The sequence below is a fragment of the Klebsiella sp. GW_Kp181 genome, from assembly GCF_040062315.1.
In the GTDB taxonomy this organism is placed as follows: domain Bacteria; phylum Pseudomonadota; class Gammaproteobacteria; order Enterobacterales; family Enterobacteriaceae; genus Klebsiella; species Klebsiella oxytoca.
Map to the genome: position 1 here is coordinate 1 of NZ_JBEAFR010000049.1, position 57,671 is coordinate 57,671.

General features: G+C 54.2%; 49 protein-coding genes and 1 pseudogene (1 of these 50 running past the window's edge). 26 read left to right on the forward strand and 24 right to left on the reverse strand.

The genetic code is table 11. The features are described 5' to 3' along the window. Positions 1–78: 78 nt before the first annotated feature. Together ptsP and rppH are read right to left on the reverse strand one after the other, a co-directional pair. Positions 79–2,325, reverse strand: coding sequence for a phosphoenolpyruvate--protein phosphotransferase (gene ptsP, locus ABLV11_RS10065; RefSeq protein WP_004105247.1), 2,247 nt, complete (start codon positions 2,323–2,325; stop codon positions 79–81). Between the two features lie 12 nt (positions 2,326–2,337). After that, positions 2,338–2,868, reverse strand: coding sequence for an RNA pyrophosphohydrolase (gene rppH / locus ABLV11_RS10070; RefSeq protein ID WP_004105248.1), 531 nt, complete (start codon positions 2,866–2,868; stop codon positions 2,338–2,340). Positions 2,869–3,321: 453 nt separating this feature from the next. On the opposite strand from rppH, the pseudogene ABLV11_RS10075 reads away from it, so the two are divergent. The 5 genes and pseudogenes from ABLV11_RS10075 to ABLV11_RS10095 all read left to right on the forward strand — a co-directional run. Next, positions 3,322–3,429 (forward strand): annotated as a pseudogene (locus tag ABLV11_RS10075) (hypothetical protein); the annotation flags it as partial. 121 nt (positions 3,430–3,550) lie between these two features. Then, a complete protein-coding gene (mutH, locus tag ABLV11_RS10080; RefSeq protein ID WP_348855300.1) occupies positions 3,551–4,246 on the forward strand; it encodes a DNA mismatch repair endonuclease MutH in 696 nt (231 codons plus the stop codon). A gap of 186 nt (positions 4,247–4,432) precedes the next feature. Then, positions 4,433–5,146: a TerC family protein gene (locus ABLV11_RS10085; protein WP_004105253.1), complete on the forward strand. Its 714-nt coding sequence runs from the start codon at positions 4,433–4,435 to the stop codon at positions 5,144–5,146. Positions 5,147–5,270: 124 nt separating this feature from the next. Continuing rightward, positions 5,271–5,489 (forward strand): YgdI/YgdR family lipoprotein, encoded by a 219-nt coding sequence (locus ABLV11_RS10090; RefSeq protein WP_004105255.1) that lies wholly within the window; start codon positions 5,271–5,273, stop codon positions 5,487–5,489. Positions 5,490–5,726: 237 nt separating this feature from the next. Further along, positions 5,727–6,767, forward strand: a complete 1,041-nt coding sequence (locus tag ABLV11_RS10095) for an NADP(H)-dependent aldo-keto reductase (RefSeq protein WP_004105257.1) — start codon at positions 5,727–5,729, stop codon at positions 6,765–6,767. 210 nt (positions 6,768–6,977) lie between these two features. On the opposite strand, the gene lplT is transcribed toward ABLV11_RS10095, so the two are convergent. Together lplT and aas are read right to left on the reverse strand one after the other, a co-directional pair. Then, on the reverse strand, positions 6,978–8,171 hold the full coding sequence (gene lplT / locus ABLV11_RS10100; protein ID WP_016809906.1) for a lysophospholipid transporter LplT: 1,194 nt from the start codon (positions 8,169–8,171) through the stop codon (positions 6,978–6,980). Beyond that, positions 8,164–10,323 (reverse strand): bifunctional acyl-ACP--phospholipid O-acyltransferase/long-chain-fatty-acid--ACP ligase, encoded by a 2,160-nt coding sequence (gene aas / locus ABLV11_RS10105; protein ID WP_134883858.1) that lies wholly within the window; start codon positions 10,321–10,323, stop codon positions 8,164–8,166. Before aas ends, lplT begins: the two co-directional genes overlap by 8 nt. A gap of 622 nt (positions 10,324–10,945) precedes the next feature. Here aas and galR point away from each other — a divergent pair. After that, positions 10,946–11,962, forward strand: coding sequence for an HTH-type transcriptional regulator GalR (gene galR, locus ABLV11_RS10110; RefSeq protein ID WP_004105264.1), 1,017 nt, complete (start codon positions 10,946–10,948; stop codon positions 11,960–11,962). Here galR and ABLV11_RS10115 read toward each other — a convergent pair. From ABLV11_RS10115 to ABLV11_RS10130, 4 genes are all read right to left on the reverse strand, one after another. Then, the gene (locus tag ABLV11_RS10115; protein WP_105889116.1) at positions 11,923–12,402 is read right to left on the reverse strand and encodes a GNAT family N-acetyltransferase; all 480 of its coding nucleotides are present in this window, start codon (positions 12,400–12,402) and stop codon (positions 11,923–11,925) included. The two genes, galR and ABLV11_RS10115, sit on opposite strands and share 40 nt — an antisense overlap. Beyond that, positions 12,399–13,172, reverse strand: a complete 774-nt coding sequence (locus tag ABLV11_RS10120; RefSeq protein WP_004105268.1) for a GntR family transcriptional regulator — start codon at positions 13,170–13,172, stop codon at positions 12,399–12,401. The genes ABLV11_RS10115 and ABLV11_RS10120 overlap by 4 nt, the downstream gene beginning before the upstream one ends. Before the next feature lie 68 nt (positions 13,173–13,240). Beyond that, on the reverse strand, positions 13,241–14,668 hold the full coding sequence (locus ABLV11_RS10125; RefSeq protein ID WP_348855301.1) for a glycoside hydrolase family 1 protein: 1,428 nt from the start codon (positions 14,666–14,668) through the stop codon (positions 13,241–13,243). A 7-nt stretch (positions 14,669–14,675) separates the two neighbouring features. Beyond that, positions 14,676–16,013, reverse strand: coding sequence for a PTS transporter subunit EIIC (locus ABLV11_RS10130; protein ID WP_126489513.1), 1,338 nt, complete (start codon positions 16,011–16,013; stop codon positions 14,676–14,678). A gap of 303 nt (positions 16,014–16,316) precedes the next feature. On the opposite strand from ABLV11_RS10130, the gene ABLV11_RS10135 reads away from it, so the two are divergent. Continuing rightward, positions 16,317–17,318 (forward strand): LacI family DNA-binding transcriptional regulator, encoded by a 1,002-nt coding sequence (locus ABLV11_RS10135; protein ID WP_162098332.1) that lies wholly within the window; start codon positions 16,317–16,319, stop codon positions 17,316–17,318. A 39-nt stretch (positions 17,319–17,357) separates the two neighbouring features. Here the strand turns inward: ABLV11_RS10135 and lysA are convergent, their stop codons facing one another. Continuing rightward, positions 17,358–18,620 (reverse strand): diaminopimelate decarboxylase, encoded by a 1,263-nt coding sequence (gene lysA / locus ABLV11_RS10140; RefSeq protein ID WP_049128655.1) that lies wholly within the window; start codon positions 18,618–18,620, stop codon positions 17,358–17,360. Between the two features lie 134 nt (positions 18,621–18,754). On the opposite strand from lysA, the gene ABLV11_RS10145 reads away from it, so the two are divergent. From ABLV11_RS10145 to ABLV11_RS10165, 5 genes are all read left to right on the forward strand, one after another. After that, positions 18,755–19,678, forward strand: coding sequence for a LysR family transcriptional regulator (locus ABLV11_RS10145; RefSeq protein ID WP_126489514.1), 924 nt, complete (start codon positions 18,755–18,757; stop codon positions 19,676–19,678). 490 nt (positions 19,679–20,168) lie between these two features. After that, positions 20,169–20,876 carry a fimbria/pilus periplasmic chaperone gene (locus tag ABLV11_RS10150; RefSeq protein ID WP_126489515.1) on the forward strand — a complete coding sequence of 236 codons (708 nt, stop codon included), beginning with the start codon at positions 20,169–20,171 and terminating at the stop codon, positions 20,874–20,876. Positions 20,877–20,905: 29 nt separating this feature from the next. Further along, positions 20,906–21,424, forward strand: a complete 519-nt coding sequence (locus ABLV11_RS10155; protein ID WP_105889121.1) for a CS1 type fimbrial major subunit — start codon at positions 20,906–20,908, stop codon at positions 21,422–21,424. Positions 21,425–21,493: 69 nt separating this feature from the next. After that, the gene (locus tag ABLV11_RS10160) at positions 21,494–24,190 is read left to right on the forward strand and encodes a TcfC E-set like domain-containing protein (RefSeq protein WP_126489516.1); all 2,697 of its coding nucleotides are present in this window, start codon (positions 21,494–21,496) and stop codon (positions 24,188–24,190) included. Then, positions 24,187–25,305, forward strand: a complete 1,119-nt coding sequence (locus tag ABLV11_RS10165) for a CfaE/CblD family pilus tip adhesin (RefSeq protein ID WP_126489517.1) — start codon at positions 24,187–24,189, stop codon at positions 25,303–25,305. Before ABLV11_RS10160 ends, ABLV11_RS10165 begins: the two co-directional genes overlap by 4 nt. A 64-nt stretch (positions 25,306–25,369) precedes the next feature. On the opposite strand, the gene ABLV11_RS10170 is transcribed toward ABLV11_RS10165, so the two are convergent. Then, positions 25,370–26,062 (reverse strand): aspartate/glutamate racemase, encoded by a 693-nt coding sequence (locus tag ABLV11_RS10170; RefSeq protein WP_126489742.1) that lies wholly within the window; start codon positions 26,060–26,062, stop codon positions 25,370–25,372. A gap of 136 nt (positions 26,063–26,198) precedes the next feature. On the opposite strand from ABLV11_RS10170, the gene ABLV11_RS10175 reads away from it, so the two are divergent. The 6 genes from ABLV11_RS10175 to ABLV11_RS10200 all read left to right on the forward strand — a co-directional run bounded on the left by ABLV11_RS10175 (position 26,199) and on the right by ABLV11_RS10200 (position 32,446). After that, entirely contained in the window at positions 26,199–26,525 is a 327-nt protein-coding gene (locus tag ABLV11_RS10175; protein ID WP_004105284.1) for a cupin domain-containing protein, read from the forward strand. Positions 26,526–27,018: 493 nt separating this feature from the next. Beyond that, entirely contained in the window at positions 27,019–27,909 is an 891-nt protein-coding gene (locus ABLV11_RS10180) for a sugar ABC transporter permease (protein ID WP_004115132.1), read from the forward strand. Next, positions 27,902–28,804, forward strand: coding sequence for a carbohydrate ABC transporter permease (locus ABLV11_RS10185; protein WP_004105302.1), 903 nt, complete (start codon positions 27,902–27,904; stop codon positions 28,802–28,804). Before ABLV11_RS10180 ends, ABLV11_RS10185 begins: the two co-directional genes overlap by 8 nt. A gap of 12 nt (positions 28,805–28,816) precedes the next feature. After that, positions 28,817–29,944, forward strand: coding sequence for an ABC transporter ATP-binding protein (locus tag ABLV11_RS10190; RefSeq protein WP_004105304.1), 1,128 nt, complete (start codon positions 28,817–28,819; stop codon positions 29,942–29,944). A 16-nt stretch (positions 29,945–29,960) separates the two neighbouring features. Beyond that, positions 29,961–31,247, forward strand: coding sequence for an ABC transporter substrate-binding protein (locus tag ABLV11_RS10195; RefSeq protein WP_004105307.1), 1,287 nt, complete (start codon positions 29,961–29,963; stop codon positions 31,245–31,247). Positions 31,248–31,315: 68 nt separating this feature from the next. Further along, positions 31,316–32,446, forward strand: coding sequence for an oligogalacturonate lyase family protein (locus ABLV11_RS10200; protein ID WP_172598539.1), 1,131 nt, complete (start codon positions 31,316–31,318; stop codon positions 32,444–32,446). Between the two features lie 343 nt (positions 32,447–32,789). On the opposite strand, the gene ABLV11_RS10205 is transcribed toward ABLV11_RS10200, so the two are convergent. The 3 genes from ABLV11_RS10205 to ABLV11_RS10215 all read right to left on the reverse strand — a co-directional run bounded on the left by ABLV11_RS10205 (position 32,790) and on the right by ABLV11_RS10215 (position 36,943). Continuing rightward, positions 32,790–34,136 carry a carbohydrate porin gene (locus tag ABLV11_RS10205; protein WP_348855302.1) on the reverse strand — a complete coding sequence of 449 codons (1,347 nt, stop codon included), beginning with the start codon at positions 34,134–34,136 and terminating at the stop codon, positions 32,790–32,792. 113 nt (positions 34,137–34,249) lie between these two features. Next, on the reverse strand, positions 34,250–35,683 hold the full coding sequence (locus ABLV11_RS10210; protein ID WP_032729072.1) for a glycoside hydrolase family 32 protein: 1,434 nt from the start codon (positions 35,681–35,683) through the stop codon (positions 34,250–34,252). An 18-nt stretch (positions 35,684–35,701) separates the two neighbouring features. Then, on the reverse strand, positions 35,702–36,943 hold the full coding sequence (locus ABLV11_RS10215; RefSeq protein WP_004105313.1) for an MFS transporter: 1,242 nt from the start codon (positions 36,941–36,943) through the stop codon (positions 35,702–35,704). A gap of 241 nt (positions 36,944–37,184) precedes the next feature. On the opposite strand from ABLV11_RS10215, the gene ABLV11_RS10220 reads away from it, so the two are divergent. Continuing rightward, positions 37,185–38,180 carry a LacI family DNA-binding transcriptional regulator gene (locus tag ABLV11_RS10220; protein ID WP_004105314.1) on the forward strand — a complete coding sequence of 332 codons (996 nt, stop codon included), beginning with the start codon at positions 37,185–37,187 and terminating at the stop codon, positions 38,178–38,180. Here ABLV11_RS10220 and ABLV11_RS10225 read toward each other — a convergent pair whose 3' ends face one another. Both ABLV11_RS10225 and kduD read right to left on the reverse strand, forming a co-directional pair. Next, positions 38,181–39,599: a sugar porter family MFS transporter gene (locus ABLV11_RS10225; protein ID WP_004105316.1), complete on the reverse strand. Its 1,419-nt coding sequence runs from the start codon at positions 39,597–39,599 to the stop codon at positions 38,181–38,183. 311 nt (positions 39,600–39,910) lie between these two features. Next, positions 39,911–40,672 carry a 2-dehydro-3-deoxy-D-gluconate 5-dehydrogenase KduD gene (kduD, locus tag ABLV11_RS10230; RefSeq protein ID WP_004105319.1) on the reverse strand — a complete coding sequence of 254 codons (762 nt, stop codon included), beginning with the start codon at positions 40,670–40,672 and terminating at the stop codon, positions 39,911–39,913. Positions 40,673–41,214: 542 nt separating this feature from the next. Between kduD and ABLV11_RS10235 the strand changes: the two genes are divergently transcribed. Then, complete coding sequence (locus tag ABLV11_RS10235; RefSeq protein WP_004105320.1) at positions 41,215–42,390, forward strand: oligogalacturonate lyase family protein; 1,176 nt, start codon at positions 41,215–41,217, stop codon at positions 42,388–42,390. A gap of 334 nt (positions 42,391–42,724) precedes the next feature. Here the strand turns inward: ABLV11_RS10235 and ABLV11_RS10240 are convergent, their stop codons facing one another. From ABLV11_RS10240 to ABLV11_RS10250, 3 genes are all read right to left on the reverse strand, one after another. Next, positions 42,725–43,420 carry a porin gene (locus ABLV11_RS10240; RefSeq protein WP_004105324.1) on the reverse strand — a complete coding sequence of 232 codons (696 nt, stop codon included), beginning with the start codon at positions 43,418–43,420 and terminating at the stop codon, positions 42,725–42,727. Positions 43,421–43,663: 243 nt separating this feature from the next. Continuing rightward, the gene (locus ABLV11_RS10245) at positions 43,664–44,839 is read right to left on the reverse strand and encodes an acetyl-CoA C-acetyltransferase (protein WP_016808901.1); all 1,176 of its coding nucleotides are present in this window, start codon (positions 44,837–44,839) and stop codon (positions 43,664–43,666) included. Positions 44,840–45,129: 290 nt separating this feature from the next. After that, positions 45,130–46,002, reverse strand: coding sequence for a LysR family transcriptional regulator (locus tag ABLV11_RS10250; RefSeq protein WP_004105330.1), 873 nt, complete (start codon positions 46,000–46,002; stop codon positions 45,130–45,132). A gap of 96 nt (positions 46,003–46,098) precedes the next feature. On the opposite strand from ABLV11_RS10250, the gene ABLV11_RS10255 reads away from it, so the two are divergent. The 6 genes from ABLV11_RS10255 to ABLV11_RS10280 all read left to right on the forward strand — a co-directional run bounded on the left by ABLV11_RS10255 (position 46,099) and on the right by ABLV11_RS10280 (position 51,447). After that, positions 46,099–46,560, forward strand: a complete 462-nt coding sequence (locus tag ABLV11_RS10255) for a multidrug/biocide efflux PACE transporter (protein WP_032729031.1) — start codon at positions 46,099–46,101, stop codon at positions 46,558–46,560. 135 nt (positions 46,561–46,695) lie between these two features. Continuing rightward, positions 46,696–47,925, forward strand: a complete 1,230-nt coding sequence (locus tag ABLV11_RS10260; RefSeq protein WP_004105334.1) for an amino acid permease — start codon at positions 46,696–46,698, stop codon at positions 47,923–47,925. 115 nt (positions 47,926–48,040) lie between these two features. Then, positions 48,041–48,913, forward strand: a complete 873-nt coding sequence (locus ABLV11_RS10265; RefSeq protein ID WP_024274661.1) for an aldo/keto reductase family oxidoreductase — start codon at positions 48,041–48,043, stop codon at positions 48,911–48,913. Positions 48,914–49,300: 387 nt separating this feature from the next. Next, complete coding sequence (locus ABLV11_RS10270; protein ID WP_004105340.1) at positions 49,301–50,002, forward strand: hypothetical protein; 702 nt, start codon at positions 49,301–49,303, stop codon at positions 50,000–50,002. A 4-nt stretch (positions 50,003–50,006) separates the two neighbouring features. After that, entirely contained in the window at positions 50,007–50,591 is a 585-nt protein-coding gene (locus ABLV11_RS10275; RefSeq protein WP_126489519.1) for a helix-turn-helix transcriptional regulator, read from the forward strand. Between the two features lie 139 nt (positions 50,592–50,730). Next, positions 50,731–51,447, forward strand: a complete 717-nt coding sequence (locus ABLV11_RS10280; protein ID WP_049128247.1) for an EAL domain-containing protein — start codon at positions 50,731–50,733, stop codon at positions 51,445–51,447. 58 nt (positions 51,448–51,505) lie between these two features. On the opposite strand, the gene ABLV11_RS10285 is transcribed toward ABLV11_RS10280, so the two are convergent. The 6 genes from ABLV11_RS10285 to ABLV11_RS10310 all read right to left on the reverse strand — a co-directional run. After that, complete coding sequence (locus ABLV11_RS10285; protein WP_004115158.1) at positions 51,506–52,156, reverse strand: type 1 fimbrial protein; 651 nt, start codon at positions 52,154–52,156, stop codon at positions 51,506–51,508. Between the two features lie 14 nt (positions 52,157–52,170). After that, the gene (locus tag ABLV11_RS10290) at positions 52,171–53,166 is read right to left on the reverse strand and encodes a fimbrial protein (protein WP_004105348.1); all 996 of its coding nucleotides are present in this window, start codon (positions 53,164–53,166) and stop codon (positions 52,171–52,173) included. After that, entirely contained in the window at positions 53,157–55,643 is a 2,487-nt protein-coding gene (locus tag ABLV11_RS10295) for a fimbria/pilus outer membrane usher protein (RefSeq protein ID WP_004115165.1), read from the reverse strand. The genes ABLV11_RS10290 and ABLV11_RS10295 overlap by 10 nt, the downstream gene beginning before the upstream one ends. A gap of 11 nt (positions 55,644–55,654) precedes the next feature. Further along, positions 55,655–56,356: a molecular chaperone gene (locus ABLV11_RS10300; protein WP_105889127.1), complete on the reverse strand. Its 702-nt coding sequence runs from the start codon at positions 56,354–56,356 to the stop codon at positions 55,655–55,657. 289 nt (positions 56,357–56,645) lie between these two features. Then, positions 56,646–57,254 (reverse strand): type 3 fimbria major subunit MrkA, encoded by a 609-nt coding sequence (gene mrkA / locus ABLV11_RS10305; protein ID WP_004105354.1) that lies wholly within the window; start codon positions 57,252–57,254, stop codon positions 56,646–56,648. A gap of 393 nt (positions 57,255–57,647) precedes the next feature. Further along, positions 57,648–57,671 carry the end of a winged helix-turn-helix domain-containing protein gene (locus tag ABLV11_RS10310; protein WP_105889128.1) on the reverse strand. 699 nt of this gene lie beyond the right edge of the window, so 24 of the gene's 723 nt are visible here — the last part of the coding sequence; the start codon falls outside the window, past its right edge; the stop codon is at positions 57,648–57,650.

Genomic DNA, 57,671 nt, shown 5'->3' on the forward strand with positions numbered 1-57,671 from the left:
CCGTTCGATGCCACACTGCATACGAAAAATGCTTGCATGGCATAACAGTATCTACAAATTCTTGAACCGTAGCCCGCGCTAACGGCCGCCGCGAATCAGGCCGCCGAGTCCTCGTCGTTCCATAAATGCCGCGACCTGATGGCGCACTTCGGCGGTCATCTGCGCTTCCAGGCTTCGCTGTGAAAGCTCCTGAGCTTCATTGATATCGATGCGCCGCAGCAGGTACTTCACTCTCGCCACCGAACGGCCGTTCATCGACAGATGACGATAACCCATGCCAATCAGGATCGTCACGCACATCGGATCGCCCGCCATTTCTCCGCACAGGCGCAGATCGATACCAAAACGCTCGGCGTCGCGGGCGATCATCGCCAGCGCCCGCAGAACCCCAGGATGCAGGCTGTCATACATACTGGCGACCCGGGTATTATTGCGATCCACCGCCAGAATGTACTGGGTCAGATCGTTGGTGCCGACGGAAATAAAATCGACGCGGTTCGCCAGCTGCGGCAGCATAAAGACCATCGACGGCACTTCCAGCATCACGCCAAGACGCGGGCGGGGAATGGCGTAGCCGATCATCTCTTCCACTTCGCGGCTGGCGCGATCGATCAGGCGACGAGCCTCATCCACTTCATCGAGGCTGGTAACCATCGGCAGCAGGATGCTGAGGTTTCCGGTCGCCGCGTTGGCACGCAGCATCGCGCGGACCTGAACCAGAAAGATCTCCGGCTGATCGAGCGTGATCCGAATCCCACGCCAGCCAAGACACGGGTTCTCTTCGCTGATCGGCATGTACGGCAGCTGTTTGTCCGCGCCGATGTCCAGCGTGCGCAGCGTCACCGATTTATCGTTGAACATCTGCAGCATGCCCTGATATTGGGCAACCTGCTCCTCTTCAGAGGGGAAGCCGCTTTGCAGCATAAAGGGGATTTCGGTACGGTAAAGTCCAATCCCGTCGACGAAGTTGCCGAGCTTTTCTTCATGCTCGGGGCTCAGGCCCGCGTTGAGCATCACTTTTACCCGCTCGCCGCTTTTCAGTTCCGAAGCGCGTTCAAGATCGTCCTCTGCCAGGCGGCTAAGCTCGTTTTCTTCGCTGATCAGGCGCTGATACTCTTGCAGCAGCACCGGCTCCGGGTCGACCAGCAGCTCGCCGCGATAGCCATCGACAATCAGCGTATGGCCGTGCAGCAACGAAGGCTGGATATCCGCCCCCATCACCGTCGGAATGCCCAACGCGCGGACCATAATCGCGGCATGGGAGTTCGCCGCGCCATCGCGCACCACCACGCCGGCTAAACGATCCTGAGGAACCTCCGCTAAGGTGGTGGCCGACAGTTCATCCGCCACCAGCACGATGCGCTCCGGCCAGGTATTTGGCCCCTGAATACTGTCGTCGAGATGGAAAAGCAGCCGCTGGCCCAGCGTGCGCAGATCGCCCGCGCGCTCTTTCAGATAGCCATCGCTGAGCGCGGCAAACTGTTCGGCGAATTTCTCGATGATCTTCTTCACCGCCCATTCGGCCACCGCGCCTTTATCCACTTCGGCAAACAGCTCGCGGCGCAGGCGCGCGTCAGAGAGCAGGTGTGAATAGAGGTCAAAAATGGCCGCCGTCTCTTTCTGCGCACCGGCAGAGTAGCGTTTGCTGTAGCGGCGAAACTCATTCGCCGCCTCTTCCAGCGCGCCGGTCAGCCGCTCGCGCTCGGAAGCGGTATCGAGGGTTGAGGCTTCATAAACCTGCTCCATCAGCGGCAGGCTGACGTCCATCCAGCCTTCGGCAATTGCTACGCCGGACGATGCGGGCAGCGCGCGGATGCGGGTCTGACGATACTGACCAAATAGCGCGTTTAGCTGGGACTGGGAGAGAATGCCGGCGATTTGCGTGGCCAGCGTGACAAGAAAAGACTCTTCGCTTTCGTCAAACTGGCGCAGCTCGCGCTGCTGTACCACCAGCACGCCGAGCAGCTGACGCCGCTGGATAATCGGCACCCCGAGGAAAGCGCGAAAGCGGCCCTCTTTTACGGCAGGAATATATTTAAAGCTGGGGTGCTTTTGCGCGTCGGCGAGGTTGATGGGTTCCGCCAGGCGACCGACCAGGCCGACCAGTCCTTCATCAAAAGCAAGCGCAACGATGCGCCCGCGGGGCTTTTTCAACCCGCGCGTCGCCATTAGGTAATAACAGCGTCGGTCATGATCAGCCAGATAAACCGAACAAACTTCCGTCTCCATCGCAGCGCAGATATCGGTTACCAGGATATCCAGCGCCTCGTTTAAACGTGGCGCACTCGCGACCTTCTCGACTATTTCTCGCAACCGAGTGAGCATAATGTGCGTGGCTTAACCTCTTTTACGTCGATATGCAGGCGCGCTTTGCGGCTTAGGCGTGTTTTCCGCCAGCGCCATTGTGACGCTGGCAAACTCTTTCATCACCCTGCGGTATACGTCGCGCTTAAACGACACCACCTGACGCACCGGGTACCAGTAGCTTACCCATCGCCAGCCATCAAACTCAGGTGTACTGCTGGTTTGCATATTGACATCTGCATCACTGCCTATCAATTGCAGGAGAAACCACTTCTGTTTCTGGCCGATACATACCGGCTTTGTGTCCCAACGCACCAAACGTTTAGGCAATTTGTAACGCAACCAGTTACGGGTTGAAGCGAGGATCCGCACATCTTTGCGGCTAAGCCCGACTTCTTCGAACAATTCCCGATACATCGCCTGCTCTGCTGATTCTCCTGGATTTATGCCCCCTTGCGGGAACTGCCACGAGTGCTGACCATAGCGCCTGGCCCACATAACCTGGCCCTGGCGATTACAGATTACAATACCGACATTTGGGCGGTAGCCATCGTCATCAATCACCGGACTACCTCAAAATAAGCTTCAATGTGAATGATTGTTTCACACTCGCTGGAAACGGTAAACCACTCTGTGAGGGCGATGAGATCGAATAACATTTGAATAACTCACAGTAATACCCGGAGTTATAAACAGCGAAAGCCGTACCCGGACGATTTTATTCACTTTTTCTGTGGATAGAGTTGTGAAGAAGTACGGAATTAACCAGGGAAAACCCGGAATCATCCGAACGGCGTAGTCATAACCCTCGATAATAATGACCTAATTTTCATTAAGTTAGCATGGTAAAATTTCATAATCCACTGCATAACGTGACGATCATCACATAAGCGATCCTGGAACTGATGAAAGATCGAGCAATGTTGGTTTTATCCACAGATTACGCAAGCGCTCTGGGCATATTTTGTCTAAAAACTCGATTTTCCTCTCACGTCAAGGCTGTAAATGGAAACAGTAGTGGGGCTTTTCCCCAGTTATCCCATTTTTCTGTGGATAACATGGTGTAAGATCCTGTTCATTGTCGGTGACCAGTTCTGGAAAACCCGGTTTTACAAATTTCATCGCGGCAAAAAATCGCAAAAAAAGCTATATGAATCATCAAATTGTCATACTTACCCAAGAAAAGGTAAACTCTATCCACAACGGATGAAATTACCGCTCATTTTTTAGCCAGAGGTTTTACGTTATGTCGACCATCGCGCCGCTGTTATCCCCCCCGCAAAGCCAGGCGCAACTGCTGGCCCAGGCGCAGCAGCTGGCAGGCTATTCGCTGGGAGAGCTGGCGATGCTTGCCGGAATTCCCATTCCGCGCGATTTAAAACGTGATAAAGGCTGGATCGGTATTCTGCTGGAAATATGGCTGGGGGCGAGCGCAGGCAGCAAGCCAGAGCAGGATTTCGCCGCCCTCGGCGTTGAGCTGAAAACGATTCCCATCGATGCTTTTGGCCGGCCGCTAGAAACCACCTTCGTCTGCGTCGCGCCGCTAACCGGCAACAGCGGCGTTACCTGGGAGAGCAGCCACGTTCGTCACAAGCTTAAGCGCGTGCTGTGGGTACCGGTAGAGGGCGATCGCGCGATCCCTTTAGCCGACCGCCACGTTGGGGCTCCGCTGCTGTGGAGCCCCAGCGAAGAAGAAGAGCGACAGCTACGTATGGATTGGGAAGAGCTGATGGACCTGATCGTCCTTGGCCAGGTCGAACGTATCACCGCTCGCCACGGCGAAGTTCTGCAGCTGCGCCCGAAAGCGGCCAACAGCAAAGCGCTGACCGAGGCCGTAGGCGCCCGCGGCGAACCGATCCTCACCTTACCGCGCGGTTTCTATCTGAAGAAAAATTTTACCGCCGCCCTGCTCGCCCGCCATTTTCTTCTTTACCCTAAATAAATCGGCTTGCTTCACGGCGGTCATTAAACGCCTGCCGAAGCGTAGAAACCTTACGCGACCAGGTTCAGCGCAATCGGCTAACAATAAGGGAAACCAAAGCTGAACGGCCTGGATGATGATTAATTTTTTGTTCTGCCATGACGGTTGCATATAATTGCTTCTTTCTATTTTGCAGGACTTTGAACGATGTTATTTGCATGGGTAACCGATCCTAACGCCTGGCTGGCGCTTGGTACGCTGACGCTGCTGGAGATAGTGCTCGGGATCGATAATATTATTTTCCTCTCTCTGGTGGTCGCTAAGCTGCCCACGGCGCAACGGGCACATGCCCGCCGCATTGGGCTGATGGGCGCGATGATCATGCGTCTGGCGCTGCTGGCGTCAATCGCTTGGGTCGTCAAGCTCACTAACCCTCTCTTTACCGTATTAGGTCAGGAGATCTCTTTTCGCGATCTGATCCTGCTGCTCGGCGGGCTGTTTCTGATCTGGAAAGCGAGTAAAGAGATCCACGAATCCATCGAAGGCGAAGAAGAAGGGCTGAAAACCAACGTCCATTCATTTATGGGCGCTATCGTGCAGATTATGCTGCTGGATATTATTTTCAGCCTCGATTCGGTCATTACCGCCGTTGGGCTGTCGGATCATCTGTTTATAATGATGGCGGCAGTAGTTATCGCGGTGCTGGTGATGATGGTTGCCGCCCGCTCGATAGGCGATTTTGTCGATCGCCACCCTTCGGTAAAAATGCTCGCGCTGTCGTTTTTGATCCTTGTCGGCTTTACGCTGATGCTCGAAAGTTTCGACGTGCACGTGCCGAAAGGTTACATCTATTTCGCTATGTTCTTCTCGATTGCGGTTGAGAGCCTCAACCTGCTGCGAAATAAAAAAAATCCGCTGTAGAGCGCTAAAATGCAGCCCTGAAACGGGCTGCAATCTTTTTTTAAGACTTAACTGCTTTTTATGTCTCACAAATCAGGCTATTAATATACTGGTACGAGGTGCGGCTATAATAGGGGTGATAACGATGAAAAAATGGGCAGTATTGATTTCCGCCGTAGGACTGGCGTTCTCGGTTTCAGGTTGCAGCAGCGATTACGTCATGGCAACCAAAGATGGTCGCATGATTCTGACTGACGGCAAACCCGCTATAGACGACGATACCGGCCTTATCAGCTACGAAGATCAGCAGGGTAATAAAATGCAGATCAATCGTGATGACGTTTCGCAGATTATTAAACGTTAAGACTCGCCGCTACGCAGCGATGGCTCCTTTATCGCTCGCCTGAGCAGGTTTCAATATTCTTCAGCATTAAAATAAAAGTCGGGATACACCTGATCTGTCCGTGAGGATTCGTCAGGCCTGATTCCGCCAGCCCGGCTTTTTTGTTTTTTTTACTTCCCCTTTTTCTTCCCCTCTGCCATTTTTATATTCCTTTGTCGGGGAACGCCTGACCTTGTTGATAAAAAAAGGAAGCCGGCTATGCAGTATCACCGTATCCCACACAGTTCTCTTGAAATCAGCACGCTGGGGCTGGGCACAATGACGTTTGGTGAGCAGAATAGCGAGGCAGACGCCCATGAGCAGCTCGATTACGCCGTGAGCCAGGGCATAAACCTGATCGATGTCGCTGAAATGTATCCCGTCCCGCCGCGCCCGGAAACCCAGGGTCTGACGGAAACCTACGTCGGTAACTGGCTGGCGAAGCGCGGTAACCGCGAGAAGCTGGTTATCGCCTCTAAAGTCAGCGGCCCTGCCCGCAATAACGACAGCAGCATCCGTCCTGACCACAAGCTGGATCGTAAAAATATCCGCGAGGCGCTTCACGACAGCCTGAAGCGCCTGCAGACCGATTATCTTGATCTCTATCAGGTACACTGGCCGCAGCGCCCAACCAACTGTTTCGGCAAACTGGGCTACACCTGGGCCGATTCCGCGCCGGTCGTCACTCTCCTGGATACGCTGGATGCTCTGGCTGAATTCCAGCGTGCCGGCAAAATTCGCTATATCGGCGTTTCCAACGAAACAGCATTTGGCGTCATGCGTTACCTTCATCTTGCGGATAAACACGACCTGCCGCGCATTGTGACGATCCAGAACCCGTACAGCCTGGTGAACCGCAGCTATGAAGTGGGCCTGGCGGAAGTTAGCCAGTATGAAGGCGTTGAACTGCTGGCCTATTCCTGCCTCGCGTTCGGTACGCTGACCGGGAAGTACCTCAATGGCGCAAAACCGGCCGGCGCGCGCAATACGCTGTTCAGCCGTTTTACGCGCTATAGCGGCGAGCAAACGCAAAAAGCGGTGGCGGCCTATGTCGATATCGCGAAGCGGCATAACCTTGACCCGGCACAAATGGCGCTGGCCTTCGTGCGTCGTCAGCCGTTTGTCGCCAGTACCCTGCTGGGCGCGACGACCATGGAACAGCTGAAAACCAACGTCGAAAGCCTCCATCTGGAGCTGAGCGCAGAGGTGTTAGCGGAGATTGAAGCGGTGCATCAGGTCTATACCTACCCGGCGCCGTAAGAGCGTAAAGTCCCGGTCGCGGCGTGAACGCCTTGTCTGGGCGACAAAATGGCGCAACCATACAGGCCTCTTTCCCGGAGGCGATGCTAAGCATCTTTTCGGGCTACAAGTTCTAAAAGCTCCCGGATTGCGGCTGACGCCTTATCCGGGCTACAACATCGCCGCAGGCACGGAACGGCAGCCTGGCTAAGCGCTGCGCATGCGGGGATGTTATTTGCGCCGTCCCCAGATCCACAGAGCGGTAATTGCCAGCGCGAACACTACGCCAAAACCCATCCCCACGCCGACCACCGGAATGCCGATGCTCACCGCCAGCGAATAGAGCCCCAGCATCAGCAGCATCGCCACGTTTTCGCCCAGGTTCTGCACCGCGATAGCGTTGCCCGCGCCGACCGTATGCTTGCCGCGCTCCTGGAGCAGCGCATTGAGCGGCACGATAAAGAAGCCGCCAAACGCGCCGAGCAGCAGCAGCAGAGCAAACGCCGGCAGCAGCGCCTGCTGAATGGCGAAAAAGATGACCGCCACGCCAATTAATATCCCGGCAGGCATACAGCGCGACACCGTTTCCAGCGTCACCAGCTTCGCCGCCGCGCCAGCTCCCAGCACGATCCCCACCGCCACCATCGCGTTAAGGTAGGTCGGCATCGCGTTGCTGGTAATGCCCAGCGCTACCGGGACCCACAGCACCAGCAGAAAGCGCAGCGTCACGCCCGCTCCCCAGAACAAGCTGGTGCCGACTAATGAAAAGCGGGTTTCGCCGTTGCGCCATAGGGTCGTACAGGCGCTGAAAAAGCTGTGGGTCATCGGCCTGAAGCGCCAGGATTGCCCCGGACGCGCCGCGGGCAACTTCGGGATCCACAGGTTGGCAACGACCGCCCCGGCGTACACCACCGCGCAGACGCTGAGCGCCGCCACAACGTGCCAGTCGGCGAGAATACCGCCCGCCATCGAGCCGAGCAGGATCGCCGCAATGGTGGATGACTCCATCAGGCCATTCGCTTTCACTAACTTATCGCCGGTGGTCAGCTCGCCAAGGATGCCGTATTTAGCCGGAGAATAGGCGGCGGCGCCGATACCGACCAGGGTATAGCCGAGAAACGGATTCACGCCGAAGCAGATGCAGCCCGCGCCGATAAGCTTCAGGCCGTTGGCTACCATCATCACTCGTCCCTTAGCGAAGCTATCAGCAAATTGCCCGACAAACGGCGCAAAAAGAATGTAAGCGCCCACAAACAACATCTGTAATACCGGCTGGCTCCACTCCGGGTAGAACAGCTGCTTCATCAGCGCCAGGGTAGCGAACAGCAGCGCGTTGTCGCCGAATGCTGAGAGAAACTGGGCGCAGATAACCGCTATCATTCCTTTCGAGTACAGCGAATTGTTAGTGTGTACTGACTCACTCATCCGAATCTTCCGTCCGATCAACCATACTTTTAAGAGTGACAAAGTCCGGCTTGCCGCTGCCCAATACCGGGAGCTGCTTCAGCCAGCGAATGTCGCGCGGTACCGCCAGCTCCGGTACGCCGTGTTCGCGGGCATAGCGCAGCAGTTTTTCACGATTCAGTTCATTATCGGTGGTAAACAGCACCAGCGCCTCGCCTTTGCTGGCGTCCTGTTTAATCGCCGTGGCGTGCATTTTGTCCGGCGAAACCGCCAGCGCCACCTGCTCGACCATCTCCAGCGACACCATCTCGCCGGCGATTTTGGCAAAGCGCTTCGCGCGGCCCTGTATCCGCACGTAGCCCTGCTCGTCAAAGCTGACGATATCTCCGGTGTCGTACCAGCCGTTTTCCACTTCTCCGTGCTGATTCTCCGCCGCGGGCGCTTCCAGTACGCCCGGATTTTCCACTCGCAGATAGCCGTTCATGATGTTCGGCCCTTTAAGCTGCAGCCGGCCTCCCTCTTCAATTCCGGGCATCGCCAACAAACGCGCATCCATTCCAGGCAGAATTCGGCCAACGGTGCCCACTTTTGCCGCCATCGGCACGTTAATCGACACCACCGGCGCGCATTCGGTGACGCCGTAGCCTTCAAGAATGCGCAGACCAAACTTGTCCTGCCAGATCTGCTTCGTGCTCTCCTGCAGCTTCTCTGCGCCGGCGACAACGTAACGCAGGCGATAGAAATCATAGGGATTTGCAAAGCGAGCGTAGTTGCCGAGGAAGGTGGAGGTGCCGAACAGCACGGTACAGTTACGGTCATATACCAGTTCCGGCACCACGCGGTAGTGTAACGGACTGGGATAGAGGAAGACTTCCGCGCCGGTAAACAGCGGGGTCAGCAGGCCGACCGTCAGGCCAAAGGAGTGGAACAGCGGCAACGCCGACATAAAGCGGTCGTTAGCGGTAAAGTCGGCAATTGTTTTAATCTGTTCGACGTTGGCCAGCAGGCTCTTGTGGCTATGTACCACTCCTTTCGGATTGCCTTCCGAGCCGGAGGTAAACAGGATCATCGCCGCATCTTCCGGCTCCTGCTTCACTTGCGCCAGCTTCGGCATCAGCAGATGGCCAAAAATCCACAGCTTATCGGCGGCGGTAACGTCGCCTTTTAAATCTTCGAGAAACACCCAGCGTACCTGAGTCAACTGCTCCGGCAGGTGCCAGAGCTTGCCTTTATCGAGAAAGGTGCGTGAGGTAAAGATGGTTTTGATTTCCGCCGCGGTAATGGCGCTGCTCAGGCCTTTCACTCCGGCGGTATAGTTCATCATCGCCGGGATCCGTCCACGGGCGATCGCGCCGAAAATCACCGCCGCGCTAATTCCTGCATTCGGCAGCATCAGGCCGATTTTTTCGCCCTGAGCGCTGTATTTTTCCAGAATACGCGCCACGAACAGGGTTTTGGTCAGCAGCTTGCGGTAGGTGTCCGGCTGAAAGTTGATATCTTCCACGCAGTTTTTACGCGCGCCGAAGCGGTCCTGGGCCGCCAGCAGCGACTCGTACAGCGTTTCGCGCGGGCGCACCGCCATCCGCGCCTCCATCATGATCTGATGCAGCATCTCACCGGCAATTTTTCGCCGGTCGCGGGCGCGCGGCGCCTCGGGCATCGGCAAACGGGTCGGCGGCAGCAGGTGCAGCTGAATGCGCGGGAACAGGCGGCGTCTGACCAGCCCCTTCAGACGGCTAAAATGGGTTAATTCGGCGCCTTCGATTCTCAGCGGCACTATGGTTGCCTGCGACTTCGCCGCTACAAAGGCCGCGCCGTCGTAAATCTTCATCAGCGAACCGCTCACCGAAATGCGCCCTTCCGGAAAAATCACCACCGGGCGCCCCTGCTCAATGAGGCGTACCAGATGCTTTATCGACATCGGTTTGGTGGGATCCAGCGGGACAAAATCAATCAGCGGCTTTAGCGCGCGCATAAACCAGCGCTCGCTAATCGAGGAATAGACCGCAAAGACCGGGCGCACCGGCAGGAAAAGCGCCAGCAGAACGCCGTCAATAAAAGAGACATGGTTTGGGGTGATCAGTACCTTTTGCTGGTACAGCGCCTGCGTGTCACCGGTAAGCCTTACCCGATACAATCCTTTGAATAGCAGTCTAAAAAATCCCAAAAGCATAACAACTCCGTTTGACCGGTTAATCAGTCAAAGCAGGTTACACGAGAAGCGGCGGGAAATGCAGTGTGGGGAGCGGAATTCAGGACAAAAAAAACCTGCGCATCCGCGCAGGTCGGTGCAAGATAATCAGTACGAAGAGCGTACGTAAAAAACTCACCAATCAATACCTCTGGGATCCTGATTGTCTCGTTTTTTCCTCCGCCGGTGCCAGCCATAAAACGCAAGGGAATAAGCCTAAGTGCAACCAGTTATTGCTATTTTCGCTAACTGTAACAACGGCAGCGGCAGGCAAAAAAAAACCTGCGCATCTGCGCAGGCTGGTGTAATTAGAGTGGTCAACCTGAAGTCGACTCCACCTATCAATACCTCTGGGATAGCCAGAGTATCAATGCACTGAATGGGTTAACCAGCGAACATTCGCAACAGCTAATCGCAAAGTGTAAGCAAAGGTGTGAATTATCGTTTCCCGGTATCATTCTCCGTTCCCCTGTGGGTAACTATTTCACCGGCAACGCTAATCTGCGTCACAATTGCATTAACCTGAAACGACCAGGCCTTGAATCTGCCGCGCTTTCCCGTACCATAACCGGTATGTAAACGCTTACCCTGCAAAAGGTCTGGTATGGCGACCATTAAAGATGTAGCCCGACTCGCAGGCGTTTCTGTCGCTACCGTCTCCCGCGTGATTAACAATTCACCGAAAGCCAGTGAAGCCTCGCGCCAGTCAGTAGGCGCGGCGATGGAAACGCTAAATTATCACCCCAACGCCAACGCCCGCGCGCTGGCGCAGCAGTCAACGGAAACCGTCGGCCTGGTGGTGGGTGATGTCTCCGACCCCTTCTTCGGCGCGATGGTCAAAGCCGTCGAGCAGGTTGCCTACAATACCGGCAATTTTTTGCTGATCGGCAACGGCTATCACAGCCTTCACAAAGAGCGTCAGGCGATTGAACAGCTGATCCGCCACCGCTGCGCTGCGCTGGTGGTTCATGCCAAAATTATCCCCGACGACGAGCTGGCCTCGCTGATGAAGCAAATCCCCGGCATGGTGCTGATTAACCGTATCCTGCCCGGCTTCGAGCAGCGCTGCGTGGCGCTGGATGACCGCTACGGCGCGTGGCTCGCTACCCGCCACCTGATTCAGCAGGGGCACACTCGTATCGGCTATCTCTGCTCAAACCACGCCATTTCCGATGCCGAAGATCGGCTGCAGGGCTACTATTCGGCGTTAAAAGAGAGCAACCTGCCGTGCAACGATCGGCTGGTGACCTTTGCCGAACCCGATGAGAGCGGCGGCGAACTGGCTATGACCGAGCTGCTGGGCCGCGGCAGAAATTTTACCGCCGTCGCCTGCTATAACGACTCAATGGCCGCCGGCGCGATGGGCGTCCTGAACGATAACGGGATTGATGTGCCGCGCGAGATTTCGCTGATTGGTTTTGATGACGTGCTGATTTCACGCTACGTGCGGCCGCGGCTGACTACCGTGCGCTATCCGATTATCACCATGGCGACTCAGGCCGCTGAGCTGGCATTAGCGCTGGCGGAACATCGGCCTCCGCCGGAGATAACGCATCTTTTCAGCCCTACGCTGGTCCGCCGTCACTCGGTGATTGCGCCTCTCGATAGCGACAAATCGTAGCGGTATAAACTGACGGCGGCGGCCGGATAATCCAGGCCTTCGCCGATGTACAGCCAGCCGAAACGTTCATAAAAATCGCGGCAGGCGGAGTAGAGAAACAGCTCGCCATAGCCCTGCTTTCGGGCATAGTCGATAACGTGCTGCTGTAGTTTCCCGGCCAGCCCCTGCCCGCGCGCTTCAGGAGCCACGTAGAGCGCCGCCATCCATGGATAAAGGTCCTGACGGCTGATTAAATCGCAGCGCCACAGGCCGACGGTGCCTAACAGCGTCTCCCCCTCAGCGGCAATAAAGGTCATCGGCAGCGCCCCCGGCGTCTGGCTATGCCCGACAATACTGGCGAAGAACGCCTGCGGCAGCGTTTCACCGCCAAAAGCCCGCCATAGCCATTCCGTCACGCGTGAAGCGTGCTGCGGCGCGGCGTAGAGGGGTTGGATCATCACACCAGCTTTCCCTGAAAAATAGGCACCGATTCAAAGAGGTAGCCATCAAAGTCCGGCGCGTCTTCATCGGACAGCTCCAGCAGACTGTTTTTAACGTTTTCGAGATGCTGCCACATAGCCTGCCAGGCCCCCATCACATCGCGACGACGCAGGGCGGCGAGAAGCGTTTGCCGATCGCCGAGCCACTTCAGGCGATACGCCCGGCTGGCAATGTGCACGTTGAACTGCTGCCACAGCGGGCTGCTGTCCATCTGCAGCCAGATGCGCTCGACCGTCGCCAGCAGCATCTGATTTTGCGTCGCGCCGGCCAGCACCAGGTGAAACAGCCGGGCGTTGTCCTGGCTGGTATCGTTAGCGGCAATGGCCCGCTGCTCCTGCTCGATAATGCGCTTCAGGTTATCGATATCGGCGCGGGTGGCCATTTTGGCGGCAAAGGCGGCGATGTTGCTCTCCAGCAGCTGGCGAGCCTGCAGGATTTCGAAGGGCCCGACGTCGCTGCTCAGCATCTGTTCTTCCTCACTATCGTCCTCGTGCGGGATGCGCATCACATACACCCCTGAGCCCTGGCGGATATCAACCGTCCCCTGCAGCTCCAGCATCAACAGCGCTTCACGGACGATGGTGCGGCTCACGCCGTAGGTCTCGGCGATATTGCGTTCCGGCGGCAGGCGCGACCCGATGGGATAGCGCCCCTGCGCAATCTGTGCGCGTAAATCATCACCTATTTCCTGGTAGGGTTTCTTTTCCGGCGGAATGATAGCCTTCTCCACAATATCACCTGTGCGTTATGAGCCTGCGAGTCAATATCGGCCGCTATCTTAGCAAAATTTCAGCCCGGCTAGCGCCACTCATCATCAATATCCAGCGTCAATTCGCGACTCTCGCCAAGCTTACGGAACCAGCTGGCGGAAGCCTTGGGCCGCCGGGCACGATTATTTTGCAGATCGATTTCAATCAGCCCGTAGCGGTTTTTAAAGGCGTTCATTGGCGAAACGTTATCGGTAAATGCCCATAGCATGTAACCCAGGCAGTTGGCTCCCGCTTCCCGCGCGCGCAGCGTCTGCCAAAGATGCTCGCTGATAAAACGGATCCGGTAGTCGTCGGCGATAGTGCCTTCGCTATTGCGAAACTGCCCTTCGTTTTCCACACCCATGCCGCTTTCCGCCACGAACCACGGAATATTGCGATAGTCCCGTTTGATCCGCATCGCCATATCAAAAATGATTTGCGGATAAATTTCCCAGCCGCGGGAGTTATTCATCCGCCGTCCCGGTAGTTCAAAGGGCTCATAGTAGTAAGCCGGATGGAACGGCGTCTGCGGGTGCCAGGCGCGCGATGGCGCTTTAACGCGATGCGGATAGTAAAGGTTAATCCCCAGCTCATCGACGGTGTTTTCGCGGATAATCGCCAGCTCTTCCGCTCGATAATCCCATGCAACCTCGTGCTGTTCGAGCAGGGCCAGCAGCTCGGGCGGGTATTCGCCGTGGACCAGCGGGTCGAGAAAAATCCGGTTATAGAACAGATCGTAGCGCTCGGCGGCGCGCACGTCATGCGGCGCTGTTGAGCGCGGGTACGTTACCTCCGGGTTAAGAATGCAACCTACCGTGCCGCGATAGCCTTTCTCGCGGAACAGCTGGACCACTTTTGCCGTCGCCAGCACCTTGTGGTGGTTCCACTGCATCCAGGTGCCGGTATTCTGCTCGTAGGGCCAGCGCAGCGCGTCCAGGTAAACGCGGGTCTGCACGACGATCGGCTCATTGAAAGTAAACCAGCGCGTAACCTTGCGGTGATAGCGGGCGAAAACTTTCTCTGCATACTGCACAAACAGCGCAACCACCTTTTTTGACGCCCAACCGCCGTACTGCTCCAGCAGATAGCCGGGGAGTTCATAGTGCTCAAGGCAGATCATCGGCTCGATGCCGTTGGCCAGCAGTTCATCGAACAACTGGTCGTAGTACGTCGCATAGGCTTCATCGACCGTGACGTTTTCATAATCGGTGAGAAAGCGCGACCAGTTTATCGACGTACGGTAGTGGGTGAGCCCGGCCAGCTTCATCAACTGCACATCTTCGCGGAAGCGGTTGATAAAATCCGTCGCCACAGCCGGACCGTAGCCGTTATGCCAGACGTGACGGTCGTTCTTGTACCAGAGATCGGGCCAGGAATCCTGACCCTCTTGCTTGCCGCTCCAGCCCTCGGTTTGCCACGCCGAAGCGGCGGCGCCGAGGATAAAGTCGCGGGGAATGGCCATCTTTACTGTCGTCATGGTGTCCTCATGCATTTTCGCTGGCTTGCGCGTTGTCCGCCTGACGCTGGGCGTTTTCCGCGCGACGGGAAGCAATTTTGACAAACGGCAGGTAGATAAGCACCGCGGTCAGGATGCAGATAAGCTGCGTCACCACCGCGCCCATCGAGCCCGCCGTTGACAGCCAGGCGTTGATCAGCGGCGGCGTGGTCCAGGGCATCATCACCACCGCTTTACCGGCAAAACCGGCGGCAGTCGCGAAGTAGCCGATGCTGCCGGTTACCAGCGGCGTAATAATAAAGGGGATCGCGAGGATCGGATTGAGCATGATCGGCATCCCGAAAATGACCGGTTCGTTGATATTGAACAGGCCCGGTCCAATCGACAGCTTGGCGATCTCTTTCATCTCTTTGCGTTTAGTGGCAATCATCACCGCAATCAGCAGACCAATCGTCAGTCCCGATCCGCCAATGCTCATATAGACATCCCAGAACGGCATGGTGATGATATTCGGCACTTCTTTGCCCTGCTCAAAGGCGCTCATATTGACGGTAATGGCTCCCAGCAGCAGCGGTTCGCGGATCGGTTTGATCATCTGATTACCGTGAATGCCGATAACCCAGAACAGCTGCGCGACAAACATCAGCAGCAGGATCCCCGGCAGGCTTTGCACCACCCGCTCCAGCGGCTGCTGCACCACCTGATAGACCGCGTCATACAGATACATGCCGGTCGCCTGATGAAAAATAAAGCCAAAGGTGGCAATCACCGTGGTGGTGATAATGGCCGGGATCAGCGCGGAAAATGATGCCGATACGTTGGGCGGCACGGTATCCGGCATCTTAATCTTCAGCCCCTTACGGCCCTCCAGCCAGCAGTAGATCTCCACCGACAGAATAGCGATAAACATGCCAAGGAACAGGCTGCGGGTATCGGAGAACTGGCGCAGCAGGACATCCTTCACTTCATGCATTTGCCCGTCGACCATCATCTCGACGGTGGTCGGCGTGACGCAGATAAAGCAGATCACCGCCAGCAGTCCGGGGAACAGGCTCTTAATGCCGTTAATCCGCCCCAGCTCAATGCCAATAAGGAACACCGCGCCAATATTGAGAAAGTTAAGGGTGGCGTAGTTGATCGCGCTGGTAATAGGTTTGAGCGCCGCCAGAAAAGAGAGCGCCTGAAAGCTGGCGAGGCCGTTTTTTGGATCCAGCACCATATTGGAGATCAGCACCGAAAAGGCGCCAACGATGATCACCGGCATCAGGGTAATAAAGGCGGATTTTATCGCCATGATGTAGCGGTAGCTGTTGAATTTCGTGGCGAAACTCCCCAGTGAGTCGATCAGTTTGTCCTGCAATGCCATAGAGGATACCTCAGTTTTAAGGGCTTTTAGCGCACCAGGTGTACAGCCAAACACCTATTGGCATACCAAAAAATAGCCACTGGTGAGAATAAGTTCTGTGATTAAGCTCCCAACTCGTTTATTGGTATTCCAGAAAGGCGGAAATTGGCATACCGCATTTACAGTTTTATTTTCCGCGCGATCAATTCCTGTAAAAGCGTGATCGCGATAGTTTTTTGCGCCGCCATCAAGCCATATCCCCCTGAATGTCTGTGATAAACTGCGGGTTACCACGTGATATCAGGAATCGGATGAATGGCTACAATGCTGGATGTCTCAATTCGCGCAGGCGTCTCTAAAGCGACGGTTTCCCGCGTGTTGAACGGCACGGGTCAGGTGAAAGAGAGCACCCGCCAACAGGTTTTTAAGGCGATGGAAGAGCTGGGCTATCGGCCTAATTTTCTCGCCCGCTCGCTGGCGAACCGCACCAGCAACAGTATCGGACTGGTGGTTTCTACCTTTGACGGCTTCTATTTTGGCCGCCTGCTGCAGCAGGCTTCCCGCCAGACGGAAGCCTGGGGTAAACAGCTGATCGTTACCGACGGCCACGATGCGCCGGAACGTGAAGAAGAGGCGGTGCAGATGCTGGCCGACCGCCAGTGCGATGCTATCGTGCTTTACACCCGCCATATGAGCGAAAAGAAAATCATGTCGCTGATTGAATCCATCGACATGCCGCTGGTGGTGATTAACCGTGATGTAAGCCAGGCGAGAGAGCGCTGCGTGTTTTTCGAACAGCAGGATGCAGCGTTTCAGGCGGTGGAATATCTGATAACCCAGGGCCATCGCGATATCGCCTGTATTACCGTGCCGATGCACACGCCGACGGGTAAAGCTCGCCTGGAAGGCTATCGTAACGCGCTGAAAAAGCACGGTATTAAGTGGGATCCGGCGAAAGTGAAATACGGCGACTCCACTATGAGCCGCGGCTATGAACTCTGCTGCGAGCTGCTGGAAGAGAAAACGCCGTTTAGCGCGCTGTTTTCCTGTAACGATGATATGGCGCTGGGCGCTTCGAAGGCGCTGCACCAGGCAGGGCTGCGGATCCCGCAGGATATTTCGCTGTTTGGCTTTGATGACGCGCCGAGCGCTAAATGGCTGGAACCGGGGCTATCGACGGTCTATCTGCCGATCGATAACATGATCACTACCGCTATCGATCAGGCGATCAAGCTGGCTAACGGTCAGCCGATCGAAACCATACCGCCGTTTACCGGCAAACTGGTGCTGCGCGAGTCGGTCACCACCGGGCCGTATTACGCATAATTAGCGGGCCCGATAAGCAAAGCGCCATCGGGCAGCGCCTTACAGCTGCTCGAGCGCCAGCAGCTCTTCGATAGTCTGACGGCGGCGGATCAACCGCGCTTTACCGTTGTCGAACAGCACTTCCGGCAGTAGCGGACGACTATTGTAGTTTGAGGACATCGACGCGCCGTAAGCGCCGGTATCGTGCAGCACCAGATAATCGCCCGGCACCACCGCAGGCAGCAGGCGGGTCTCCACTTTCCCTCCCTCCTGCTGGGTAAAGACATCGCCCGATTCGCACAGCGGCCCGGCCACCACGGTTTCAATCTCCGCTGCGGCGCTCAGATCGCGGCCGTCCGCGGCCAGAGCGGTAATATGGTGATAGCTGCCGTACATCGCCGGACGCATCAAATCATTAAAACCGGCGTCAATCAGCACGAAGTGGCGGCTGCCCATCTCTTTTACGCTGCGAACCTGAGAAACCAGCACGCCGGATTCCGCCACCAGGAAGCGACCCGGTTCGATCTCAAGCGCGACCGGATGGCCCAGGTGTTTAGCGACCTGTTCACGCGCCGCGTTCCACAGGCCGAAATAGTGATCGGTATCGATCGCCTCTTCGCCTTCGCGGTAAGGGATCGACAGCCCGCCGCCGGCGGAGATCGCCTGCAGATCCTGACCGAATTCGACAACCTGACGCACCATCGCGCCGCAGACCTGCTCCAGGTGGCCGTAGTCTACGCCGGAGCCGATATGCATATGAATTCCCACCAGCTGTAGCTGATAACGACGCATCACTTCCAGCGCCGCCGTTAAATGACTGTGCCAGATGCCGTGCTTGCTGTTTTCGCCGCCGGTATTGGTTTTTTGGCTATGACCGTGACCGAACCCCGGGTTAACCCGCAACCAGACGCGATGGCCCGGTGAAACTTCGCCCAGCTGGCTCAGCATATCAATTGAGCCGGCGTTGACCGGGATCTGCAGTTCTTTCACCCGCGCCAGGGTTGCATCGTCGATCAGATCAGCGGTAAAGACGATATCTTCCGGATGCTGATGCGGATCGTATCCGGCAGCCAGCGCGCGCTCGATCTCGCCCAACGACACCGAATCCACCTTCACGCCCTGCTCGCGCATCAGGCGAAGGATGTGGATATTCGAGCAGGCCTTCTGCGCAAAACGCACTACGTCGAACTTGCTCAACTGAGCAATCTGGCGGCGGATAATTTGCGCGTCGTAGACCCAAACCGGGCAGCCGAACTCGGCGGGCAAACGCAGCAGATTGTCTGCGTTCAGGTCGGTATCGGTGGCGTAAAGCGAGTGTGGCATAAAGAACTCCGGTGCTGTGTGTGCGTTATCTCTGTTTTTTTACGATTACGCCACAGCGCGTGGGGAATAAAAAATATCGTTTTATTGCCAGTCTATGCAAAAATGATATGGCTTGCGTTACTTAAGGAACACTCATGCCCGCCGTTAATCTGCGTCATATTGAAATCTTCCATGCCGTCATGACCACCGGCAATCTGACCGAGGCCGCAAGAATGCTGCATACCTCGCAGCCGACCGTCAGCCGCGAGCTGGCGCGTTTTGAAAAGGTGCTGGGATTAACGCTGTTCGCCCGCGCCCGCGGCCGTCTGCAGCCAACGGTTCAGGGTTTACGCCTGTTTGAAGAGGTGCAGCGCTCCTGGTACGGCCTGGACAGAATCGTCAGCGCTGCGGAAAGCCTGCGCGAGTTCCGCCAGGGCGAACTGTCGGTCGCCTGTCTGCCGGTATTTTCCCAATCATTCCTACCTCTACTGCTGGAGCCTTTTTTGACGCGCTACCCGGAGGTCAGCCTGCAAATCGTCCCGCAGGAGTCGCCGCTGCTGGAGGAGTGGCTTTCCGCCCAGCGCCACGATCTGGGATTGACGGAGACCCTGCATACTCCCGCCGGAACCGAGCGTACGCCCCTGTTGACCCTGAATGAAGTGTGCGTATTGCCGCAGGGCCATCCGCTTGCCGCTAAGCAAGTATTAACGCCTGCAGACTTTAATGGTGAAAACTATATTAGCCTGTCGCGCACCGACAGCTACCGTCAGCTGCTCGATGCACTGTTTCATGAACATCAGGTGAAACGGCGGATGGTGGTGGAAACGCACAGCGCCGCCTCCATTTGCGCTATGGTGCGCGCCGGAGTCGGTATTTCAGTGGTTAACCCGCTCACCGCGCTCGATTATGCCGGGAACGGCGTGGTGGTCCGACGCTTTAGCATTGAAGTGCCTTTTACCGTAAGCCTGGTTCGCCCGCTCCACCGCCCGGGATCCGCGCTGGTCGACGCTTTTTGCGATCATTTATTAAATGAAATACCCAGCGTCAGGTCCTCATTGGAAAGCCTGATGAATAATTAAGTCGATTTAAGAATAATCATGGCTGTTGTTTAATAACATCAACATAGAGACTTAATATATTCACGACATCATAATAACTCAGCATATCAATATATGTCTGAAGCTTATTCATGATACTCATCAAAATTCACTTTTATTCAACGCATGAAAAATCCTAAAAACGGTGATTACACCTGACCTTTGGACTTAATTTATATAAAACAATCATGCAATATCCTCTATGAATATGCTTTAACTGAACATATATCATTCATTGAAAATATTTTTTCCAATGCCAAACGACAACTCACCCCACTCATTCTATCTCGCTATTTTTAAATCATTACTTAACGGAAGGTTAAGTAAAATTAACTTCATCAATATGAATTCAATATATATATTTTGTTTCACGAAATGTTTTTAACATTTAAAACAGCATTTTTATGTATCAGCATTTTACTTATCTGACGGAAAAGTAGGCATCTTATTAATAAAAACAGGGAGTTATAACATGAATGTAAAATTGAACCTCTGTGCGCTCTTATTAGCATGCCTCGCACCAATAAGTTACGCCAATATGTCCGTCTACCCGATGTCCGTTGATATGAACAATCAAGGTGAAGGCAATGTCCGTGTGATTTCACGAACCAACGATGTTCAGTTTATCAAAACGACTATTGTCAAAATTTCCGATGCTGGTACAGCAAAAGAAAGGGAAAACGAAATTAAAACCGGCGATCCCAATGCGATTGTGGTGATGCCGCCAAAATTCGCGCTCCCGGCAGGCGCCAGTAAAATGGTGCGACTGGTGTCGATGGAGCCCGCCCAGCAAGAGACCACTTATCGCGTTAAATTTGAAGCCGTTTCGCAACTTGATGACCCTCTGGAAGGAACGAAAGGCACCAAAACGCAGCTCAACATTAATCTCATCTGGGGGGTTCTGGTAAGCGTTCCGCCAGAGCATCCCGAACTGAAAATGAGCTTACAGCCGGGTGGGGAAATTACCAATAACGGTAACCAGCGTTTTAAAATTTTAAAAATTGGCCTGTGCAAGAAAGCACAGGCGGATAAAGAGTGCGCATGGCAAGACGTAGGGCGAAATCTTTACCCTACTGCCCATTTTGCACCAAAGAACATATTGAATTACGACCGCGTCGTTATTCAATATTGGAACTGGATTGATAAGACCAGGAAATCTCAAAGCTTCTCAATTCATTAATCTTCATTCATTACATGGAATATAAGTAAATGAAAGCAGCAATTTCTAAATCTTTACTTGCTTTGGCAATGGTATCCGTAATGGGTTCTGCTATGGCAGTACAAAAAGATATTACCGTAACTGCAAACGTTGACGCTGCCCTGGATATGACTCAGGTCGACAACTCTGCGCTGCCGAAAAACGTTGATATGCAGTATATCCCGGGCACCGGCCTGGTACCGTATCAGCTGCAGACCAAAATCTGGGCAAACGACACCGCGAAAGATGTCATGATGCAGCTGACCAGCGATGCAGTACTGGTTAACAGCCTGGGCGGTTCAACCGTTCCGATGGAAGTTACCTGGGGCGGCGAAAAGCTTTCAACTACCCCAGCGACGATGAAAGCGACCGAACTGTTCCCGAATCCGGATACTGCTCTGCAGACCGGTTCTGTTGCTAAAACCCTGCAGATCGCTCAGGCAACTCAGGAACCTCTGGCGACTGGCACCTACCAGGGCGTAGTCAGCATCTATCTGTACCAGGCAACAACGGCTCCAGTTACTCAGTAATTAAAAGCGTAATGAACCGAAGAAACCTCTTCGGTTCATTTATATTATTTCAGGGACGAAGATTGAGTAATGAAAAGATCAATTCTTGGACTATTAATATTTTCCATACTCAATGTTGCAAATGCACGTACCGAGAAAATTCCTCCAGGATTTGAAATTATCGTACTCGGACAACAGGAATACCTGGACGTCTACCTCGCGGGACGTAATCTGGGTAAATATTTTGCCACCGTTAGCCTTGATACCGTTAAGTTCGATCAACCGCAAAAAATCATCGCCGCCATGGGCCTTGACAACGATCCTGCGCGTCTTAAAGCGATTACAGCAAAACTCAGCCAGCCCCTTGAGCGCCACGGCGAACTGGCATGCAGCGTCATTAACCACAGCACGGGTTGCGGCTATCTGACCACCAAAGATGTCGCGCTGATTTATAACGACGAACAAAACTCCGTCTCTTTGTTTCTTAATAAAGACTGGTATCCCGAAAGCGGGAAGGAGACGCTCTATCGCCCCCCAACCCAGGACGATAACGTGGTTAATGCCTTTGTCCACCAGCAAGATATTAACGTCTCCATTCAGGATGACTACAAATCGGCCTGGTTGCAGGGTACCGGCGCGCTGGGCGTTACGGACAACAGTTACATCGGCGCTTACTGGAGCCTGAACGGTAACGAAAGCGATGGCGAAACCGAAACGGACGCTGACGTCAGCGAACTCTACTATCGCTACGACCTTCTGCAGAGATTTTATGTTCAGGGCGGGCGAATGGACAGCCGGAGCCTGTACAATCTCAACGGTGGTAACTTTAATTTCTCATTCTTACCGTTGGATACCTTTGACGGTATCCGCGCAGGTTCTACGCTAAGCTACTTAAACCAGGAGCAAGCCAGTCAGGGGACGCCCGTCACCATACTGCTTTCCCGCAGCTCACGCGTGGATGCTTACCGCGACAATCAACTGCTCGGTTCATTTTACCTGAACGGCGGCAATCAGAAGCTGGATACATCCTCCTTCCCCTCAGGAAGTTATACGTTACAGCTAAAGATTTATGAAAGTAACCAGCTGGCGCGTACTGAAGTCGTGCCATTTACCAAAACCGGCGACATGACAGATGGCCATATTCAATGGTTTATTCAGGCCGGTAAGCTGGCCGAGAGCACCAGCACATCACAAAACGACAACAATGATGGCGCGACGTCTGCGCAAGCGGGGATCCGTATCCCCGTCACTCCCCATATTGAACTGACGGGCGGCGTCGCCTCTGTCGATAACAACTTCTCGGCGGAGATTAACAGTCACGTCATCCCGGCTCTCGGCGACTTTGGCGATCTGGATTTACAGAACGGCTTTTTCTATAACGACCAGGGCGGCCGCGGTAATATGCAGCAGTTAAACTGGCATATTCCACAATGGCCGGCACTTAGCGTGTACCGGAAGGATACCAGCGGAGGTCAATGTTCCGGCGATAGCGATGCCAAAGACTACGATCTCAACTGCTTTGAAAGCGTCAACGTCGGCCTGACGCAGAATGCATGGGACTGGAATATCTCCCTAAACTGGAACCGTACCCGTAATCACGCGAACTATCATACTCGCTGGGATAACAGCGAAGATTTTGCGAATAACTATTTCAGCCAGGCCGATGGCAATAGCACATCTGACAGCGTGCAGCTGAGCGCTACGCGCTCCTTCAGCCTGACAAACTGGATTGTAAATACCAGCCTTGGCGTCTTCTCCCGCAACGACAGCTCCAGCAGCGGTAATGATAACGGCGCTTATCTGATGTTTACGTTTAGCGAAACGCCGCGCCAGGACAACAACGCCCGCAGCCGGTCCACTACAATCGGCGTTGACTATCGAACCAGCAAGGATAGTAGCGATCGGACGTCGTGGAATCTGTCACGTACCTGGTATGATGATAATGTGAATCATCGGGAAGCGGGCTTCAGCCTGAGCGGAATTAACACCGATACGCTGGACAGCGGAATCAACGGACGCCTCGACAGTTTGTACGGCAACTTCAGCGCTTATTTGTCCGACAGTTACAATATTGAGGACCATACCCACACAACCGCCTTTACCGGTAGCTACAGCTCGACCCTGGCGGTCAGTCGCCATGGCGTACAGATCGGTCGCTCGGGGAACGGCGATCCTTCCGCTGCGGTTCTGGTTGCAGTGAAAAAAGTGAATGACGAAGACGCCGATGAGCTATCCGTCGATGCTTCAGCAAACGGTAGCCGGGCCAGCCTGACGGGGCAGGAGTCCGTATTGTTCCCCTATACGGGTTATGAATCGGGCTACCTCGAGGTCAACGACAGTTCCCGTAAAAATCAGTCCGGCACCACCAACCTGATCACAGGCTCCGGGAGACAGGATTTGATGCTACTTCCCGGGAAGCTGCGATATCGCGAGATCTCCGCCAGCTTTAGCTACAACTACATCGGCCGTTTAGTGATCCCCGACACGGTTAAACGCTTCCCGGTCATCGGGCTAAACAGCACGATGCTGCTGATGGCGGAAGATGGCGGATTTACCCTGGAGATGCCGGGCTCGGCGCGAGACTTATATGTACTTGCCGGCTCGACTTACCTCAAGTGCCCGCTCACCGTGGTCAAAAAGCGCGCCAGCATTCGCTATGCCGGAAGTATCGTCTGTACCATCGTTAATTACGAGAGATTGCCGTCACAGGTTCAGGTACAGGCTCAGCTAAAACAATCGCTACGCAAGCAGGCGCTGGAAACTGCCCAAAGGGAGAGTACTGAATGAAATTAGTCCCATTTTTAGCGCTCTGCGGATGGATGATTAGCGGCGCTGCAGCGGCATTGACACCCGTTGGCCCGACTCCGACAGTCTCGACGCTGCAGGATTATGAAATCCCTTCCGGCGCGCCAGCCGACATCTATTTATGGAGCCAGGACTATGCCGGTACCTATGGATATTACGACGGCGGCGGCACCTATACCTGTCAGTTTAACGATGTACAGCAAACCTGCAGTCATCAAAAGAATAGCTCAACGATTACGATGATCCTGAAAGAAAAGCGCAGCGGCATGACGCATCCTGTGAAATTACAGGCCTATATGGATCAGCTGTATTATAACCAAGCAGACCCAACGCAATCAAAAATCTGCGGCTCTACATTACCGTTGAATAGCGCAGTTTATACTAGCTGCTACACCAGCACTTCAGGTTACAAAACTAACGCCAGGTTGCTTACCGTCTGGCTTCCGCAGAGCGAAATGAACAATCTTCCGATCGGCGGGATATGGGAAGGCCAGCTAAAGCTAAAATATGCTACATATAGCCGTAACCTGAACTACAGCGCAAATATCACCCTAAAGGGGAAAGCGCCCTCCCGACAGGACATCTTTTTCCCGGAATTTAACGGTGCGAATCCACTGGTGCAGCTTGATCTGCACCCTACCGGTTCCGTGACCGGTAATAACCTGGTGGAAGATATCACCACGCTGGATATGTGCCTTTATGATGGTTTTAACTCCAACAGCGACAGTATGACGCTGTCCTTCAGAGATGAGGGAAAAGGCGGGTCGGCGCGAAAAAGCGGCGAGTTCTCCATCTATAACACCGCATACTCCGGGACCGGTCAGGGCGAGCGGATAGACTACCGGGTAGAAATGTTTAACCCCCATACCCACAGCTGGATGACAATGAAAAATTCAGAAACAGTGAAGATCTCGGCGGGCGCTAACGGTCAGGATCAGGTGCGTCCGGTACGTCTGCCGTCAATCACCTATCCGGTACTCTGCGCTCCGACGCCGCTGCGGCTGATCGTCAGCAAATTTAGTGTGTCGCAAAAATCAGCCGGATATTATAAAGGTAAACTGACCGTTGAATTTAGCCCAAGCCTGAACAGCATCTGATTTTAGATTTCAATTCAATCACCTCCTCTCTCAAGCAAGAGGAGGTGATGATTTCATATATGAATCAGGAGAGCATAAACTCCACCGCGTCCGCCGCATGAATCGCTGTGGTATCAAACACCGGCAGCGGGCTGCTCTCTTCCGGCACCAGCAGGCCGATTTCGGTGCAGCCAAAAATGACCCCTTCCGCCCCCTGCTCCGCCAGAGCGTCAATGACCTGCAGATAGTAGTCGCGTGAATGCGCGTTAAAGACGCCGAGGCACAGTTCATCAAAAATGATCTGGTTAATCCGCGTGCGATCTTCAGCTTCCGGAATCAGCGTATCAATAGCAAACTGCTGCTGCAGGCGGCCGCGATAAAAATCCTGTTCCATGGTATAGCGCGTGCCTAATAGCGCAACGCGGCACTGGCCCTTTGCGATAATCGCTCGTCCGGTAGCGTCGGCAATATGCAAAAACGGCACGTCGCAGCGCGTTTCTATCGCCTGCGCGACTTTATGCATGGTGTTGGTACACAGGACGATCCCTTCGGCGCCCGCCTGCTGCAGGCCGAAGGCCGCCTGCGCGAGGATCTCGCCCGCGCGTTCCCAGTCGCCGTTTGACTGACAGGCTTCAATTTCGTGGAAATCGACGCTGTGCAACAGCAGGCTGGCAGAGTGCAGACCGCCGAGGCGTGCTTTAATACCTTCATTTATCAACCGGTAGTAAGGAATCGTTGATTCCCAGCTCATACCGCCTAACAGACCAATCGTTTTCATCATCCCTCCTTGTGTGAGTTTTTCAGTAGAACAAAGTTGTGATCGACTTTCCACTTCTCCCGACGATCGTTTCCTTTTTCAGGATTATGGGATAGATTAAATGAAACATTGTTTCAATTAATCACAGGACCATCGGATGTTTATTTTTCATAAAGAGACCACCCTTGAAGATCTGGGTAATGGCGTCACGCGCCGCATTCTTGCGCACGATGGCAAAATGATGGCGGTTGAAGTGAACTTCGAACAAGGCGCCATTGGGCCGATGCATAACCACCCACATGAACAGCTTACCTACGTGCTCTCAGGCGAGTTCGAGTTCACCATCGGCGATGAAAAGCACGTGGTCAGCGCCGGCGATACGCTCTACAAGAAACCGGAAATTATGCACGGCTGCGTTTGCCTCAAGGCGGGAACGCTGCTGGATACCTTCACCCCTGTGCGTCAGGATTTTCTGCAAAAGTAGCCCTTCATCTCCAGGGCATGCCGCGCATGCCCACCATTTTCTGAACTTTTCCGCTACAAATAATTGTCATAAAGTATGTCGCACCGCAATGATTAGCGTCGCAAGCAATCTCGCCTGACCAGTCTCTCTCCGTCGGACTCTCATCCGTATCTCTGACCTCTCATCTCTGCAAAATGCGCGCTCCAGCACCTTTTTGAAACATCGTTTCGACTTTGATCACATTTCCGCGATCAACCGAATGACTCCGTAATAAATAGCAATAAAATAAAATTAAAACGGCGTTTTACAAAATCAGGACGCCGGGTAAGACAAAATCAAAAAACACATGTTCTTCAGGGATAAGAAGAAAGAAAAGTTTCAACCAATCAACCATCGCCAGGGAAGGATTTACCGCTGACATACCAGGAACGCATTAACTTTCCGGCGGCACGGGCCGCGGGAAAGACAGTAACCCCGAATCCGTATTACAAACTCGTAAGCCAGGTAGGTATGTATGAATGAAAACAAAATGCTGGGATTGGCATGGATATCGCCCTACATCATAGGGTTGATAGTCTTTACCGCCTTTCCCTTTGTTTCATCTTTCTTCCTCAGTTTCACTGAGTACGATTTGATGAGTCCACCGGTGTTTAACGGCATCGAAAACTATCGCTACATGCTGACCGAAGATGGCCTCTTCTGGAAATCCATGGGCGTGACGTTCGCGTATGTCTTTTTAACCATCCCGTTAAAACTGGCTTTCGCTCTGGGGATCGCGTTTGTCCTCAACTTTAAGCTGCGCGGCATCGGTTTTTTCCGTACCGCCTACTACATCCCGTCGATACTCGGTAGCTCGGTGGCGATTGCCGTATTGTGGCGCGCGCTGTTTGCTATCGACGGCCTTCTGAACAGCTTTATCGGCGTGCTCGGCTTCGACCCGGTCAACTGGCTCGGCGAGCCTTCTCTGGCCCTGATGTCCGTTACCTTGCTGCGCGTCTGGCAGTTTGGCTCAGCGATGGTCATCTTCCTTGCGGCGCTGCAGAACGTTCCACAATCACAATATGAAGCGGCGATGATCGATGGCGCTTCAAAATGGCAGATGTTTATGAAGGTCACGGTGCCGCTAATCACACCGGTGATTTTCTTCAACTTCATCATGCAGACTACCCAGGCGTTCCAGGAGTTTACCGGCCCGTACGTCATCACCGGCGGCGGCCCAACCTACTCCACCTATCTGTTCTCGCTCTATATCTACGACACCGCCTTTAAGTACTTCGATATGGGCTACGGTGCGGCGCTGGCATGGGTGCTGTTCCTGGTGGTCGCGGTGTTTGCCGCCATTGCGTTTAAGTCTTCGAAATATTGGGTGTTCTACTCCGCCGATAAGGGAGGCAAAAATGGCTGATATCCAACAAATCACTGAAGCAAGGGACGTCGCTGAACGTGAAGTCGCGCGGACGCTGCGCCGTGAAAAAATAAGCCGCTCGATTCGCTATGTGATCCTGCTGTTCGTCGGCCTGCTGATGCTCTACCCGCTGGTATGGATGTTCTCGGCGTCGTTCAAACCGAACCACGAGATCTTCACCACCCTGAGCCTGTGGCCTGCCCACGCGACCTGGGATGGCTTTATCAACGGCTGGAAAACCGGCACCGAGTACAACTTCGGCCACTACATGCTGAACACCTTTAAGTATGTGATCCCGAAAGTGCTGCTGACCATTATCTCCTCCACCATCGTGGCCTACGGCTTTGCCCGCTTCGAAATCCCGTGGAAGAAATTCTGGTTCGCTACGCTGATCACCACCATGCTCCTGCCGAGCACCGTACTGCTGATCCCGCAGTATCTGATGTTCCGTGAAATGGGCATGCTGAACAGCTATCTGCCGCTGTACCTGCCGCTGGCCTTCGCCACTCAGGGGTTCTTCGTCTTCATGCTGATTCAGTTCCTGCGCGGCGTTCCGCGCGACATGGAAGAAGCGGCGCAGATTGACGGCTGCAACTCCATTCAGGTGCTGTGGTACGTGGTGGTGCCAATTCTGAAACCGGCGATTATCTCGGTGGCGCTGTTCCAGTTCATGTGGTCCATGAACGACTTTATCGGTCCGCTGATTTACGTCTACAGCGTGGATAAATACCCCATCGCGCTGGCGCTGAAAATGTCCATCGACGTCACGGAAGGCGCTCCGTGGAACGAAATTCTGGCAATGGCGAGTATCTCCATTCTGCCGTCCATCATCGTGTTCTTCCTGGCACAACGCTACTTCGTACAGGGCGTTACCAGCAGCGGAATTAAAGGTTAAGAGGGAAATATCATGGCTGAAGTTATTTTCAACAAACTGGAAAAGGTCTACTCCAACGGCTTCAAGGCGGTACATGGTATCGATCTGAAAATCGCGGACGGCGAGTTTATGGTTATCGTTGGGCCGTCCGGCTGCGCCAAATCGACTACCCTGCGCATGCTGGCTGGTCTGGAAACTATCAGCGGCGGCGAAGTGCGGATCGGCGAAAAAATCGTAAATAATCTCGCGCCAAAAGCGCGCGGCATTGCGATGGTGTTCCAGAACTACGCGCTCTATCCGCATATGACGGTGCGCGAGAACCTCGCCTTCGGTCTGAAGCTGAGCAAGCTGCCAAAAGACCAGATTGAGGCCCAGGTAAACGAAGCGGCGAAAATCCTTGAGCTGGAAGAACTGCTGGACCGCCTGCCGCGTCAGCTCTCCGGCGGTCAGGCACAGCGCGTAGCGGTTGGCCGCGCGATTGTGAAAAAGCCAGATGTATTCCTGTTCGATGAACCGCTCTCTAACCTTGACGCCAAGCTGCGCGCCTCAATGCGTATTCGTATTTCCGACCTGCATAAGCAGCTGAAAAAATCCGGTAAACCGGCGACCACCGTCTACGTCACCCACGATCAGACCGAGGCGATGACCATGGGCGACCGCATCTGCGTGATGAAGCTGGGCCATATCATGCAGGTGGATACCCCGGACAACCTCTATCACAAGCCGAAAAACATGTTTGTGGCCGGGTTTATCGGCGCGCCGGAGATGAATATTCGTCCCAGCCAGCTGGTTGAGCAAGCGGGTCGCCTGCATCTGACCGTTGGCGACGGGCTGCTGCCGCTAAATGACCGACTGCAGAGCAAGGTCGACACCCATAAGAACCAGCAGGTGTTCTTTGGCGTGCGTCCGGAATTTGTCTCCATCTCCGATGAACCGTTTGCTGAAGGCTCCTGCCCGGGCGAGATGGTGCGCGTGGAAAACATGGGCCATGAATTCTTCGTCTACCTGAAGGTGGCCGATTATGAACTGACCGCCCGCGTGCCTTCAGATGAAGCGAAGCCAATGATTGAGAAAGGACTTCATCGCACGGTGCATTTCAAATTCGATCTCAACAAGTGTCATATCTTTGACGCCAAAACTGAACAGAACATCTCTCTGTGAACCCTGGAGTATTAAAATGAAAAAAGTGCTTTTAAGCGCCGCAATCTCCGCCACTTTGGGCCTTACCGCGTTGCCTTCTATGGCAAAGGATGTCGACCTGCGTATGTCATGGTGGGGCGGCAACGGCCGTCACCAGGTGACCCTCAAGGCGCTGGAAGAGTTTCATAAACAAAACCCGGATATCAACGTTAAAGCGGAATATACCGGCTGGGACGGCCATCTTTCGCGCCTGACCACGCAAATCGCCGGCGGCACCGAGCCGGACGTGATGCAAACTAACTGGAACTGGCTGCCAATCTTTTCGAAAAACGGCGAAGGCTTCTACGATCTCAACAAGATGAAGGACGTGATCGACCTGAGCCAGTTTGATGCCAAAGAGCTGCAAACCACCACGGTAGACGGCAAGCTTAACGGTATACCTATTTCCGTGACCGCGCGCGTCTTCTATTTTAACGATGAAACCTGGAAAAAAGCGGGCGTCGAGTACCCGAAAACCTGGGACGAGCTGATGGCGGCGGGTAAAACCTTTGAGAGCAAGCTGGGCAAACAGTATTACCCGGTCGTGCTGGAGCACCAGGACACTCTGGCGCTGCTCAATTCATATATGATTCAGAAGTACAACCAGCCGGCTATCGATGAAAAAACCAAGAAATTCTCCTACAGCAAAGAGCAGTGGGTCGAATTCTTCCAGATGTATAAAAAGCTTATCGACAGCCACGTGATGCCGGACACCAAGTACTATGCCTCGTTCGGTAAGAGCAACATGTATGAAATGAAGCCGTGGATTCAGGGCGAGTGGGCGGGGACCTATATGTGGAACTCCACTATTAACAAATACTCCGACAACCTGAAGCCGCCAGCGAAGCTGGAGCTGGGCAGCTATCCGATGCTGCCGGGCGCTACCGACGCAGGTCTGTTCTTTAAACCTGCGCAGATGCTCTCCATTGGTAAATCCACCAAAAATCCGGAAGCGGCGGCGAAGGTGATCAACTTCCTGCTGAACAGTAAAGAAGGGGTTGAGACGCTGGGTCTTGAGCGCGGCGTGCCGCTGAGCAAAGTGGCGGTGCAATACCTGACCGAAAACGGCGCGATCAAAGAGGACGATCCGGCGGTATCGGGCCTGCGCCTGGCGCAGTCCCTGCCGGCCAAACTCTCGGTGTCGCCGTACTTTGATGACCCGCAGATCGTCGCCCAGTTCGGCACCTCTCTGCAGTACATCGACTACGGGCAGAAAACCGTGGAAGAGACGGCAATTGACTTCCAGCGTCAGTCTGACCGCATCCTGCGCCGCGCGATGCGCTAATTGCCTGTTATCGGAACCTACCCCGCAGCTCCGGCTGCGGGGTATTTTTTTAGCAAGGAGTGAAGTGAATCATGAAAGGCAAAATCATCCCGCTGAGCTTTCTGCACACGCAGGACAGCGAAACCGGTCACCAGGTGATCCGGATGACGCCACCGCATGTTATCTGCCATCGCAACTATTTCTATCAAAAATGCTTTACCCGGGATGGCGGTAAGCTGATTTTCGGCGGCGCGTTTGAAGGCCACTGGAACTACTATTTACTCGATATCGCCGGCCAGCAGGCGACCCAGCTCACCGACGGGCCGGGCGATAACACCTTTGGCGGTTTCCTTTCCGCCGACGACCGGTCGCTGTGGTATGTGAAAAACAACCAGCAGCTGCGCCGCGTGGATCTGGTCTCGCTGGAGGAACAGGTCGTATATCAGGTGGATGACCAATGGGTAGCCTACGGGACCTGGGTCGCCAACAGCGATTGCAGTCAGATGGTCGGAATCGAAATCAAAAAAAGCGACTGGCAGCCGTTGACCGACTGGGGCAAGTTCCGCGCATTCTACTTCACCGAGCCGGAGTGCCGGTTGATTAATATCGATCTGCGCAGCGGCGAACAGCGCGTGGTATTGCAGGAAAAACGCTGGCTCGGCCACCCGATTTACCGCCCGTTTGACGACAGCACCATCGCCTTCTGCCATGAAGGTCCGCGCGATGCTATCGATGCCAGAATGTGGCTTATCAACGCTGACGGCAGCAACATGCGCAAGGTTCGCCAGCACCAGCCGGGTGAGAGCTTTACGCACGAATTCTGGGTACCGGATGGCTCCGCGCTTTACTATGTCGCGCATCAGGAAAACGATCCGCATCGCTATCTGTATCGCGCCGACCCGGCAACGCTGGAAAATCGCCAGTTGATGGCGATTCCTCCGTGTTCGCATCTGATGAGCAATCACGATGGCAGCCTGGTGGTCGGCGACGGCGCGCCGCACAGCACCGGCGATATCCAGCTTAACGATCCGTTTATTTGGGTGTTTGATATTGCCGCCGATAGGCAGACCGCCGTGTGCCGCCACGACTCTACGTGGAAAGTGATTGAGGGCGAGCGCCAGGCGACGCATCCGCATCCGTCGTTTTCACCGGATAACCGCTGGGTGCTGTTTACCTCCGATAAAGAGGGTATGCCCGCGCTGTATCTGGCGGAGGTGTAGTGATTCGGCAACGTCCCGGCTCGCGCGGTGCTTAGCCGGGCTACCGCCGTCAGCGATCCCGCTGCCCGGATAGATACACAAGCGTCGATTCCGGGAAATTATGCCACTCTGCGCGCTGCTCCCGGGGGCGGCGCAAAGCGCCTGCCCGGGCTACAGGTCAACAGCCCTCTGCGATCCCGTAGCCCGGACAGATGCGCAGCATCGCCTCCGGGAAACCTTATCCATTGCAGGCTCCGATTCTCTCCCCGGGGGCGGCGCAAAGCGCCTGCCCGGGCTACAGGTTAACAGCCCTCTGCGATCCCGTAGCCCGGGTAAGGCGTTTACGCCGCGACCCGGGAAGATGTCAGAAGAAATATTTAAATCGCACCCGCGCGCCGTAGCGTTCATCGGTATTACCGCTTTTCGCCGCCGATGAATCGAGCCATGACGCATAGGCCCCGAGATAAATATTAAAGTTCGGCATATCCATAATATTCGGCAGCTGCCAGGAAGTATGAATAGTATGGATGTCGTAGCGCCCCGGCGTCAGAATCGCGCAGTCGCCATCGCACTCCGCGCTCACGCCGGAAAGATTAAACTGGTCGATTTTGTTATGCGCATAGATATAGCCCAGCTCCACGCGATGCCATAAAGCGTTGATACCGGCGCTGAAATCCTTTTCATCCGCCGCGTCCAGATACGCGGTGCTCAGGTTCACCACCGCTCCGTCCTCGGCATCAGTCTTCAGCGTATTCCAGCTCATGGTCATACCGTAGCCGGTGCGGCTGGACTGATCGACCCAGCGCCCGTTCTGATTCTGATAGCCGTAAGCATTGTTAACGAGGTTACTCTCCATTGCTGCCGCCACCGACCAGGGGCCAGACTGCCAAGACGCCACCGGACGCACGTACACCACGTTTTTACGATTATCGAGCGCGTTGCCGTGATAGTTCTGATCGACAAACAGCGAGCTGCCGTCCTCCACCAGCGTATTCACCTCAAAATACCAGTTATCGATATTTTTACTCAGCAGGAAATTGCCGCCGCTGCTGCTGCGTCCGCGCCCCTCTTTCATCATATAAATATAGCCGTAGCCGTCGCTATACAGATCGTTGGCCGTGTTGCCGGAATATTCAATAAAGGTATCCTGATTAAGCGGGAACATATCGTAGGCTTCAAAACGACCGATTTTAATTTTCCAGTCATCCTGCTGACCGAAGAAAAATGCGGCATCATCAAGATTCATTTTGCCATTCATATCCGCCAGCGGCTGCACGCTGAATCCGGCATATTTACCGTTAGCCCCTTTGCGTAATCCATCAAAGCCCAAAAGAATGCGGCCGTTAATATCCCAGCGTTCTTTATCTCCCGGCGCCCAGTTTTTATTGGCACTGGTTTTCACCGACGTCAGGCTACCGGTACGACTGGCGCCGTCCATATTAAACTCAACGTCGCCATAGAATTTTAATTCACCATAATCATTAAGCTGTAAAGCAGGTTTAGCCGGTGCGGCGCTGGCCACCGTGGCCGCTGGCGTCTCCTGACCTTTCAGCGCGCGGATTTCTGCCTCCGCGCTGGCCGCCCGCTGCTCGGTCGGCTTTAGCCGTTGTTCCATTTGCGCCAGCCGTTCCTCAAGAGATAACGGCGCCTGTGCATTAGCCAGAGGGGTAAATAAAGACGTCAGAACACACCCGACCCAGATTTTATTCATCGGAAAACCCTTTATTATTTAGTTAAATGATATTTTTTATTTTATGGGTAAAGCACGATAATAATAACCCGTCCATCCTCGCAGACGGGTTATTAACGATCATTCGATAATTATTATTCCAGCTGCCACGCTCCTGCTTCAGTTAAATACGCCGAACCGCTCCAGGCAAATAGCGATAATTCACGGCGAGTAGCATCCGGATATATACGGCTACTCAGACAGGCCTCGCCATCATTAACAAACACTTCGACGGAAGAGCTATCGAAAAATACCCTCAGCTTCAGATCGGCCCCCTCGGTCAATGGGACGCTGCGAGTGCCGCACAGGCCATACTGCGGATAATGCCGCTCCAGCACAAGGCGCTGCATCTGCGCATCCACGTAAACGCGCAGACCATCGCCTAAGCTCAGGCCATACTGCTCTGCGTTGCTGCTGGCGCAGTCCCAGTGGAGGATCGCTTCCATCGCCTCGCAGTTTTCCACCATCGTGGTCTGCTGGTTCTTCAGCGTCGTCACCGGCCATGGGAAGCTGGCGCCGCGCATGCTCTCGACCTCTTTCGCCGGACGCATTTGTAGCCGATTATCCGCGCTCAGGCTCAGTTCACGCGGCAGCGAAAGCATGCCCGCCCATCCATCCTGCTGCTCCGGCAACGGCGATTCCCACATATCCAGCCAGCCGATGACAATGCGGCGGCCGTCGGGAGTGAGGAAGCTTTGCGGGGCATAAAAATCATGCCCGTGATCCATTTCCACAAACGCCCCCTCGCGCACAAACGCCTGTCCCGGCTGCCATTCACCGAGCAGATAACCGCTCTGGAACAGGTTGCGGTTTTGATAGCCTTTAGCCGCCAGCCCCTGCGGAGAGAACATCAGAATATGCTTGCCGTTGAGGGCGAAGAAGTCCGGGCATTCCCACATGTAGCCCATCTCTTTTTCCGCCTCGTCGAGGACGCCGGCATCCTGCCACTGGCGCAGGTCGGCTGAACGATACAGCCGCACCTGGCCGGTATCGCCATCGCGAGCGCCGACGATCATGTACCAGCTGTCCCCTTCTCGCCACACTTTCGGGTCGCGGAAATGGTGCATACCCGGCGGGGTGTCGACCACAATCCCCTGACGTTCGAAGTGAATGCCGTCGCGACTGGTCGCCAGACACTGCACCTGATAAAGATTGGCTTCGTCGCTCGGGTCGCCGTGGAATTTGTGCCCGGTATAAATCAGCGCCAGCGTATCGCCATCCACCACCGCCGAGCCGGAGAAGCAGCCGTCTTTATCCTCCGGGCCTTCCGGGGCCAGCGCCACCGGCAGATGCTCCCAGTGCACCAGATCCTTGCTGCGCGCGTGGCCCCAGTGCATCGGCCCCCATTTGGTAGAGTACGGATGGTGCTGGTAAAACGCGTGATACCAGCCGTCAAACCAGACCAGGCCATTAGGATCGTTGATCCAGCCCGCGCGGGCGGCCAGGTGGTAGCGCGGATACCAGCGCAGGTTCAGCTTTTCATGTTTAGCCTGCAGTTCTTGCTCAGCCCGGGAAATGGAATAGGTCATATTCATTACTCTTTTGATTCAGATAGCGGAAGTTTGCGGCATCAGCGGGTCCGCAGAGGACTTGCTTGAACGCAACAAGAAGATGGAGATAAAGGTGGTGCAGAACACCAGCAGTCCCATAATCAGATAGGACTGGGCGAAGCCGTATTTCTCATAGCTATAGCCCGCCAGCGGCGACAGGACGGTGGCGATAACCGAGCTGGTGCAGGCAAAGCCGACCAGGTAGAGCGTGGATGAAAGACGCTTATCGAAGTTTAAACTGTTGTATTTAAAGATGGAGACCAGCAGCACCGGCAGTTCGACCGCGTGCAGCAGTTTCGTGATGGAGATTAGCAGCGGCCCTTCCACCAGTCCGGAAGCCACCATCCGCATGGCCATCACCATCCCGGCGAAGATCAGGCCGTTTTTCGCACCAATACGGTTAACCAGCCACGGCGCGCAGAACATACCGGCGGCCTCCAGGAACACCTGGAACGAGTTCAGATAGCCGTACATCTCATTACCTTCCTGCAGCGTCGGAAACTGGGAGGAGAAGTAGACCGGGAACTGCTGGTCATATACGCCGTAAATACAGGTGCCAATCACGAAGAAGACCAGCGCCCAAAAGCGCGGCAGGGTCAGCAGACGCAGAGCATCTTCCAGCGTCACTTTACCGCCCGATACCGCTTCCTGCATGGCGTGCGGCGCAGAAGAGACCCGCAGGCGCGCCAGGAGAATGAAGAATACCAGGCCAGAGCAGCTGGCGACGGCGAAGTTTAAATGCGGGTTAATGTTGAACAGTAATCCGGCGAAGAACGTCGCCACCGCCCAGCCCAGCGACCCCCACATCCGTGCTTTACCAAATTCAAACTGGCTCTGGCGCGCGACGCGCTCGGTGTAGGACTCCAGCACGCCGATGCCGCCGTTGAAGGTTAATCCAATATAAATCCCGCCGAAAATACTGCCGAGTAACACGTTAATTTTCAGCAGATAGCCAAACACCATATAGGCCGGCCCGGAGAGGATCAGCAGTACGGTAATGTACCAGAGCAGATTTTTCCGCAAGCCGAGCTTGTCCTGAATAAAGCCGTAACACACCTGCGCAAAAAGCGCGGAGACCGAAAGCACCGAAAAGATAATCCCGGTATCCCCCGGCTTAAGGCCCACTTCCTGGTGCAGCCAGATAGAGAGCAGCGAGCCTGAAGATGACCAGGTCACGAAAAAGAAAAACAGTAACGCACTGAGTAACGGATAGCTGTGAGAGTGATGCGCTTTCATCATGACATTCTCATGTTGGAGTAATGCTATTATGGTAACGTTAACAAAAAGCGAAACTCACTTCGTTTTGCTGAGATTCATGATGTTAATCACAAAAGTTAACGTTAACATAACAGGAATGCGATCGCGATCAAATATTCATCGCCTGCGCCCGCGCCAGCGGTACGATAGAATATCGTATGATCCTTTTACATCAGTAACTTAGTAATACCCGCCGCCGACGGCAAGGGTGGAGCACTTAAATATGGCATCTCTGAAAGATGTGGCAAAGCTGGCGAATGTATCGCTGATGACGGTCTCCCGGGCGCTCAATAGCCCGGAAAGGCTCAAGCCGGAGACCCTGGCGCGCGTCCAGGCGGCAATCGAACAGACCAACTATGTCCCCGACCTGTCGGCGAAAAAAATCCGCGGCGCTCATGCGACGCCAAACACTATCGGAGTGCTGGCGCTGGATACCGTCACCACGCCATTTTCAGTAGAGATTACGCTCTCCATCGAAGAAACCGCGCGGGCGCACGGCTGGAACAGCTTCGTGGTCAATATGTTCTCTGATGATAGCCCGGAAACCATTGTCGACCTGCTGCTCTCCCATCGCCCGGATGGCATTATTTACACCACGATGGGCCTGCGTCAGGTGCCGCTTCCGGCCAAGCTGTTAACCCTCCCCTGCGTACTGGCCAACTGCGAAAGCCTGCACGATCCGGTCGCCAGCTATATTCCGGACGACGAACAGGGCCAGTATACGGCGGTACAGGCGCTGCTGGCCGCTGGCTATCGCCGCCCGCTGTGCCTGCATCTTCCGGCCAATCATCTGGCCACCGTCCGCCGCCGCGAGGGACTGGAGCGCGCCTGCCGGGAAGCGGGTATTGACCCCGATACGCTCGACCACAGCTATATGGCCTACGGCGATGAGCACTATCGCGATATTCCCGCCATCGTGCTGGCGCACATCGTTCGACAAACGCCGCAGTTCGATTCAGTGATTTGCGGCAACGACCGCATCGCGTTTATGGTTTATCAAACGCTGCTGGCGCAGGGGCTTCGCATTCCGCAGGATGTGGCGGTTGTGGGTTACGATAATATGGTGGGAATTGGCGATCTGTTTTTACCGCCGCTCTCAACGGTGCAGCTACCGCACTATGATATCGGGCGCCTGAGCGCCCTGCATATTATTAACGGCGACAGCCATCGGGAGACAGTTCGGGTTGCCAGCCCCTGGCTGCCGCGCGACTCATTATAATTAATTGCCGATATTGCGCAGTTTCTCGCCGGACATCAGCTTACGTTCAATATGTTCCAGAGTGACGTTTTTGGTTTCCGGGATCAGCCAGAAAGTCACGCCAATGAAGGCGACGTTCAGCGCGGTATAGAGCCAGAAGGTTCCCGCCGCGCCAATAGCATCCAACAGCGTCAGGAAGGTCGCGCCGATGATCATATTCGACACCCAGTTGGTGGTAGTGGAGCAGGTAATACCGAAATCGCGGCACTTCAGCGGCTGAATTTCCGAACACAGGATCCACACCACCGGCGCGGCGCTCATCGCATAGCCAGCGATGCACATCATGGTCATCCCCACCGACAGCCAGGAGAGGCCGCTGGAAGCGGTGCCGTTATCAAACTGCATCAGACAGTAGCCCAGCACCAGCGTGCCGATGGCCATCACGCTAAAGCCAATTTTCAGCGCCGGTTTACGTCCGGCCTTGTCGACGGTAAAGACGGCGATAAAGGTGGCGAACATAAAGGTCAGGCCTACCACCAGGGTCGCGACCATCTGCTGTTCCGTGGTGGTGAAACCCGCCATTTTAAAGATGCGCGGCGCGTAGTACATGATGATATTCATACCGGTAAACTGCTGCATCGCCTGCAACAGCATGCCGAGAAATACCGCCCGACGCACGTTGCGGTTGACCTTAAACAGCGCCCAGCCGCCCTGCTTCAGCTTCAGGCTTTCACGGATCTCATTCAGTTCGTCGCGGGCTTTCTCTGACGTGTCGCGCAGCATTCGCAGCACCTCTTCCGCTTCCACGTGACGCCCTTTTTCCGCCAGCCAGCGTGGGCTGTTTGGCAGGAAGATCACCAGGATAATCAGCACCACCGCAGGCAGCGCCAGCACGCCAAGCATGGCGCGCCAGTTGCCGCTGTAGCTAAACGCGGTATCTGAGAGAAACGCCATCACAATCCCGAGAGTCACCATCAGCTGATACATGCTAATCATCTTCCCGCGCACGTTTTCGCTCGCCATTTCCGACAGATACAGCGGCGCGGTATACGAGGCGATCCCCACGGCAACGCCGAGAACGATCCTCGCCACCAGCAGCATTTCAACGCTGGTCGCAAATGCGGAGCCCACGGAGCCGGCGACGAACAGCACCGCGCCAACCATCAGGCTGTATTTACGCCCGAGGCGGAAAGAGAGCCAGCCGTTGAATAACGCGCCAATAGCGGCTCCCAGCATCATGCTGCTCACCACCCACTCCTGCAGGCGGCTGGATAAAACGAAATGATCGGTGATAAAGGGCAGCGCCCCGGCGATGACCCCGATATCGAGGCCAAACAGCAGACCCGCCACCGCGGCGGCAATGGAGACAAACTGATTCATACGTCGGGTATCGCGCTGCGAACGCGGCATGGTTGTAGAGTCGTGACTGATAGAGGTCATTTTTTTCCTGCCAGACGAAGTAAGACATACGATGAAACTACGGGATCGGCGGCTTAAAGTGTCAGGCTGGACAAGCCAAAGATATGGATTAAGTTGCTACAGGCAGTGGTTTTGTGATGGACATTCAACTTTGCAAAGAACAGAAAATAAGCATTTCAATCGCAGAAACCCCTGGCATACATAGATGATCACCGGAAAAACAAATAACCCATATGGACTATTCTCATTCAACGATATGGACAATACTCATTAAGACATAAAAAAACCCTGCCGAAGCAGGGTTTCTCATTGCGCGGATATCGCGGCAAAAATTAGCGCGCCAGCCAGCCGCCGTCCACCGCCACGGTATAGCCGTTGACGTAGTCAGACGCGCTGGAAGCCAGGAATACCACCGGCCCCATCAGGTCGCTCGGCAGGCCCCAGCGTCCCGCCGGGATACGGTCGAGGATTTCGCTGCTGCGCTGTTCGTCAGCGCGCAGCTGCTGGGTATTGTTGGTCGCCATATAGCCGGGCGCCAGCGCGTTAACGTTGATGCCGTGCTTAGCCCACTCGTTCGCCAGCAGACGAGTCACGCCCATCACCGCGCTTTTGGACGCCGTGTAAGACGGTACGCGGATACCGCCCTGGAAAGAGAGCATGGAAGCGATATTGATAATCTTGCCGCCGGTGCCCTGGGCAATAAAGTGTTTCGCCGCTGCCTGAGACATAAAGAACACGCTCTTAATATTCAGGTTCATGACGTCGTCCCAGTTTTTCTCGCTGAATTCGATCGCGTCTTCGCGACGAATCAGACCGGCGTTGTTAACCAGAATGTCGATATGACCGAACTCAGCTACCGCGCGCTCCAGCAGCTGCGGGATGCCGTCAATCTGACGCAGGTCGGCGGTCAGGCTGAGAAAACGACGGCCCAGCGCCGTTACGCGCTCAATGGTTTCGGTCGGTTCAACAATATTGATACCGACGATGTCGCAGCCGGCTTCCGCCAGGCCGACCGCCATACCCTGGCCCAGACCGGTATCACAACCGCTCACAACGGCCACTTTGCCCTGCAGGGAGAATGCGTCAAGAATCATACTTGGTTCCTTAATCTTTCAGAGCCTGTGTAGGCACAGGCAAGGTTCTGATAGTTCAGCCTGCTGCTTACGCAGACCCTTATGGTTTGAAGAACTCTCAGGGATTTACCCTTCTAAAAATAAAACAGAGTTCCGTTTTACAGTGAGCACATCTTAGCCCCGGCTAAAGTCATTTTCAATTATTATTAAAACATCGTTTCAATTTTAAGACTGTTAAATGTTAAAAATGCAAAACAGATCACGAAGCGGTGATTGATAAACCGTGAAAACCCTATTTAACTCAATAAAATACAATTAGTTAGATAAACTTAAAAAAAAGACGAAGGATCGTAAAAAAACGGCAGGAAAACAAAGATCGTTCTGGCGAGAGCCAAAGCGGCGGCAAAAAAGTGCGATCCAGAGCAAATCGTTGTTGCGAATTGCGCCCGTCATCACAAATAATGAAACGATGTTTTGATAAATTAACACCCATCTTTTAAATCTACTTCCACTGGCCGGTCAACGCAGGCGGGCGATACCTCAGGAAGGAAAAGGAGTACATCATGGCTAAAGGCATGCGGGTTAAACTGAATTATGAAGTCAGCCGCGATCCGGACACTGGCGCGGAGATCACCCGTTTAACCCCACCGGAGGTGACATGTCATCGTAACTATTTTTATCAGAAGTGTTTTTTTAACGATGGCAGCCATTTGCTGTTTGCCGGCGAGTTCGACGGCAACTGGAACTACTATCTGCTGGATCTCGCCAAAGCCGAGGCGGTGCAGCTAACGGAAGGCGCCGGCGATAACACGTTTGGGGGCTTCCTTTCCCCGGATGATAAATCTCTTTATTACGTGAAGAACGACCGTACGCTGCTGGAGGTTAACCTCACCACCCTGCAAGAACGTGAAGTTTATCGCGTGGCCGATGACTGGGTGGGCTACGGCACCTGGGTGGCCAACAGCGATTGCACCAAACTGGTTGGCATTGAGATAGCCAAAAGCGACTGGACGCCGCTTAACGACTGGCAGATTTTCCACGATTTCTTCCACAAAGGCCCCCATTGCCGCCTGCTGCGCGTCGACCTGCAAACCGGCGAAAGCAGCGTGATCCACGAAGAGAAGAAATGGCTTGGCCATCCGATTTATCGTCCTTTCGATGACCATACCGTCGCCTTCTGCCATGAAGGGCCGCATGACCTGGTCGATGCGCGGATGTGGATGGTAAATGAAGACGGTAGCAACGTGCGTAAAGTTAAAGAGCATGCGGAAGGCGAAAGCTGCACCCATGAATTCTGGGTACCGAACGGCTCGGCGCTGGTGTACGTCTCATATCTGAAGGGGCAGCAGGGTCGCACGATCTATAGCTTCAACCCGGATACCGGCGTTAATGAAGCGGTAATGCAGATGCCGGCCTGTTCACATCTGATGAGTAACTTCGACGGCACGTTGCTGGTGGGCGATGGCTCCGGTACGCCGGTGGACGTCAAAGATACCAGCGGCTACACCATTGATAACGACCCGTATCTCTACGCTTTCGATGTCGCGAAGCAGGCTTATTTCCGCGTCGCGCGTCACGATACGTCATGGGCAACTGTGGCTAATAGCCGCCAGGTTACCCACCCGCACCCGTCCTTTACGCCGGACGACAGCGCCATTTTGTTCAGTTCCGATAAAGACGGTAAACCCGCCGTATATATCGCGAAACTGCCGCCGCAGCCCGAAATGCTGAAGGCATAGCGTTAGCCACTGTTTGAGTTAGTGTTTCTGTAACTGGCCTTGCCCTCCTTTTGGAGGGCTTTTTTATGCCCGGGCGTTTTCCCCAGATCGCGCTGCGCTTATCCGGGCTACATGACTGACCCTGCCCTCCTTTTGGAGGGATTTTTATGCCTGGCGTTTTCCCTGGATCGCGGTACCTGTCCCGGAGGCGGCGCAATGCGCCTGTCCGGGTTACATGATGTGCATATGGGGTAGCCCAGACAGGTGCGCAGCACCGCCTCCGGGAAGAGGAGTTAATACCAACAGAAAACCCCGGCTGACCGCTCCGGGGTAAACGATGAGGACATTTTTTAAGTTAGAACGAGTAGGCAACACCTACGCGGAAACGGGTCTGGCGATCGCTGCGATCGTTGACGCCGACGTTGCCGAGCTCACCGTACGGCGCCCAGTTTTTATCCAGCTTGTAGGCAACCTTGAGGTTGTACTCCTGAGAGTAAGGTTTATTGTCGTTGCGTTTAACCCCTTCGGTACTGCGCGCATAAACATAGTTCAGCTCGGCACGCCAGTCGCCGAACACGTAACCGGCCCACGCATCGCCACGGTTGACTTTATCATCCTCTTTTCCTGCATTCGCCGGGTAGCGGGTGTAGTCATAACGATAACGGGCGGCAACGTAGAAACCATTATCGAAGCTGTATTGCACGCGCAGATTCGGCTTGTAGATTGAGCGGCTATCGTTACTTTCAATATTGAACCCCGGCGTGACCGAGAAGTTCTTGTTAGCCTTCCACTGCCAGCTAATGCTCTCTTCATGACCATTACCGACGAAATCAGAATAAGGCTGGCTGGTGTTATCGCCGCCCGACTTCCACTTCGCCTCAACGGAGAAGCCAAAGCCGTTAGCGAAACGATGGGAGACGGAGACGCGGTCGGCGTTGGTCTTATCCGTTTTGCCTCCATCAATGAATTCGTGACGTAAATCTACCGTGACTGCCGAAGCTGCGAAAGACATGCCACAGAGTGCAGCAAGGGCCAGAGATCTTGCGAACATAAATTACCCCTCATAATTAAAATATCGTTTCGTTTTTATAAAACCGCATTTTATTTTTTAGGCAAAAATGTTTTAGTGATCGCGATCGTAATTATTTGTTTCAAAAAAGGTGGCACAAAAAGACGTGACAAAGCTCAACAAAATAGAGCGTTACAAAGGAATTTTCAGGAGGGAAATGCCTGGCGGTAAAAACAAAAAAGCCTCCATCGGGAGGCTCAGTTTACTCACATCAGAAAGGGCTTATTAACGTTCAACCGCCAGGGCCACGCCCTGACCGCCGCCGATGCACAGCGTAGCCAGCCCTTTGCGGGCATCGCGTTTAATCATCTCGTGCACCAGTGAAACCAGAATACGGCAGCCGGAAGCGCCAATGGGGTGGCCCAGCGCAATCGCGCCGCCGTTCACGTTCACCCGCCGCTCGTCCCATTCCAGAACCCTGCCGACCGAAATAGCCTGAGCGGCAAAAGCCTCGTTGGCTTCGATAAGATCGACCTCATCCAGCTTCCAGCCCGCACGTTCCAGGCAGCGACGGGTGGCATGGACCGGCGCGATGCCCATCAACGCCGGATCGACGCCAACGCTGGCGAAGGCGCGGATGCGCGCCAGAATCGGCAGCCCCAGCTCCTCTGCTTTGGCTTCGCTCATCATCATTACCGCCGCCGCGCCATCGTTAATGCTTGAGGCATTCCCTGCGGTGACCGAGCCCTGCAGGTCAAAGGTCGGAAGCAGGCTGGCGAGCGCTTCAGCGCTGGGGTCAACGCGCGGTTGTTCATCGGTGTCCACCAGGCGGAGGGTACCGTTGAGTTCACTGGCTACCGGCACGATTTCATCGCGAAAACGACCGGAGTCAATCGCCCGCCGCGCTTTATGCTGCGAGCTGAGCGCCCAGGCGTCCTGTAGTTCACGGCTAATGTTGTACTCGCGCGCCAGATTCTCCGCCGTCACCCCCATATGATAATCATTGAACGCATCCCACAGGCCGTCGTGGACGAGGCTATCGATAAGCTGACTATTGCCCAACTGCGCGCCGGTACGGCTGTCGGTCAGCACGTGCGGAGCGCGGCTCATATTCTCCTGCCCGCCGGCGATAACCACGTCCGCTTCGCCGCACTGAATCGCCTGCGTGGCCAGGTGCAGCGCCTTGAGCCCGGAACCGCATACATCGTTAATGGTAATGGCAGAAACGGTATTGGGCAGCCCGCCGCGGATTGCCGACTGGCGCGCAGGATTCTGGCCGGTGCCCGCAGTCAGTACCTGGCCGAGGATCACTTCATCTATACTCTGGGGATCGACGCCGCTGCGCTCAACTAACGCCTTGACGACCACGCTGCCCAGCTCTACCGCGGAATGACGCGATAACGTGCCCTGAAAACAGCCGATGGGCGTTCGCAACGCGCCGACAATTACGACATCTTTCATCCTCTACCTCTGCTCCGCCTCTGCGCAAAGAAACAGCATCATAGTAGTGAATTGTTATCAAAAAATTTCGCAATTGTTTAAAAAAAGTGAGGAGAATCACAAAGATTGTGGGCGATTTTAGCGCTTGCGGCTGGCGACAACGCCATTGTTACGCATCGTGCAGGCATTGTTGGCAGGTGGCGCCTTACCTGCCTGACGAAAAGCAGCCCCGCGCAATCAATATCGGGCCAGCTAGCGGCACCGAAGCCCCGCAAGGTATCGGCCGCCGGGCGATGCGAAAATAATGGGCGCTATTCACGCCGATGCCCCTGCAGATGCTGACGCAGCCAGCTTCCCGCCTCTCCCGGAGGCGCCTTTTTATTCCACAGCAAATCGGTCGATATCACCCGCGGCCAACCGGCAATGTCCAGCGCCACCAGACTGCCGCTACCGGCAAACTCCTCCACCAGCGCGCTGGGCAAAATACACCATCCCAGCCCCTGAGCCGCCATGCTGAACAGCAGAAGATAGTTAGGCGCCGACCATACCAGCCCGCGTGCCGGTTCCGTCGTGTTTTCCAGATAGGTGCTCAGTCGCAGCTCGCGCCAGCTAAACAGCTCGTCACGGGTCACCCTGCCCTGGGCCGCCAGCGGATGCCGGGGAGCCACGTAAATAGCCATTTCGGTTTGCATCGGCAGCCGGATGCTGCCGATTTCTGTCGGGTAGTTATCTCTGGCCTCAATCAGCCCCACCTGCGCCCGCTCCTTTTGTAGCAGGTCGATAACATCGTCATCTTCGCCAATCAGGCACTCAAATTCGGTATGCGGAAAATGGCGATCGAACTGCGCCAGCAGATCTTCCAGCACATCGGGATGCAGCGTATCGGAGAGCACAAAGGTCAGACGCGCTTCCGTCTTACCGGACAGCGAAATTGCCAGCTCATCAAGCCTGTCGCTGGCCGCCAGAATCGCTTTCACGTAGCTGAGCACCTGCTCGCCCTGCGGCGTCAGCGCGGGCTGTCTGGCGGTACGATCGAACAACGTCACACCTAGATCGGCTTCCAGGTTGGCGATCGCGGTGCTGATGGTGGACTGGCTTTTGCGCAGCCGCCGCGCCGCGGCAGAAAATGAACCGCAGGCGACGGCTTCGACGAAAGCGGTAAGGGCTTCGGGAGAATAGCGCATGAACTATCTACTTTATCGATGGATACTATCTTTTGTTTATCACATTTATCCATAAAATGCCGGATATTTCCTTATAATGTTTGGAGGCAACGAGCCATGCAACAACGACATGTTCAGCGCAAAACACTGACGGAACGGGTTATCCACGCTATCAGCTTTGAAGGTCTGGCGACGCTGATCCTCGCCCCTACCGCCGCGTGGCTTATGCAGCGCTCGGTCGTGGAAATGGGCGGACTGAGTATCCTGCTCGCCACGCTGGCGATGGTCTGGAACATTATCTATAACGCCCTATTCGACCGCCTGTGGCCGACCTCCCGGGTCGTGCGGAACCTGCGGGTCCGCGCGCTGCACGCTCTCGGCTTCGAGTCAGGCTTTATTATAATTGGCGTCACCATGGTCGCGCTGGTACTGGGCGTCTCGCTGATGCAGGCGTTTATGCTGGAAATTGGCTTTATGCTGTTTTTCCTTCCCTACACCATGGCGTTTAACTGGGTCTGGGATATGCTGCGCGAACGCGTCATAAAGGTTCGCCAGCAGCGAATCGCCGCCCGCCAGTAATTTTTGCAACGCGCCCGGCCGGTAACGGGCGCTCCGCGGCTTCACTTCTTCGCCAGAAACTATCGCCCCAGCTCATCCATAAATGTGATAAATTGCACTCCTTTTTGTTCGTTTTCTGGTTGATAAAGTCGCATAATGTCTAAAATTTGGTCTAAAGAAGAAACTCTGTGGAGTTTCGCCTTATATGGCACTGCTGTAGGCGCTGGCACGTTATTCTTGCCGATCCAACTGGGATCCGCTGGCGCCATCGTTCTGTTCATCACCGCGCTGGTCGCCTGGCCGCTGACCTACTGGCCGCATAAAGCGCTGAGCCAGTTCATTCTTTCCGCTAACATCGCTCCGGGCGCGGGGATCACCGGCGCCGTTAATCACTATTACGGTAAAAAGATCGGCAGCCTGATCACCGGTCTCTATTTCCTCGCCTTTTTCGTGGTCGTGCTGATTTACGCCGTCGCCATCACCAACTCGCTTGCGGAACAGCTTGCCAGACACGTGCCCATCACTTCGCAAATACGCGCGCTTCTCAGTCTGGGCGTGGTGCTGGTGCTGAATCTGATCTTTTTAATGGGCCGCCACGTCACGATTAAAGTCATGGGCTTTTTGGTCTTTCCGCTGATCGCCTGTTTCCTGTTTCTCTCCATCTATTTAATGGGCAGTTGGCAGCCAGCCTACCTGACCAGCCAGATGCAGCTGTCTTCGCACACGTTCCACCAAATCTGGATCTCTATTCCCGTGATGGTTTTCGCTTTTAGCCATACGCCGATCATTTCGACTTTTGCTATCGATCAGCAGGAGAAATACGGCGAGCAGGCCATGGGTAAATGCAAAAAAATCATGAAGGTGGCCTACACCCTCATCTGCGCCAGCGTGCTGTTTTTCGTCTTCAGCTGCCTGCTGTCGATACCGGCCACCTATATTCAAACCGCGCGTGATGAAGGGGTCACGATTCTTTCCGCGCTGTCGATGATGCCGGGTTCACCGGCGTGGCTGGCGGTCACCGGGATTATTGTGGCGGTGGTAGCGATGTCGAAATCGTTCCTCGGCACCTATTTTGGCGTGATTGAAGGCGCCAGCGAAATGGTCAAAACCGCTCTCGCCCAGGCGGGGATTCGTAAAAGCCGCGCCTTCAATCGGGCGATGTCGATCCTGCTGGTCTCGACGCTGACCTTCGCGGTGTGCTTTATCAATCCCAACGCCATCTCAATGATTTATGCGATCAGCGGCCCGCTTATTGCGATGATCCTGTTCATCATGCCCACCCTGTCCACGTATCTTATTCCGGCGCTGAAGCCTTACCGTTCAGTGGGTAACTTCATCACCCTGGTGGTCGGTTTGCTCTGCGTATCGGTGATGTTTTTTAGCTAGTCCCTGACGTGCGGCTAATTCTTTATTCGCCGCACGTTCTGCCAATATTCTCATCCCACCACTCTCCCTGACGGCATACACTTATCCTTTGCATACAATGAAAGCGAGGATGGCTATGTCCAGCGTAAAATTATCCGGTACCGCGACGTTAGGCGATCGTCAGGTTTATCGCCTGGGATACGGGGCGATGCAGCTTGCGGGACCCGGCGTCTTCGGTCCGCCAAAAGATCCGCAAACCGCTATCCGCGTCCTGCAGGAAGCGGTCGAGTCGGGAGTTAATCATATCGATACCTCCGATTTTTACGGCCCCCACATCACTAATCAGCTTATTCGCCAGGCGCTGCATCCCTACCCCGACGATCTGTGTATCGTGACCAAAGTCAGCGCCCGCCGGGACGATAAAGGCAACTGGCTACCCGCCATGTCGCCCGCGGAGCTCACTCAGGCGGTAGAAGATAATCTGCGCAATCTGGGTCTCGACGTGCTGGAGGTAGTGAATCTGCGCAGTATGCTCGGCACTCACGGCCCGGTTGAGGGGTCGCTGGAAGGGCCTTTAACCACCCTGCTGGAGCTGAAAGAACGCGGACTGATTCGCCATATCGGACTGAGTAACGTCACCGCCAGACAGGTAAGCGATGCGCAAAAAATGACGCCTGTCGCCTGCGTTCAGAACCAGTACAACGTAGCAAACCGTCAGGATGACCCGCTTATCGACGAGCTGGCGGCGCAGAATATCGTCTGGGTCCCTTTTTTCCCGCTGGGCGGCTTTACCCCGCTCCAGGCCCGGGAGCTTAATGAAGTTGCCGCTTCGCTGGATGCCACGCCGATGCAGGTAGCGCTGGCCTGGCTGCTCCAGCGCTCGCCAAATATTCTGCTTATTCCGGGCACCTCTTCGCTACAGCACCTGCACGAAAATCTTGCCGCCGCGGAATTAACCCTTCCGGCCGATGCGTTAGCCATTCTGGATAACCTCCAGCCTCACGCCTGATTCTCAGGCTTCTGCCAATGGATATTCGCAGAAGCCTGCTCCTCAATATTTGCCTGGAATTACCTTTACGCCACTGGCACTATACATCCTACAATTAGGTGTTATCTGCATTATTCCTTCACGGATAACCCCTATGCAAAGCATAGCTTTATCCTTTTCCGACTGGCCTCCTAAATGGAGGCTTCTGTCGTTTTTGTCTCGCCAAAATTTTTGAACTCTTGATTACAGGAAAAACAATATCGCATTCAAAGTTTATACAAATCAATTTAGCTGCAAAGATAGCTAACAACATCAAACGCTCATAAAAACATCTGGTTAACACAATCAGAATGTTTGTATTGCCATATAAAAAATCAACCACACAATAACAATTTACAAGGATTTCACATGACAGAGGGAACGATAAAGACGAGTAAGTATGAAATCATTGCTATTTTCAGGGAAGAGCTTCGAAAGCAGGCGGAGATAGAAGTTTTTGTTAATAACAAAAGCACGATAACCCAGCTGACGCGGGTGGATTTTGCCGAGTTTCATATCACCACCACCTGCAAAATCCCCGCCGGGCATAAAGTTAAATTTATTCTGCATAGCGATTCAGGGAAAATCGAATTTTGCTCTACGCTAAAGAAAATCTATGCCAGCAGCGAAGGGAAAGGCAATAAAGTCGCGTTTACCCTGCCTGAATGTATCCAGGTGGTCCAGCGCCGCCGCGATCCCCGATTCCGTCTGCGCCACGAGCATGAATTCTTCTGTCACGGCAGGCACAAAAATGGAGAAAATTATCTTTTCGAAATCAAAGACATTTCGGATGGCGGCTGCGCGCTGATGACCCAAAGCCCTAATCTGAAATTCCTCAGCCATAACGCCATTCTCAAGAATGCGATCCTCGCCCTCGCCGAATATGGCGAAGTTACCGTAGATTTAGTCATAAAAAACGTTGTCATGGTGACTTTAGATGATAACGAGAAGCCGGACAGCTACTACCAGATTTCTTGTCAGTTTAAATTTCGTAACCTCGATAACAAGAAGAGAATTGAGAAAGTGCTGCTCGACTTGATTATGGAAGCCAAAAGAAAAAAGAGAGTCTGAACCCTTGGACAGTATATTACTCTACACTGATGACAATATCATTGGACAAGCCATTCACGATTATATGATCGATCGCGCCAGGCGCATCACGACCCTGAACTTTCAGGATATTGTCAAAGGTATCTGCGCCCCACCGACCGCGACGGTCATTATCAATATCATTCACAAAGATATCTCTGCGGCCACCACGGTCGCATTACTCAACACCTTACGAAAGCGCCTGACGCACTGTGCGCTGCTGGTGCTGATTGTAAAAAGCGAGCTCTCCAGCCTGTTTCGGGAACTGATTGACATGGACAACCTTTTGATTCTTACAGAAAAATCTTCTTTATCAGACTATTCAGCTATCCTCAGCAAACCCTTGACCGCCGAAGGCTGCCAGGCGTTATGCACCCAACGCAGGCTGACCGCCAGGGAGCTTCAGGTACTGGAGTTAATCATCGCCTGCAACAACAGCAAACGAATCGCAGCGCTCCTTGATATTGACCACAAAACGGTACACAGCCACCGGGTACATATTATGAAAAAATTGGGAATGAATAGCTCACGAATAATGCATAAAAGCATAGTCAATATGTATCACTGCTGAAACTAAAAATATGTGGGTGACCAATCAAAGCCGATCATTTATTGGCAATCAGCCTTTAATAATCATTCCCATTGGCAGAAAGGTCACCTATAATAATATTACCCTCTCCTGACCTCTGAACCCATTTTGACGAGAGATAATGAACGCAACTCTGTTTACCAGCCATAATCTATCACGTAGCGATATATCCGTGCGTTATGTCTTTCAAAAGATGTTTTCCCCAAAAGGCACGCTTGTCGCCGTTGAATGCCTGAGTCGTTTTGACCGCCTGGCGATATCTCCGGAAAACTTCTTCCGCTATGCCAATACCGGTTTACGTGAAAGCATTTTTATGGAACAGCTGGCGCTTATCGAAAAACATAAACAGTGGTTTAATAAAAACGGCATCTCGGCAACCATCAATGTTGATGACCATATTCTTAGCGTATTGCTAAGGCCGGAGATTAAAACGCTGGTCGACCATATCGGCTGCGTTCATTTTGAAGTTACCGAGAACTCCAACAAATTATTGAATAATGCTCTCGCCGCCTGGAATGATCCGCAAAGCACCACGCTCTGGCTCGATGATTTCGGTTCAGGCAACGCGGGTATCAGCGCTATTTGCGGTTATCACTTTGATTATGTCAAAATCGATAAAGATTTTTTCTGGCATTTAATGCATAAAGAGTTTGGTCGGCCATTAATGGATGCGCTGGTCACGTTCCTTTCCCGTAACCACCATAACGTGATTATTGAGGGCGTAGAAAGCGAAGCGCATAAGAAATGGTTACAGGGTATGGAGTGGTTTGCTATTCAGGGCCATTACTGGCAGGAAGTCAGCATTGAACAACTGATCCAGGAAGAGGTCGCGGTTTAAAAAAATGCCGGAAAAATTCCGGCATCAATATTATCCCTTGGGCCATCCCACCGGCGACTCAATTATAAACCAGCTCCCAGGTCGCCCAGCTGGTCAACGGACCACTGGTGGCTTTTTCCGGCGCTGGCGTCACGTAGCCAATGTAATAAGTAAAGACGCCGCCATCTACCGCCTTTTCTACCAGCGGTACGCGGTTTTGTTGGGGATCGGCCGGAACAATTTTATTGCTTTTATCCAACGTATTATTGTCGTTGGTTGAGAGCGCGAGGAAAATATGGCTGGCCCCGTCCGCTCGCGTATTCGCCAGATAACCGGCATTTTCATTGCTGACCGCCTTGACCATATATCCATCAACCCAGCGTACGCTGACCAGGCGGATCTCATCTTTATCGGCCGCGCCGCCGTCGTACCGTAGCTGGCAGTTAGAGAGTTCCAGGGTAAAGGGCTGCGGTTTCATAAATGCGCCGGCGCCGCGATCGTGTACTTCCGCCAGACTGACCGGCGCCAGCCAGACGCTGCCGCTCCCCGCGTTGTGACCGCCGTTGAGCGCCACGCTACAGGAAATATCGGTCACTCGTCCGGCAAAATCCACCCGCCCGCGATCGTAATTGGTTTCGAAACCCCACGCCGTTGAGGCCATCAGCGCCCCGCTTATCAGGGTCAGCTGAATGAGTCGTTTGCTAATTTTGAATCGTGCTGCATCACTCATACCCGCCTCCCGAATTAATCGTACGTCAGGTTAAAGATCATGTGCGACTCCACCTCACCGGTACTGGTGGTCGGCGCATATTGATAGAAACGCGCATGCAGAGGCAGGGTGATATAGCGGGTCTCCTGCGTGCGCAGCGTACCGACGCTGTACTTTTTGTTGAACTCCAGCGGCACGCCATCTTTCAAAACCTGAATACCAATCCCTTTCGCCAGCGAGCTACCGGATTTTTCATTCAGCAGCGCGCCTCGGGCGTTCGTGGTGCCGGTCGCCAGCGTACCGGAAAAAGAGGTCTGGATATTGGCATACCCCGACTCGCTTAATCCGCCGCTGCACTGCAGCTCAATATTAAAATCCTTACCTCCGGCGGTAGTGCCGACGCCGTTAAGATCGCTGCGCTTAATGGTGCCAACATCAACGTTCATATTTTTGCCGCTCAGGATAGTGCATGAGGGCGACACCACGGTGATCGCGTTGGCGCTCAGGTACGTCACCAGAATCGGGTTGTTACCGTTCTCCCAGTCATAAGAGGTATATTTCCCCGCCGCCAGAGTACCGCTCCCGGTCACGCTGGCAGTTTTAATCACTTCCAGCGTAAAGCGTGAGCCTTCCAGCGAGTAATTCGTGGTCCTGCTGGCGTAGCTCGAGTAAACATCCGGGTAGATAATATTCACCGTCGCCCCGCCGCGGCTAAAGCGCAGGCCGATACCGGGCACGTTGGTAGAGTAAATTTTATTTCCCAGATCCGTCGCGCCGGTGGAAACGATTTTGGCCGCAAAGCGGTTATTGCCGCTGCTGCAGCTATAGCTGGCCCCGCCCGGCGCCGACATAGTCCAGTTACGGGAAACGATCACCGATCCTACCGGCAGGTCCGGTGGAACCACCACCCTCCCCACCACCATGTCGAGGTTAACGGTCGGCTGCGACAGACGCGTACAGTACGCCCATGCCGACGTGGTTCCCATCGCCATTAAGCCAATAAAAAGCGTCAGTTTTTTCATTAGCGACATAGCGTTTCCTTTGTTTTTTGCTGACTTAACTCTACCGAACACTGTCCACCGCTCCATTTGACCGTAGCCTGCGGCGCGCTGGCGTCGCTGATAAACATCATGCTGCCCTGGCCCACCACGCCAATCTCTTTCCCGGATGGGGCATATATCGTGGCGGCGAACGGTAACGGCAGGCCGTTTGCCTGGCGCGCCTGCAGAGTGATGTTGTTCTGCACCGTGGTATCGAAAGAGACCTTAACCACGCTCCCTTCCCACGGCACGACCTGCGCCACGGTACTGCCGAAGGCAACATCGTCGCTGCTGCCTTTGGGATCAATTTCAACCGAGTTAATCCGGTAAGGCCGCAGATACGGCAGGATGGCATAGCCGTTGCTGTCGATGCGGGTCCCCGGCGAACCGGGCAACATCGCGCCTGCGGCATCTTTTGCTTCAATCAGCGCCATCGTGGTGCCGCTTTCCGGCGAGAACACGACGCCATGCCGATGAGCAATTAGCGTTCCGCTGGCGCCCACGCCGCTCTGGCGATACCCTTCGCCCTGGCTATAGCTGCCGTTCAGCGTGGTCCACGGGGTACGGTAGCTGCCGTTCAGCGCCACGTCGTGCTGGCCGCCGGTCGAGGTCGTTGTCGACACGCCGTAGTTGAGGTTATTTTCGCTATCCAGCGAACCGTTGACCCCAATCTGCGAGCTGGCGAAGCGCGAGTTATTAAACGAGGTGTTTGACGTCAGGTTAGCCGTACGGTTTTCGCCGAACCACAGCGGGTAGCTAAAGTTGAGTGAAACGCGATCGTCACGACGGTGGCCGGAGCTATCCGGGGTATAGACGCGCTGGGCGCTGACCGACCACGAGAGCCGACCGTACATATTGTTGTAACTAAATTGATACTGCTTCTCCGTTCCCGAACGGTTCCAGTAATCCGCCACCCGACCGCTAAGGTAAAAACCGCCCCAGCCGTCCGGCAGGTTCTGGTTAACGGTAAACGTCATCCCGTTTTTCTGCCGCCATACGGTGTAGCTGCTGCGGTGGTTCTTTTCCTGATCGACGGCGTACAGCGCGTCGTTCAGGTTGTAGTAGCCTTTGGTGGAGTAGCGATACGCCGCCAGCACGATACTGGTCTGGGTTTCGGTAAACATACGGTTAAAGGTGGCGCGATAGCTCTGCCCCTGCTCATCAAGGGTATCGCTCTTCAGCCGCGAGTGGGTAACGTCGAAGGAGAGCGCGCCGATGCCGGTATTCATCCCGGTTCCCAGCAGGAAGGCCTGATAGTCATCAAAGCCGGTGACGCCGGTATAGCCGGTGAACAGGTTATTCAAACCGTGCTGAAAGGTTCCCTGGTAAAGCATCGGTTTATTACGCAGGGAACTATCGTCGACCTTACCGGCAGAAAGCGCATAGCGGGTCATTCCCGGACGCAGCAGCTGCGCCACTGAGGCGTAAGGTACGCTGAACACCTCAACCGAACCGTCGGCCTCTTTTACCGATACTTCAAGATCGCTACCGTAGCCGGAAGGATAGACATCCTGCAGGGTAAACGGCCCCGGCGGTACCGTGGTCTGATAGATAATATTGCTGCCCTGGCGCACCGTCACCAGGGCATTGCTTTGCGCTACGCCGCGAATTTCGGGAGCGTAAGAGCGCATGCCGTCCGGGAACATATTGTCATCGGTTGCCAGGTTGACCCCGCGCAGGCCAATCGTGTCGAAGAACTCGCCGCTGGTAAAAATCTGCCCGCCGCTGACTATCGAATTAATCTGCGGAACAGGACGCTGCAGCCAGGTCTGGTTGCTGTTCCAGTGAGCTTTCCCCTGCTGCTGCTGCCAGTTCAGGTTACCGATATGCTTGAGCAGCCAGCCGTCCCACGACAGGCCCGCGTTAACGCCAAGGTACGCGCTGCTGTTATCAGAGCCGTTGTTCGACGACGTGTGGCTATTCCAGGCGTTCGCCATCCAGCCTAAATTCAGCGCCGCAACGCCTTTATCCCAGAATTCCGGGCTGACAAAGTTTTTCAGGCGCTGATCTTCATAGATTTGCGGTACGGAAATATCCAGTCGCAGAGAGGACTGAATCAGCGTGTCTTTAACATTATCTTCGTTACGCCACTCCTGCAGGCGTCCGCAGAATCCCTCTTTTTCGCTGAGCTGCGGGTTAAACTTTTCCGGCGAGATCCCGTACTGCATCAGCATCGCTTTGGTGTAGCAGACGCCCATTTTGCCATCTTTACCGGCAGTGATTTTCAGGTCGTAGCGCCCTTTCCATTCGCCGTTGGTATACACATCGAGGGAATAGACGCCCTCGCTGATAGCGCTGGTCGAGAAGCGCGACAGGTCGACCTTTTCGCGACTACCGACGATAAAACCATCGTTAAACTGATAGACCGTTCCCGGGTTTTCCTGTCCGCTGGAAAATGGCGGAAAGCAGCACAGCGCAACCGCAATCGTCGTGCTTAATCTTCCCGGGCAGATTGACCTCTGCTTCATGATCGTTTCCCTTATTTGACGGTAACTTTCACTGCGACGTCTGCGCCATAATCATTAATATTGTTAACGGTCAGGGTCTCACCTTTGCTCACCGTAGAAGAGAGGGCGATGGTCTGACTGGACTGCGGGGCAAGCATGACCGTTTTGCTATTCAGCGCTTTGCCGCCGTTACGGGAGATACGGCTTACGGTGATATAAAAGGGTGTTGGATTACCGATCGACAGGCTGCTGCCGTTAGCGGAGAGCGCTAATTTGTCTGCCGCCGCGTCGCGATTGCCTAAACCGGCAGGACGATAAATAAACTTAAAGCGCGAACGAATCGCCAGCTGCAGAATATTCTGTCCTTCATTTTTCTGGCTGGCCTCGACCGGCGGTATTTCCAGAAGGTTCAGCCACCATAGCGTCTCTTTATCTTTAGCCAGTCCCGCATTGCTGCCGAGCTTAATACGCAGGGTCTGGCCGCTTTTCGCATCAACGCGGGAAATAGGCGGCGTGATAATAAATGGTGTGGTAATGGTATCCGGCGTCGCATCGGCATTACCGTTGTCCAGCCAGGCCTGCGCCAGCGCCGGACGGTCGGCGGTGTTAGAGAGCTGCACCGTTATTTCTTTTTCATTTCCTGGGTAAATAAAACGGGTGCCGTTAACAATAATATTGTTGGCATGGGCCGCAAAACTAAAAATGAAACAGAAAAAAAGGGCAATACGCTTCATGCTGACCTCAGAATAAAAAATAAGCGGCAGCAGTGGCCGCTTTATTATTGTTGTATACCCTGAATAATTCGAATTGCAGAAAGGCGGCAAGTGCGTGACAAATGCGTTCCCGACGAATTTGACCAGCCGAAGGCTGGCCTTCGCTGAGAGGCAGGAGCCTCTCATTAATCCCCGGGAGCTTACTCCAGTAAGTGACTGGGATGAGCGAGCGTCGCCAGCGCCTGTGCTATTCGAAATATTACGGATATAAACCGCCCCGGCACGAGGCGGCTTTATCTCTCAGTCGATATTACTGATAAGTAATTTCGTAAGTCGCGTAGCTGTTAACCACACCGGTGGTGACAGTCGTCGGGGTGCTGGTAGCGTAGCCAACGTAGTAAGTGAAGCGCGCGCCGTCCTGAACGGCAGAAGCATCACCGGTCGCTTTAGGCTGGGTGGCATCACCCGGGATGATTTTGTTGGTCAGCGCGGTCGCGTTGTCGGTGGACAGAACCAGCTGGATATTCTGCGCGCCAGCGGCTTCGGTGTTCGCCAGGTAGCCCTGCTGCTTAGCAGTAGCGCCGGCCAGCAGGTTACCGCCAGTCCAGTTCACGCCCAGTTTGCTCACATCGTCCTGTTTGGTACCGTCAGCGGCCTGGCAGTCAGACACATCGATAGTGAAAGATTTCGGTTTCAGATAGGTATCCGCAGCGGCGGCTTTAACTTCAGTTAAAGTCACCGGTGACAGATAAACGTTTGCATCGCTGCCCTGGCCATTTACGGAAACAGTACAAGATACATCGGTAACTTTACCGAAGAAATTAACCTGACCGCCGCCTACATTGGTATCAGCAGCATTTGCTGCAGCCATACCAAAAAACGCAGTCGCCATTGCAGCAGAGAGAAGAACCTTTTTCATTGCCATTTCCTTGTCAGAGTGAATTAAGTATCGATGAGCAAACAGTTAATTCGCACAAAAGTCAGAAGCGATTTGCGATGCTCACTTGTGCAACTGTTAATAGAAACTTCGACTGACCGGAAGCCGCAATATTTAAGGCGTCAGGAACGAATTCTAATAAAGAAATCGTCAAGGCTGTCGGCGTCAAAGAATGCTATTTTTCGCTGACAAATATACATATGTTCACGAGCTGTTAATCAATGTAACAGATAGCTGACAACTATTAATAATTCAGGATTGATAGCAAGAAACAAAGTTATTGTTATTTACACGGAAGGGGAAAAGACGATATGGAATTAACAATATAGCAACCTATATTGGCATAAAAACTATTTCCCCCCTGTCAGAACACTCTTAATCGCTCGCTGATCGGGTATT

Excerpts from the sequence above, each read along its gene's own strand:
- ABLV11_RS10155 (WP_105889121.1), top strand. The coding sequence starts at position 20,906 with ATGAAAGCAGCAATTTCTAAATCTTTACTTGCTTTGGCAATGGTATCC.
- ABLV11_RS10175 (WP_004105284.1), top strand. The coding sequence starts at position 26,199 with ATGTTTATTTTTCATAAAGAGACCACCCTTGAAGATCTGGGTAATGGC.
- lplT (WP_016809906.1), bottom strand. The coding sequence starts at position 8,171 with ATGAGTGAGTCAGTACACACTAACAATTCGCTGTACTCGAAAGGAATG.
- ABLV11_RS10255 (WP_032729031.1), top strand. The coding sequence starts at position 46,099 with ATGCAACAACGACATGTTCAGCGCAAAACACTGACGGAACGGGTTATC.
- aas (WP_134883858.1), bottom strand. The coding sequence starts at position 10,323 with ATGCTTTTGGGATTTTTTAGACTGCTATTCAAAGGATTGTATCGGGTA.
- ABLV11_RS10190 (WP_004105304.1), top strand. The coding sequence starts at position 28,817 with ATGGCTGAAGTTATTTTCAACAAACTGGAAAAGGTCTACTCCAACGGC.
- galR (WP_004105264.1), top strand. The coding sequence starts at position 10,946 with ATGGCGACCATTAAAGATGTAGCCCGACTCGCAGGCGTTTCTGTCGCT.
- ABLV11_RS10090 (WP_004105255.1), top strand. The coding sequence starts at position 5,271 with ATGAAAAAATGGGCAGTATTGATTTCCGCCGTAGGACTGGCGTTCTCG.
- ABLV11_RS10245 (WP_016808901.1), bottom strand. The coding sequence starts at position 44,839 with ATGAAAGATGTCGTAATTGTCGGCGCGTTGCGAACGCCCATCGGCTGT.
- ABLV11_RS10285 (WP_004115158.1), bottom strand. The coding sequence starts at position 52,156 with ATGAGTGATGCAGCACGATTCAAAATTAGCAAACGACTCATTCAGCTG.
- ABLV11_RS10180 (WP_004115132.1), top strand. The coding sequence starts at position 27,019 with ATGAATGAAAACAAAATGCTGGGATTGGCATGGATATCGCCCTACATC.
- mutH (WP_348855300.1), top strand. The coding sequence starts at position 3,551 with ATGTCGACCATCGCGCCGCTGTTATCCCCCCCGCAAAGCCAGGCGCAA.
- ABLV11_RS10210 (WP_032729072.1), bottom strand. The coding sequence starts at position 35,683 with ATGACCTATTCCATTTCCCGGGCTGAGCAAGAACTGCAGGCTAAACAT.
- ABLV11_RS10290 (WP_004105348.1), bottom strand. The coding sequence starts at position 53,166 with ATGTCGCTAATGAAAAAACTGACGCTTTTTATTGGCTTAATGGCGATG.
- ABLV11_RS10215 (WP_004105313.1), bottom strand. The coding sequence starts at position 36,943 with ATGATGAAAGCGCATCACTCTCACAGCTATCCGTTACTCAGTGCGTTA.
- ABLV11_RS10220 (WP_004105314.1), top strand. The coding sequence starts at position 37,185 with ATGGCATCTCTGAAAGATGTGGCAAAGCTGGCGAATGTATCGCTGATG.
- ABLV11_RS10225 (WP_004105316.1), bottom strand. The coding sequence starts at position 39,599 with ATGACCTCTATCAGTCACGACTCTACAACCATGCCGCGTTCGCAGCGC.
- mrkA (WP_004105354.1), bottom strand. The coding sequence starts at position 57,254 with ATGAAAAAGGTTCTTCTCTCTGCTGCAATGGCGACTGCGTTTTTTGGT.
- ABLV11_RS10270 (WP_004105340.1), top strand. The coding sequence starts at position 49,301 with ATGACAGAGGGAACGATAAAGACGAGTAAGTATGAAATCATTGCTATT.
- ABLV11_RS10145 (WP_126489514.1), top strand. The coding sequence starts at position 18,755 with ATGCCCGCCGTTAATCTGCGTCATATTGAAATCTTCCATGCCGTCATG.
- ABLV11_RS10260 (WP_004105334.1), top strand. The coding sequence starts at position 46,696 with ATGTCTAAAATTTGGTCTAAAGAAGAAACTCTGTGGAGTTTCGCCTTA.
- ABLV11_RS10165 (WP_126489517.1), top strand. The coding sequence starts at position 24,187 with ATGAAATTAGTCCCATTTTTAGCGCTCTGCGGATGGATGATTAGCGGC.
- kduD (WP_004105319.1), bottom strand. The coding sequence starts at position 40,672 with ATGATTCTTGACGCATTCTCCCTGCAGGGCAAAGTGGCCGTTGTGAGC.
- ABLV11_RS10130 (WP_126489513.1), bottom strand. The coding sequence starts at position 16,013 with ATGGCATTGCAGGACAAACTGATCGACTCACTGGGGAGTTTCGCCACG.
- ABLV11_RS10300 (WP_105889127.1), bottom strand. The coding sequence starts at position 56,356 with ATGAAGCGTATTGCCCTTTTTTTCTGTTTCATTTTTAGTTTTGCGGCC.
- ABLV11_RS10150 (WP_126489515.1), top strand. The coding sequence starts at position 20,169 with ATGAATGTAAAATTGAACCTCTGTGCGCTCTTATTAGCATGCCTCGCA.
- ABLV11_RS10265 (WP_024274661.1), top strand. The coding sequence starts at position 48,041 with ATGTCCAGCGTAAAATTATCCGGTACCGCGACGTTAGGCGATCGTCAG.
- ABLV11_RS10205 (WP_348855302.1), bottom strand. The coding sequence starts at position 34,136 with ATGAATAAAATCTGGGTCGGGTGTGTTCTGACGTCTTTATTTACCCCT.
- ABLV11_RS10170 (WP_126489742.1), bottom strand. The coding sequence starts at position 26,062 with ATGAAAACGATTGGTCTGTTAGGCGGTATGAGCTGGGAATCAACGATT.
- ABLV11_RS10095 (WP_004105257.1), top strand. The coding sequence starts at position 5,727 with ATGCAGTATCACCGTATCCCACACAGTTCTCTTGAAATCAGCACGCTG.
- ABLV11_RS10235 (WP_004105320.1), top strand. The coding sequence starts at position 41,215 with ATGGCTAAAGGCATGCGGGTTAAACTGAATTATGAAGTCAGCCGCGAT.
- ABLV11_RS10125 (WP_348855301.1), bottom strand. The coding sequence starts at position 14,668 with ATGACGACAGTAAAGATGGCCATTCCCCGCGACTTTATCCTCGGCGCC.
- ABLV11_RS10135 (WP_162098332.1), top strand. The coding sequence starts at position 16,317 with ATGCTGGATGTCTCAATTCGCGCAGGCGTCTCTAAAGCGACGGTTTCC.
- ABLV11_RS10295 (WP_004115165.1), bottom strand. The coding sequence starts at position 55,643 with ATGAAGCAGAGGTCAATCTGCCCGGGAAGATTAAGCACGACGATTGCG.
- ABLV11_RS10280 (WP_049128247.1), top strand. The coding sequence starts at position 50,731 with ATGAACGCAACTCTGTTTACCAGCCATAATCTATCACGTAGCGATATA.
- ABLV11_RS10240 (WP_004105324.1), bottom strand. The coding sequence starts at position 43,420 with ATGTTCGCAAGATCTCTGGCCCTTGCTGCACTCTGTGGCATGTCTTTC.
- ptsP (WP_004105247.1), bottom strand. The coding sequence starts at position 2,325 with ATGCTCACTCGGTTGCGAGAAATAGTCGAGAAGGTCGCGAGTGCGCCA.
- ABLV11_RS10085 (WP_004105253.1), top strand. The coding sequence starts at position 4,433 with ATGTTATTTGCATGGGTAACCGATCCTAACGCCTGGCTGGCGCTTGGT.
- lysA (WP_049128655.1), bottom strand. The coding sequence starts at position 18,620 with ATGCCACACTCGCTTTACGCCACCGATACCGACCTGAACGCAGACAAT.
- ABLV11_RS10185 (WP_004105302.1), top strand. The coding sequence starts at position 27,902 with ATGGCTGATATCCAACAAATCACTGAAGCAAGGGACGTCGCTGAACGT.
- ABLV11_RS10160 (WP_126489516.1), top strand. The coding sequence starts at position 21,494 with ATGAAAAGATCAATTCTTGGACTATTAATATTTTCCATACTCAATGTT.
- ABLV11_RS10250 (WP_004105330.1), bottom strand. The coding sequence starts at position 46,002 with ATGCGCTATTCTCCCGAAGCCCTTACCGCTTTCGTCGAAGCCGTCGCC.
- ABLV11_RS10195 (WP_004105307.1), top strand. The coding sequence starts at position 29,961 with ATGAAAAAAGTGCTTTTAAGCGCCGCAATCTCCGCCACTTTGGGCCTT.